The 57,671-nt window shown below is 55.4% G+C and carries 48 protein-coding genes and 1 pseudogene (2 of these 49 only partly in view); 30 read left to right on the top strand and 19 right to left on the bottom strand.

Annotated features, from left to right (window positions below; translation table 11 throughout):
- Positions 1–1,731: the 3' portion of a tripartite tricarboxylate transporter permease gene (locus U738_RS10290; RefSeq protein ID WP_035579918.1), read on the top strand. The gene continues 213 nt to the left of window position 1, outside the view; 1,731 of the gene's 1,944 nt are visible here — the last part of the coding sequence; its start codon lies off the left edge, out of view; it ends in the stop codon at positions 1,729–1,731.
- Positions 1,732–1,792: 61 nt separating this feature from the next.
- Here U738_RS10290 and U738_RS10285 read toward each other — a convergent pair whose 3' ends face one another.
- Positions 1,793–2,182 carry a RidA family protein gene (locus U738_RS10285; RefSeq protein ID WP_035579916.1) on the bottom strand — a complete coding sequence of 130 codons (390 nt, stop codon included), beginning with the start codon at positions 2,180–2,182 and terminating at the stop codon, positions 1,793–1,795.
- 171 nt (positions 2,183–2,353) lie between these two features.
- Here U738_RS10285 and U738_RS10280 point away from each other — a divergent pair, with 171 nt between their 5' ends.
- Positions 2,354–2,917 carry a hypothetical protein gene (locus U738_RS10280; protein WP_035579914.1) on the top strand — a complete coding sequence of 188 codons (564 nt, stop codon included), beginning with the start codon at positions 2,354–2,356 and terminating at the stop codon, positions 2,915–2,917.
- 124 nt (positions 2,918–3,041) lie between these two features.
- On the top strand, positions 3,042–3,575 hold the full coding sequence (locus tag U738_RS10275; RefSeq protein ID WP_035579912.1) for a cytochrome b: 534 nt from the start codon (positions 3,042–3,044) through the stop codon (positions 3,573–3,575).
- A 16-nt stretch (positions 3,576–3,591) separates the two neighbouring features.
- On the opposite strand, the gene U738_RS10270 is transcribed toward U738_RS10275, so the two are convergent.
- The 3 genes from U738_RS10270 to U738_RS10260 all read right to left on the bottom strand — a co-directional run bounded on the left by U738_RS10270 (position 3,592) and on the right by U738_RS10260 (position 7,893).
- Complete coding sequence (locus U738_RS10270; RefSeq protein WP_035579910.1) at positions 3,592–4,773, bottom strand: vWA domain-containing protein; 1,182 nt, start codon at positions 4,771–4,773, stop codon at positions 3,592–3,594.
- 3 nt (positions 4,774–4,776) lie between these two features.
- Positions 4,777–5,631, bottom strand: a complete 855-nt coding sequence (locus tag U738_RS10265) for an AAA family ATPase (protein WP_035579908.1) — start codon at positions 5,629–5,631, stop codon at positions 4,777–4,779.
- Positions 5,632–5,910: 279 nt separating this feature from the next.
- The gene (locus tag U738_RS10260; protein ID WP_035579906.1) at positions 5,911–7,893 is read right to left on the bottom strand and encodes a sigma-54-dependent Fis family transcriptional regulator; all 1,983 of its coding nucleotides are present in this window, start codon (positions 7,891–7,893) and stop codon (positions 5,911–5,913) included.
- 288 nt (positions 7,894–8,181) lie between these two features.
- Here U738_RS10260 and U738_RS10255 point away from each other — a divergent pair, with 288 nt between their 5' ends.
- The 3 genes from U738_RS10255 (at position 8,182) to U738_RS10245 (ending at position 12,219) form a co-directional block, all read left to right on the top strand.
- Positions 8,182–9,996, top strand: a complete 1,815-nt coding sequence (locus U738_RS10255; protein WP_035579903.1) for an NAD(P)/FAD-dependent oxidoreductase — start codon at positions 8,182–8,184, stop codon at positions 9,994–9,996.
- A gap of 15 nt (positions 9,997–10,011) precedes the next feature.
- Complete coding sequence (locus tag U738_RS10250; protein WP_269449325.1) at positions 10,012–11,076, top strand: 2,3-butanediol dehydrogenase; 1,065 nt, start codon at positions 10,012–10,014, stop codon at positions 11,074–11,076.
- 546 nt (positions 11,077–11,622) lie between these two features.
- Positions 11,623–12,219, top strand: coding sequence for an OmpW/AlkL family protein (locus U738_RS10245; protein WP_172821670.1), 597 nt, complete (start codon positions 11,623–11,625; stop codon positions 12,217–12,219).
- Between the two features lie 99 nt (positions 12,220–12,318).
- Here the strand turns inward: U738_RS10245 and pepQ are convergent, their stop codons facing one another.
- From pepQ to U738_RS10210, 7 genes are all read right to left on the bottom strand, one after another.
- Entirely contained in the window at positions 12,319–13,617 is a 1,299-nt protein-coding gene (gene pepQ / locus U738_RS10240; protein WP_035579895.1) for a Xaa-Pro dipeptidase, read from the bottom strand.
- Positions 13,618–13,675: 58 nt separating this feature from the next.
- Entirely contained in the window at positions 13,676–14,587 is a 912-nt protein-coding gene (locus U738_RS10235) for a LysR family transcriptional regulator (protein WP_035579893.1), read from the bottom strand.
- A 34-nt stretch (positions 14,588–14,621) separates the two neighbouring features.
- Entirely contained in the window at positions 14,622–15,683 is a 1,062-nt protein-coding gene (locus tag U738_RS10230; protein WP_035579892.1) for an ABC transporter ATP-binding protein, read from the bottom strand.
- Entirely contained in the window at positions 15,680–16,696 is a 1,017-nt protein-coding gene (locus U738_RS10225) for an ABC transporter ATP-binding protein (protein ID WP_035579890.1), read from the bottom strand. The genes U738_RS10230 and U738_RS10225 overlap by 4 nt, the downstream gene beginning before the upstream one ends.
- Positions 16,697–16,703: 7 nt before the next feature.
- Complete coding sequence (locus U738_RS10220; RefSeq protein ID WP_035579888.1) at positions 16,704–17,657, bottom strand: ABC transporter permease; 954 nt, start codon at positions 17,655–17,657, stop codon at positions 16,704–16,706.
- Positions 17,654–18,703: an ABC transporter permease gene (locus U738_RS10215; protein ID WP_035579886.1), complete on the bottom strand. Its 1,050-nt coding sequence runs from the start codon at positions 18,701–18,703 to the stop codon at positions 17,654–17,656. Before U738_RS10215 ends, U738_RS10220 begins: the two co-directional genes overlap by 4 nt.
- Before the next feature lie 192 nt (positions 18,704–18,895).
- Positions 18,896–20,476 carry an ABC transporter substrate-binding protein gene (locus U738_RS10210; RefSeq protein ID WP_035579883.1) on the bottom strand — a complete coding sequence of 527 codons (1,581 nt, stop codon included), beginning with the start codon at positions 20,474–20,476 and terminating at the stop codon, positions 18,896–18,898.
- A 299-nt stretch (positions 20,477–20,775) separates the two neighbouring features.
- Between U738_RS10210 and U738_RS10205 the strand changes: the two genes are divergently transcribed.
- Positions 20,776–21,330 (top strand): hypothetical protein, encoded by a 555-nt coding sequence (locus U738_RS10205; protein ID WP_035583423.1) that lies wholly within the window; start codon positions 20,776–20,778, stop codon positions 21,328–21,330.
- Between the two features lie 62 nt (positions 21,331–21,392).
- Here U738_RS10205 and U738_RS10200 read toward each other — a convergent pair whose 3' ends face one another.
- On the bottom strand, positions 21,393–21,779 hold the full coding sequence (locus U738_RS10200) for a glutaredoxin family protein (protein WP_035579881.1): 387 nt from the start codon (positions 21,777–21,779) through the stop codon (positions 21,393–21,395).
- Between the two features lie 254 nt (positions 21,780–22,033).
- Between U738_RS10200 and mpl the strand changes: the two genes are divergently transcribed.
- Genes mpl through U738_RS10185 form a run of 3 tightly spaced genes read left to right on the top strand, consistent with a single transcriptional unit; the run spans position 22,034 to position 24,723 of the window.
- Positions 22,034–23,443 (top strand): UDP-N-acetylmuramate:L-alanyl-gamma-D-glutamyl-meso-diaminopimelate ligase, encoded by a 1,410-nt coding sequence (mpl, locus tag U738_RS10195; RefSeq protein ID WP_035579879.1) that lies wholly within the window; start codon positions 22,034–22,036, stop codon positions 23,441–23,443.
- Positions 23,440–24,096, top strand: a complete 657-nt coding sequence (locus tag U738_RS10190; protein WP_035579877.1) for a flavin prenyltransferase UbiX — start codon at positions 23,440–23,442, stop codon at positions 24,094–24,096. The genes mpl and U738_RS10190 overlap by 4 nt, the downstream gene beginning before the upstream one ends.
- Before the next feature lie 3 nt (positions 24,097–24,099).
- Positions 24,100–24,723, top strand: a complete 624-nt coding sequence (locus U738_RS10185) for a LysE family translocator (RefSeq protein WP_170938522.1) — start codon at positions 24,100–24,102, stop codon at positions 24,721–24,723.
- A 7-nt stretch (positions 24,724–24,730) separates the two neighbouring features.
- Here U738_RS10185 and U738_RS10180 read toward each other — a convergent pair whose 3' ends face one another.
- The 3 genes and pseudogenes from U738_RS10180 to U738_RS10170 all read right to left on the bottom strand — a co-directional run bounded on the left by U738_RS10180 (position 24,731) and on the right by U738_RS10170 (position 27,955).
- Positions 24,731–26,128, bottom strand: coding sequence for a bifunctional DedA family/phosphatase PAP2 family protein (locus U738_RS10180; protein ID WP_035579875.1), 1,398 nt, complete (start codon positions 26,126–26,128; stop codon positions 24,731–24,733).
- 44 nt (positions 26,129–26,172) lie between these two features.
- Entirely contained in the window at positions 26,173–27,105 is a 933-nt protein-coding gene (locus U738_RS10175; protein ID WP_035579873.1) for a diguanylate cyclase domain-containing protein, read from the bottom strand.
- Positions 27,102–27,955 (bottom strand): annotated as a pseudogene (locus U738_RS10170) (hypothetical protein). The gene U738_RS10175 and the pseudogene U738_RS10170 overlap by 4 nt, the downstream one beginning before the upstream one ends.
- Before the next feature lie 199 nt (positions 27,956–28,154).
- Between U738_RS10170 and U738_RS10165 the strand changes: the two are divergent.
- From U738_RS10165 to lipB, 11 genes are all read left to right on the top strand, one after another.
- Positions 28,155–29,462: a glutamate-5-semialdehyde dehydrogenase gene (locus tag U738_RS10165; protein ID WP_035579871.1), complete on the top strand. Its 1,308-nt coding sequence runs from the start codon at positions 28,155–28,157 to the stop codon at positions 29,460–29,462.
- A gap of 26 nt (positions 29,463–29,488) precedes the next feature.
- Positions 29,489–30,139, top strand: coding sequence for a nicotinate-nucleotide adenylyltransferase (nadD, locus tag U738_RS10160; protein WP_035579869.1), 651 nt, complete (start codon positions 29,489–29,491; stop codon positions 30,137–30,139).
- Positions 30,140–30,226: 87 nt separating this feature from the next.
- A complete protein-coding gene (rsfS, locus tag U738_RS10155; RefSeq protein ID WP_007112938.1) occupies positions 30,227–30,613 on the top strand; it encodes a ribosome silencing factor in 387 nt (128 codons plus the stop codon).
- On the top strand, positions 30,610–31,077 hold the full coding sequence (gene rlmH / locus U738_RS10150; protein ID WP_035579866.1) for a 23S rRNA (pseudouridine(1915)-N(3))-methyltransferase RlmH: 468 nt from the start codon (positions 30,610–30,612) through the stop codon (positions 31,075–31,077). The genes rsfS and rlmH overlap by 4 nt, the downstream gene beginning before the upstream one ends.
- Positions 31,078–31,165: 88 nt before the next feature.
- The gene (gene mrdA, locus U738_RS10145) at positions 31,166–33,073 is read left to right on the top strand and encodes a penicillin-binding protein 2 (RefSeq protein ID WP_035579862.1); all 1,908 of its coding nucleotides are present in this window, start codon (positions 31,166–31,168) and stop codon (positions 33,071–33,073) included.
- Between the two features lie 3 nt (positions 33,074–33,076).
- Entirely contained in the window at positions 33,077–34,237 is a 1,161-nt protein-coding gene (rodA, locus tag U738_RS10140; protein ID WP_035579859.1) for a rod shape-determining protein RodA, read from the top strand.
- 94 nt (positions 34,238–34,331) lie between these two features.
- Complete coding sequence (gene mltB, locus U738_RS10135; protein WP_035579858.1) at positions 34,332–35,372, top strand: lytic murein transglycosylase B; 1,041 nt, start codon at positions 34,332–34,334, stop codon at positions 35,370–35,372.
- Positions 35,369–36,406: a septal ring lytic transglycosylase RlpA family protein gene (locus U738_RS10130; protein WP_035579855.1), complete on the top strand. Its 1,038-nt coding sequence runs from the start codon at positions 35,369–35,371 to the stop codon at positions 36,404–36,406. Before mltB ends, U738_RS10130 begins: the two co-directional genes overlap by 4 nt.
- Positions 36,407–36,503: 97 nt before the next feature.
- On the top strand, positions 36,504–37,718 hold the full coding sequence (locus U738_RS10125; RefSeq protein ID WP_035579853.1) for a D-alanyl-D-alanine carboxypeptidase family protein: 1,215 nt from the start codon (positions 36,504–36,506) through the stop codon (positions 37,716–37,718).
- A gap of 77 nt (positions 37,719–37,795) precedes the next feature.
- Entirely contained in the window at positions 37,796–38,107 is a 312-nt protein-coding gene (locus U738_RS10120) for an HP0495 family protein (protein ID WP_035579852.1), read from the top strand.
- A gap of 14 nt (positions 38,108–38,121) precedes the next feature.
- Complete coding sequence (gene lipB, locus U738_RS10115) at positions 38,122–38,772, top strand: lipoyl(octanoyl) transferase LipB (protein WP_442905671.1); 651 nt, start codon at positions 38,122–38,124, stop codon at positions 38,770–38,772.
- A 52-nt stretch (positions 38,773–38,824) separates the two neighbouring features.
- On the opposite strand, the gene lipA is transcribed toward lipB, so the two are convergent.
- On the bottom strand, positions 38,825–39,889 hold the full coding sequence (gene lipA / locus U738_RS10110) for a lipoyl synthase (RefSeq protein ID WP_035579845.1): 1,065 nt from the start codon (positions 39,887–39,889) through the stop codon (positions 38,825–38,827).
- Between the two features lie 176 nt (positions 39,890–40,065).
- Positions 40,066–41,052, bottom strand: coding sequence for a LysR family transcriptional regulator (locus U738_RS10105; protein ID WP_035579843.1), 987 nt, complete (start codon positions 41,050–41,052; stop codon positions 40,066–40,068).
- Positions 41,053–41,298: 246 nt separating this feature from the next.
- On the opposite strand from U738_RS10105, the gene U738_RS10100 reads away from it, so the two are divergent.
- The 6 genes from U738_RS10100 (at position 41,299) to U738_RS10075 (ending at position 49,156) form a co-directional block, all read left to right on the top strand.
- Positions 41,299–43,965 carry a DUF3141 domain-containing protein gene (locus U738_RS10100; RefSeq protein WP_035579840.1) on the top strand — a complete coding sequence of 889 codons (2,667 nt, stop codon included), beginning with the start codon at positions 41,299–41,301 and terminating at the stop codon, positions 43,963–43,965.
- A gap of 313 nt (positions 43,966–44,278) precedes the next feature.
- Complete coding sequence (topA, locus tag U738_RS10095; protein ID WP_035579838.1) at positions 44,279–46,906, top strand: type I DNA topoisomerase; 2,628 nt, start codon at positions 44,279–44,281, stop codon at positions 46,904–46,906.
- Positions 46,903–47,364, top strand: a complete 462-nt coding sequence (locus tag U738_RS10090; RefSeq protein WP_035579836.1) for a DUF6586 family protein — start codon at positions 46,903–46,905, stop codon at positions 47,362–47,364. Before topA ends, U738_RS10090 begins: the two co-directional genes overlap by 4 nt.
- Before the next feature lie 40 nt (positions 47,365–47,404).
- The gene (locus U738_RS10085; protein WP_035579834.1) at positions 47,405–47,869 is read left to right on the top strand and encodes a hypothetical protein; all 465 of its coding nucleotides are present in this window, start codon (positions 47,405–47,407) and stop codon (positions 47,867–47,869) included.
- 154 nt (positions 47,870–48,023) lie between these two features.
- Positions 48,024–48,662 (top strand): L,D-transpeptidase family protein, encoded by a 639-nt coding sequence (locus tag U738_RS10080; protein ID WP_035579831.1) that lies wholly within the window; start codon positions 48,024–48,026, stop codon positions 48,660–48,662.
- 230 nt (positions 48,663–48,892) lie between these two features.
- A complete protein-coding gene (locus U738_RS10075) occupies positions 48,893–49,156 on the top strand; it encodes an Lpp/OprI family alanine-zipper lipoprotein (protein WP_022523170.1) in 264 nt (87 codons plus the stop codon).
- 186 nt (positions 49,157–49,342) lie between these two features.
- On the opposite strand, the gene U738_RS10070 is transcribed toward U738_RS10075, so the two are convergent.
- Positions 49,343–50,512: a L,D-transpeptidase family protein gene (locus U738_RS10070; RefSeq protein ID WP_035579829.1), complete on the bottom strand. Its 1,170-nt coding sequence runs from the start codon at positions 50,510–50,512 to the stop codon at positions 49,343–49,345.
- A 93-nt stretch (positions 50,513–50,605) separates the two neighbouring features.
- Positions 50,606–54,055 (bottom strand): transcription-repair coupling factor, encoded by a 3,450-nt coding sequence (gene mfd, locus U738_RS10065; protein WP_172821671.1) that lies wholly within the window; start codon positions 54,053–54,055, stop codon positions 50,606–50,608.
- Positions 54,056–54,288: 233 nt separating this feature from the next.
- Here mfd and U738_RS10060 point away from each other — a divergent pair, with 233 nt between their 5' ends.
- The 3 genes from U738_RS10060 to U738_RS10050 all read left to right on the top strand — a co-directional run.
- Positions 54,289–55,743 carry a glyceraldehyde-3-phosphate dehydrogenase gene (locus tag U738_RS10060; RefSeq protein ID WP_035579826.1) on the top strand — a complete coding sequence of 485 codons (1,455 nt, stop codon included), beginning with the start codon at positions 54,289–54,291 and terminating at the stop codon, positions 55,741–55,743.
- Between the two features lie 308 nt (positions 55,744–56,051).
- Entirely contained in the window at positions 56,052–57,416 is a 1,365-nt protein-coding gene (locus U738_RS10055) for a Na(+)-translocating NADH-quinone reductase subunit A (protein WP_035579824.1), read from the top strand.
- On the top strand, positions 57,416–57,671 hold the start of the coding sequence (locus U738_RS10050) for an NADH:ubiquinone reductase (Na(+)-transporting) subunit B (protein WP_035579821.1). Its footprint extends 971 nt past the window's final position; 256 of the gene's 1,227 nt are visible here — the first part of the coding sequence; its start codon is at positions 57,416–57,418; its stop codon lies off the right edge, out of view. The genes U738_RS10055 and U738_RS10050 overlap by 1 nt, the downstream gene beginning before the upstream one ends.

The raw sequence follows: 57,671 nt of genomic DNA, 5'->3' as shown, positions 1-57,671 counted from the left end.
GGCGATACGTTTGCCTCTGTACTGCTTGGGATACCAGGCTCGAGTGCTTCCCAGGCCACCGTGGTGGATGGCTTTGCATTGGCTAAGAAAGGGCAGGCTGCACGAGCGCTCTCTAGTGCATTTCTGTCGTCAATGATTGGCGGCCTGTTCGGTGCGGTGGTGCTCACGGCCTTTATTCTCATCGCCAGGCCTGTTGTGCTGTCATTTTCATCGTCAGAGCTATTTATGTTGACGCTGCTGGGGCTCTCCATGGTGGCGGTTTTGTCTGGTAAGGATGTCTTTAAAGGCATTGCTGCCTGCGGCGTTGGCTTACTGGTTGGCACCATTGGCATGGCGCCAGCTACCGGAGAGTTTCGGCTGCCGTTTGAAATTGACTACCTCTATGACGGTTTGCCGTTAGTGGTGGTAGGTTTAGGTATTTTCGCACTGCCTGAAATCATTGATCTATTGGTGAAGCGTGGCGCGATTGCCGAACAGCCCTGCCAATTGGGCAAAGGCTGGAAAGAGGGTGTAAAGGATGTGGCCAGGAGGCCTGGATTAGTGGCTCGCTGCGCGGGGATTGGCAGCTTGATGGGGACTATCCCAGGCTTGGCGGGCTCGGTGGTGGATTGGCTCACCTACGGCCACGCGGTGCAGAGCGCCAAGGACAAATCGCAGTTTGGTAAAGGCGATATTCGCGGCGTGATTGCGCCGGAGTCTGCTAATAACGCATGTGCCTGCGGGGCGATGGTGCCTACTTTACTGTTTGGGATACCCGGTTCGGGTACGGCGGCGGTGTTTTTAGGTGGTTTGCTTCTGCTTGGCCTGCAGCCCGGTGTCAGTATGTTAGAGACGAACCTCGATCTGACGTACACCATTATTTGGTCATTAGCGCTGGCTAATATTTTAGGCGCGGCGCTTTGTTTAGGGTTAGCTAGGCCCGTGGCCAGCTTAACCCGGGTGCCATTCGTGATTTTAGCGCCGCTGATTACCATCTTGATCCTCTTCGCCGCCTATCAAGCGACGCGTTCGCTGGGTGATCTATTTGCACTCGGCATTATTGGCGCAATTGGCGTGCTGTTTAAGCAGGCAAACTGGTCTCGCCCCGCCTTTTTGATTGGCTTTGTGCTAGCTCCCGGTGCAGAAGCCTACTTCTATCAAGCCGCTCAGTTTCAAGGTGCAGAAGCCTTTATGCGGCCTGGGGTACTGATCATTGGTGCACTGATTGCGGCATCACTGATTGTCCCCCCTTTACGCAGCTACTTGCACAAGCGCCGCCCAACCGAGAACTCTGCTAAACATGCGCTTCAAGAAGAGGTGGCGCCGCTGTCGCTGGGTGTGATCGATGTGGCATTGCTTGGCAGCCTGTTAGCGGTGGCTGGATATATGTGGTGGGCGTTTGCTGACCTTTCCATGCTAGGGGGCATTATGCCGAGGCTGGCGATTGCCATTATCGTGGCGGCGTGCGTACTGGAAATTATCAGAACGGTCATAAAACCGATGAAGTGGCAAATTCAGACATTAAGCCAGCAGTTGCTCTGGGTAGCCGGTTTCTTTGCCTTGATCGCAAGCGTTATGGTGCTCGGCTTCCTATTTGCCGCCGCGCTATTTTGCCTTGGGTTCTTACTGGTGGTAGCGCGTATGAAGCCCGTTGCTGCCGTGGGTTTAGCGGCTGGCGTGACACTCTTCTTAATGGGGATGGCGAATCTGTTAACGCTTACCTATCCCACAGGGATGTTGGCTGGGTTATAAAATTGACTGCCTCTAAACAAACACAAAAAGCCATTAAATTGGCTTTTTGTGTTTAAAGAAACTAATGATTTGCGCGCTTCGCCATCACAGTGATTTCAATACTGCTTCCGCCGTAGAGGTTAGGGGATTCGGTGCAGGTGCGGGCAGGGTAGCGGCCAGGTTCAAAGTACTCCGCGTAAACAGTGTCCATGTCTTGGATAGCGTGTAGATCCGTGAGGTGGATATCAACCCGCACTATATCCGCTAAGCTGCCGCCTTCCATTTCAAGCATGCGCGAGAGTGCGCGCATCACGAGGCGAGTCTCCTCTTTAACGTCGCCCCGGGTTGCGTGGCCGTTAGAGAGATCGCCAACGGTCAGTCCTGAAATAAACACATAGTGATCATCGACTACCATGTGGCTACCGGGGAAGCTTGGTGTGGGCATGGTAGGGTCATTCATAAAGGTGGGCATACTAGCTCCTTCTAAGTGATGTTCACGCTTACAGTTCTCTTCGACAGATAGTTAACAGTAGTGTTCAGTATCAGTAAAAATGAATGGACGTCGTGGTGAGGCACGTCGCGCTGTCAAAACGGTGATGTTTGCTCTAGGCTTGCGGGTTTTTAGTCGCTGAGGATGATTCAAATGAAGGTCGTACACGTTAACGCAGAGGCCCAGCGCAACGCCTGTCTGGCGCGATTATGCGCTGAGGTTTACGGACAAGAGGCTGGTCTTACGCCGCTGGTTGTATTCACCGGCACCTGCAGTGTGTTTTTTCCGCAAGAAGCAGCGCGGCTGTTTGCTGCTGTTGATAGACAGGGTAAACCTCAAGCGCTGGCACTACTAGTGCTGGACGAGGAGGGCGAGGGCATGACGGTGACTCACGCCTGCGCGCTTGACCAGGCAGATGCCCCGCAGCGTTTGATCAGCGAACTTACTTTGAAAGCCCCACTACGTGTCGAAGTGGATAACGCCGAACAAGAAGCGTTCTATCAAAAAAGTGGCATTAAGCGCTGGTTCGGCGGGGTGGATGGAAAGCGTATTGGCTTGGGCGCTCGCCACCCTGCCAAGAGTATTCGCGAATTAGCGCCTACCCTGGTGTTGGATGAAGCGCTTATCCTGCGTCGCTTTAAACATGACCCTAAGGCGTTTGAAACGGCCAAACAGGCATTTTTGAAGGGCTTAAACGATTTCCCGCAGTCGCTTTAATAGCCCTTGGAAACGCTGCGTTCCAGTTTGTGCAACTAAGTTGCACGTTGTTGCCATGTTATTTACGTGTTGCCCCGATAAAATAAGCATCACGACTAGCTCATTAAAAGAAGGGAGAAGCTGCATGGCATTACCGATAATGGATAACAGTCAACGTTACGGTGCGATTAGCCGCTTGTTGCATTGGGGGATGGCGCTACTGTTTGCTTGGCAGTTTACGAGTGCCACGGCGCACTGGCTTTTTCCCGACACTCCCTTTGAAGAGTTCTTCTGGGGAACCCATTACCCAGTGGGTGTATTGCTACTGACCTTAGTCGTACTGAGAGCGATATGGGCGTTAGCCAATGCGTCGCGTCGCCCGCCATCGGTGAGCGTTATGGCAAAGCTGGGCCATCTTGCACTCTACGGCTTGATGATCGCGATTCCGACGATTGCACTTATTCGCCAGTACGGTTCGGGCCGTTCGCTTGAGGTGTTTGGAATTAATCTGATGTCAGGTTTTGAGGGCGAGGAGATCACCTGGATGACGGATCTCGGCGGTTTGCTCCACGGTGAGCTGGGCTGGACTCTGCTGGCGCTGATCGTAGGGCACATCGTGATGGCCATTTTGCATCGCAAGCTGACCCACCACGATGTGCTGACGCGCATGGCCAGATAATAGCCGGATAATTAGACTACTTCTTTGCTAGCTCGCGCATGGCGGTTTCCAGACCCTCCATGGTCATGGGGTACATGCGGTCATCGATGATCTCGCGGATCAATTGGGTCGAGTAGGTGTACTCCCAGGCTCGGGTCGGCATAGGGTTAAGCCACGCCAGGCGAGGAAACGTTTCGCATAAACGCTTAAGCCAAACGCCGCCCGCTTCGTCGTTAAAGTGCTCGACGCTACCGCCGGGGTGGGTGACCTCATAGGGCGACATGGCCGCGTCACCGACGATCACTACCTGGTAATCCGCGCCGTAGGTGTGCAAAACATCCATGGTCGGGATCCGCTCGTTACCCCGGCGCATGTTGTTACGCCAAACCCCTTCGTAAAGGCAGTTATGGAAGTAGTAGTGCTCCAGATGCTTGAACTCTGAGCGGGCGGCAGAGAACAGTTCTTCGCAGACGCGAATATGGTCATCCATCGAGCCGCCTACATCCAAAAATAGCAGCACCTTCACCGCGTTATGGCGCTCTGGGCGCATCTGCACGTTGAGTAGCCCTGCGTCCTTGGCGGTTTCACGGATGGTGCTATCCACGTCAAACTCATCTAACGCCCCTTGGCGGGCAAACTTGCGCAGGCGACGCAGCGCCATTTTGATGTTTCGGGTGCCCAATTCCAGAGAATCATCGTAATCACGGAAGCGCCGCTCGTCCCAGACCTTGGTGGCACGGCGGTGACGAGAGCCATCCTGGCCAATGCGAATGCCTTCCGGATTGTAGCCGTAGGCGCCAAAGGGGCTAGTGCCGCCGGTGCCGATCCATTTGTTGCCGCCCGCGTGGCGCTCTTTTTGCTCCTCCAGGCGTTTCTTGAACGTTTCGATGAGTTCTTCAAGCCCGCCCAGGGATTCGATTTTGGCTTTCTCTTCATCCGTTAGCTGCTTCTCAAACTCCCGGCGTAGCCAATCATCAGGTATCAGCGCCTCAATGGCGGCGTCCATGTCCTCAAGGCCTTTAAACCAAGCGGCGAAGGCGCGATCAAAGCGGTCGAAGTGACGTTCGTCCTTGACCATCACCGTGCGGGCCACCTGATAGAAAGCTTCCATATCGGCGAACACCACGCCGCGTTCCACCACGGCGTGAAGATCCAACAGCTCGCGCAGCGATACCGGAACGCCCGCGCGCTTTAACGTCTCAAACAGGCCGATAAACATGGCTTAGCGGCCTGTGCCTTTCTGGCGACGGATCATAAACGCCAGGCGTTCCAGCAGTTGAGTGTCCTGCTCGTTTTTGACCAGTGCACCCGCCATCGGCGGCAGCGCTTTGGCTGGGTCGCGGTTGTAGAGCGCCTCTTGAGCAATATTGTCAGCCATCAGTAGCTTGAGCCAGTCGACTAGTTCAGACGTAGACGGTTTTTTCTTCAGGCCTGGCGCTTTACGTAGTTCGAAAAATACCTCTAAGGCCTCGCTGACCAGCCGGGGGGCGATATCCGGGAAGTGAACATCGACAATCGCCTGCATGGTCTCGCGATCAGGGAACTCAATGTAGTGGAAAAAGCAGCGGCGCAGGAACGCATCCGGCAGCTCTTTTTCGTTGTTTGAGGTGATGATTATAATCGGGCGCTGTTCGGCGCGGATGGTTTCGCCAGTTTCGTAAACGTGAAACTCCATACGATCCAGCTCTTGGAGCAGGTCGTTGGGAAATTCGATATCGGCCTTGTCGATCTCGTCGATCAATAACACCACGCGCTCGTTAGCGGTAAAGGCTTCCCACAGCTTGCCGGGCTTGATGTAGTTGGCGACGTTCTCTACACCTTCAACACCTAGCTGGGAATCCCGCAGACGGCTGACGGCATCGTACTCGTATAAACCCTGGGCCGCCTTGGTGCTGGATTTGATATGCCAGGTAATCAGCTGGGTATCGAGAGACTCGGCCAACTCTTCAGCCAGCAGGGTTTTGCCGGTGCCTGGCTCGCCTTTGATCAATAGCGGCCGCTCAAGCACCACGGCAGCATTCACCGCCTGCTTAAGCGCATCAGTTGCGATATAGGAAGAAGTGGATTCAAACGCCATGGGAGAGCCTCGGCTTGTCGAAAGCGGGGTTATAAAAGGATAAACGAATTCAAACAAGTGTACGTGAGGGTCACCCTCAAGGCCAAGAGGTAGTGATAGCTGGCATTCTGCACAACACTGTGCCGAGTGCAGGTTTCCGCGAGGGCGCTGTTAACCCATCCGTGGGCGCTACTTTCGCCATCCATGGCGAAAGACTCTCGCTTCAACCTGCCCTCGCACCGTGTTCTCAAGATATGTTGCAGTTATTTCTAAATCAAAAGCCCTGAAGTCGCTTTTTTATCACCCCTGCCAATTCGGGGGCACTATGCCCTGGCGCTGCATTTGCCGGTATATCGTGGGCCTTGAAACCCCGAGAGCGCGAGCCACGGCGCTAATGTTCCAGTGCTGCTCCTTGAGCATTTCCAACAGTGTGTGATCGCTGTCGCTACCAGCGTCTGCAGGCAGGGGAGTTGCCTGCCGCGTGATGCGTTGGCTTAGGCACTGCTCGGGTAAGTCATGAACGGTGATTTCTTCGTTTTCTGAGGTGGCCAGTGCAAAGGCCAGCGCATTCTTTAGCTGACGGATATTACCGGGCCAGGCGTAGGCGAGCAGGGCGCTAATGGCATCGGCCCGCAGGCGCGGTGATTGGCTGCACCCCCGCTCTTGGATGATGTCATCAAAAACACGGCGGATAACGAAGAGCTTATCGGCGCGGTCGCGTAGCGCGGGAAGGCGCAGTTGGGCCCCGTTAAGGCGGTAATAGAGATCTTCGCGGAACTCACCCTGCTGAATCATCGCATCGATATTGCGATGGGTGGCGGTAATCACCCGAATATCAACCTTTTCAGGCTTATTGGCCCCAAGAGGCATCACTTCTCGCTCGGCCAGTACGCGCAGCAGGCGGGTTTGCAGGGCCAGCGGCATATCGCCGATTTCATCTAAAAACAGTGTGCCGCCGTGGGCTTGGGGAATCAGCCCGCGCATGCCTTTGGCGCGCCCGCCGGTAAAGGCACCGGGCTCGTAACCAAACAGCTCGCTTTCGATTAGCGCTTCGGGAATGGCGGCACAGTTGACCGCGATAAATGGCCCCCTGGCACGGTTGCCGCTGTCATGTAGGGCACGGGCAACCACCTCTTTGCCGGTGCCGGTTTCACCGCTAATCAGCACATTGACGCTGGCTTCGTTGCGTAGCCGCTCAGCCAGCTTCTGCACTTTGCGCATGGCGGGGTCGTCGGCGCCGAGGCGTACCAGTGGTTCAGGCAGACTGGAGGGGAGCGATTGTGCATGCTGAGCAGGTCGCGGGCGGCGGGGCTCCAGCAGACTAATAAAGTAAATGGTGTTGTCGACCCTGGCACGAAAAGCACGCAGTTGATCGTCGGTGGCGCTATTAATGCTGAGCACATCGCCGATCTCGCACTCGAATAGCTCTCCCAGCATGGGAGTGTGATGGGCTGACCAGGGTGGCCAACGGCGCTGGTGTTCACTTATCAGATCACGACCCACTGCGTTGGCGGCAATCACTTGCCCGTTCTCTTCAATGGCGATGAGTCCGCGCCCGTTTACATGCACAAACTCTCGTGAGGTATCCAGCCGCACCATCAGGCAGTCACGGTAGCGCTGGAGAAAATAGGCGTCCTCGATCATCCGTGCGTAGAGCGTTACCAGCGAGAGGCTAAAATTTTGGCTCTCATGCTGGGTGGGTGATTGCAGCGCTGAGATGTCCAGCACGGCCATGACGTTGCCTTGCGGGTCGGCGATGGGCGCGGCAGTGCAGGTAAGCGAAATATGCGAGGCGTCGAAGTGCTCCTGGCGGTGGCAAATGATTGCTTGTCGGTCATGCAGGCAGGTGCCTACTGCACAGGTGCCTGCAAAGCGTTCGTCCCAGTCAGCACCCAGATAGAGGCCTGCCCGGCGCAGTTGCTGGTCTTGGTTAGGGTCGCCGCGAAACTCGACGGTTATCCCGCGGTGGTCGGTGAGTAGCAGCACGTAGCCTAGCTGGGCGATTTGTTGATAGAGCTGGTCAACCCCAGCGCGTGCCACGTGTAAAAGTTCATCGACAGATTCCCGGTGCTCAATCAGGGTTTGCTGGGGCACCACCCGAGCTGGGCGTGGCTGGGTGGGATCGAGTTGGTACTCGTTTAGACAGCGCAGCCAGGAGCGTCGAATGGTTTGCTGGGCCGGTAGCTGCGGAACTTCCAGGCCTTCGCCGAGCTGGAAAATATGCTCAATATGCTGGCGCTGGACGGATTGCAGCCGTGCAGGCAGAGGCGATTGAGTAGGCATGGCGTGGTTCACCGTGGGGCTTGTTATTGTCCTTCCAGCCTATGCGCTCTGGCGTGGGTGTCAACGCGGCGCTATTACGCCGTTAGTCGTGCGTTACACCTGTAACGCCGTTTACAACTAAACGTGACAGGTGTACGCCTTGTGCGACGCCTAATAGATATCTGCTTTTTTAGAATTGTTTATATTTTTCAGATGCTTGTGGTTTATATGAAATGATTGGCACGGCGGGTGCTTAGAGTTGGGTGTCTCAACAGCAATTCAACAATAACAAACGATGGAGTACTCGCTATGTCCGAAATATCGGCACAAACCCAGCAAACCGCCACGGCCACTGTCCAAGGGTGGCTGAGTGATTTTGATAAAGCGCTGCAAGGCCAGGATATCCAGCGTGTCTTGTCGCTATTTAATGAGGAGTGCTACTGGCGCGACTTTGTAACCTTTACCTGGAATTTAAAAACCTGTGAGGGAAAAGATGCTATTCAGGCCATGCTCAATGCAACCCTGGAGAACGTGCGTCCTTCGAACTGGCAGCTAGAAGGCGAAGCTACCCAGAACGGCGATACCAGTGAGGCGTGGTTTACCTTCGAGACAGCGGTCGCCAGCGGCAAAGGCTACCTGCGCCTTAAAGACGGCAAGTGCTGGACGCTGCTAACGACTATGCAAGCGCTCAACGATTTTCCCGAACCGCGTAATCACAACCGTCCGAAAGGGGCCGAGCATGGCGCCAACAAACAGCGTGAAACCTGGCTAGAAGCACGGGAGCGCGAAGAGGCAGAGCTTGGCTATACCCAACAGCCTTACTGCGTAATCATCGGCGGAGGCCAAGGTGGGATTGGCCTTGGGGCCCGGCTGAAGCAGATGGGCGTGCCGACCATTATTATCGAGCGCAACGAGCGAGCCGGGGACTCCTGGCGCAAGCGCTATAAGTCGCTCTGCCTGCATGATCCAGTCTGGTACGACCACCTTCCCTATATTCCTTTCCCTGAAAACTGGCCGGTGTTTGCCCCCAAAGACAAGGTGGGCGATTGGCTGGAGATGTACACAAAAGTGATGGAGCTCAATTATTGGAGTTCCACTGAGTGTCAGAATGCACGTTATGACGAAGCCGCAGGCGAGTGGGTGGTTAACGTTAAGCGCAACGGCGAAGAGATCACGCTACGCCCGAAACAGCTGGTAATGGCCACCGGGATGTCGGGCATGCCCAATGTGCCGACATTTCCGGGCGCAGAGAGCTTCGCAGGCGAACAGCAGCACTCCAGTCAGCATCCAGGGCCGGATGCTTACGCGGGCAAGAAGTGTGTGATTGTAGGCTCGAATAACTCTGCTCACGATATTGCCGCGGCACTTTGGGAGCACGACGCCGATGTGACCATGCTGCAGCGTTCATCCACCCATATTGTGAAGTCGGATTCATTGATGGAGGAAGTGCTGGGGCCGCTCTACTCCGAAGAGGCGGTGGCCAATGGCTTAACCCACGACAAGGCTGATCTGATTTTTGCCTCGATTCCCTACAAGGTGCTGCCAGATTTTCAGCGTCCGGCGTTTGAGGCAATCAAACAGCGCGACGCCGAGTTCTATCAGAAGCTGGAAGATGCGGGCTTTCTGCTCGATTTCGGTGACGATGGCTCGGGGCTGTTTTTGAAGTATCTACGCCGGGGCTCAGGTTATTACATCGATGTGGGGGCCTGCGATTTGGTGGCCAACGGCGATATCAAGCTACGCAGCGGCGTAGGCATTGAGCGCATCAATCCCCACTCCATCACACTCACCGATGGCAGTGAGCTAGCGGCAGATTTGATCGTTTACGCGACTGGCTATGGCTCCATGAACGGCTGGGCGGCCAGGCTTATCTCCCAAGAGGTGGCGGATAAAGTCGGCAAGTGCTGGGGCCTGGGCTCTGACACCACCAAAGACCCCGGCCCTTGGGAGGGCGAGCTGCGCAATATGTGGAAACCCACCCAGCAAGAGGCGCTGTGGTTCCACGGCGGCAACCTGCACCAGTCGCGGCACTACTCACACTATTTAGCGCTGCAGTTAAAGGCACGAATGGAGGGGCTGGAAACGCCTGTCTATGGGCTGCAGCCGGTTCATCATACGTCTTAACAGGAAGGGTAACCCATGAGTCAATCAAGCATGCAGGCAGCTGTGTGGTACGCGGCAAAAGATCTTCGCGTTGAGCAAGTTTCGGTTCCCACTATCAGCGACCCCCATGAAGTGAAGGTGAAAGTCGCCGCCTGTGGCATTTGCGGCAGTGATCTGCACGAGTATGCTGCCGGGCCGATTTTTATTCCGGTAGGTAAGCCGCACCCGATCAGTGGCGAGCAGGCGCCGATCATTATGGGCCATGAATTTGCCGGGGAAGTGGTCGAGGTCGGCGATAAGGTAACGCGAGTAAAAGTGGGCGACCGCGTCGCCATTGAACCGATTCTCTCGCCCAATAAAGACGGCGCCTACCAAATGGAGCGCTATAACCTGACGCCCTTGCTTGGCTTTCATGGCCTCTCGGGCGGTGGTGGTGGCTTCTCGGAGTTCACCGTGATGGGTGAGCACATGGTACATAAGCTGCCGGATGAGCTTAGCTACGAGCAGGGCGCTCTGGTAGAGCCCGCGGCGGTAGCGCTGCATGCGGTGCGCCAAAGCTGCCTGAAAGCCGAGGATAGCGCGGTAGTATTTGGCGCTGGACCAATCGGTTTGATGACTATTGAGGCTCTTAAGGCCGCAGGAGCTGCGCAGATTTATGCAGTGGAAGTGGCACCATCTCGTAAGGCCAAAGCTGAAGCGCTAGGGGCCACTGTGGTTGATCCGCAACAGGAGGATCCAGTGGCGAAATTACAAGCCTTGAGCGGTGGCGGGGTAGACGTGGCGTTTGAGGTGACCGGAATTCCTGCCGTGCTCAATCAGGCGCTGAATAGCACCCACGAAGGGGGTGAAGTGGTGGTGGTGAGTATTTGGGAAGGAGAGGCCAGCTTTCAGCCTAACGACCTCGTCATCAAAGAGCGTACCATGAAGGGCATTATCGCCTATCGCCATGTTTACCCAGCGGTGATGGCGTTGATGCAGCGGGGCTACTTCCGCGCCGAGGATATGGTCACCCAGCGCATTCCACTGGCGGATATCGTGGAGGAGGGCTTTGAGGCGCTGCTAAGCGACAAAGCCCAGGTGAAAATTATCGTGACACCCTAGCCACTATCTTGAGGATTTTTAAGCGCTAACGAACTCACATGATTCTTTGTGATGCACAAAGGCTGAAAATTGCGCAATGGTGGTGCACTTTATTTGTTGCAGTGCGAAAAAGATCAATGCGAATCAAGTGGTATTATATTAAGTTGTTGTTTTATAGGTTTTTTTTAAAAAGTGGCACGCAGATCGCAATATATATGGCAAAGGGTGATTGAATAGAGAAGCACCATTCACTATCTAGCTTCTCTGCCTTCTTCATCCACGTTGTTACCACCTGGTAGCAACACACCGAGTGAGCTGGCGTGCTCCACCTGGGTCCCCTTCGGGGGACTTTTTTTATGCCTGTATTTTATGTCTTAGTTTGATGTTTGAGCTTTATGACCGAGTTTTATAAATAGAAAAACTATCAGGGCGCACTTTCTTATAACAATATTTCACAAGACATTTGGAAACAGTGTTCGTATACTACAGTCTGTATAGGAAAGTTGGATAGCAACTACCGCAATCCCCAAGCGCAAGGAACTGCGCGCTGCATAGAGGATGACCCTGATGAGTAATATGAAACTGATTTCTGCTGCTGTTATCACCGCTAGCTTTGCACTGGCAAGCCAAGCGGCACTGGCTTATAACGCTGGTGACGTATTTGTTCGTGGCGGCGTTGCCCAAACGGATACGGGTTCAGGTAATGGCAATCTGAATGGTGATTCACTGAACGTGCAGAGCGCTCGCGGCTTCACCTTTGGTGCTGGTTACCTGTTCACCGATAAGGTGGGCGTTGAGCTCAACAGCTCTGAGAAGTTCGAGCACGATCTGAATACATCTGCTTTGGGCGATGTGGGTAGCGTAGATCGTCTGCCTGTTAACCTATTAGTTAACTATTATCCAATGGGTGGTCTGGATTCCAAAGTTCAGCCTTACGTGGGTGCTGGCCTTAACTACACACGCTTCTCTGGCGAGCCTAGCGGTGTAAACGTTGATGAGAGCTACGGCGCCATCGGCCAAGTGGGCGTTGATCTGGCCGTGACTGACAATATCATGCTCAATGGCTACGCCAGCTATGCTGACGTAAACGCTGATATCAATGTGGGCGGTGAAGTCGACATTGAACCCGTCACCATTGGCGGTGGTGTTACTTACCGCTTCTAAGTTTCGTTTCTAAGTTCCATCTGGCTTCTCCTGATAGCCAGACACAATTCAACGCCCGGCCATGTGCCGGGCGTTGTTTTTTGCGCTTGGAAAGAGGGCTTAGGGCGTGAGGTTCGCAAAACCACTTTCAGTCACCGCCACATTATCTTCAACACGAATACCGCCACAGGGCGTAAGTTGGTCGACGAGTTGCCAGTTGATGGGTAGGTCAGTATTGCGCAGCGGAGCGAGTAGCATATTGATAAAATACAGCCCAGGCTCGATGGTGACGACCATGCCTGGACGCAGTGTGCGTGTAAGCCGTAGCGCTGGGTGCTGCTCTGGGGCAGGGGCTGGTGTGCCATCCGGGTGGCGCAACCCGGCCACATCGTGTACCTGGAGGCCCAGCGAGTGTCCCAGCCCATGAGGGCAGAATGCCCGTGTAACGCCTTCGGCCACCGCTTGTTCGGCGGAACCTTTAAACAGGTCGTTAGCCACCAATATTTCACCTAGCTGCTGATGCATCTGCTTGTGGAGTGTCAAAAAGCTAACCCCAGGCGCAACGCCTCTCACTAGTTCTTTCTTTAAACCCTGCATAGCGGTAACCAGTTCGCCAAACGCGACGGGGGCATCGGGGCCTGCATAGGTACGGGTAATATCGGCGCAGTAACCGCGAAAGCGGCGGCCAGCATCAACTAGCAGGCTGTAGCGCTGTTTCGGCGCGGTAAGGTCGTAGTATTGATAATGCAGCACGCCTGCGTGCTCATTTAAGCCAATAATATTTTGGTAAGGCACGTGTGATTCGCGCTGACGGCTAGCCCCCAGGTACGCCAACTGAATATCCAGTTCAGCGGATGCACCAATAAAAGCGGCTTGCGCCGCCTGATGGCCTGCTATCGCTAAGCGGTTGGCTTCACGAAGACAGGCGATCTCGTAGGGCGTTTTAAATAGCCGTAACTCATCAAGCGCCTTTATAACTGGTTCGGGCTGAATATCAGCCTTTGACGCCAGTTGGGCGCCGGAGGTGAGTCGCTCAATATCGCCAATAACGGCGGTATTGCCGGTCAGTGGGGGGGAGACTTTATCGCTGCATAAGTGAATATCGAACGCCGCTACCCAGGGCTCTTCAGGTAGGTGAGTGGGCAAGTGCCAAAAATCAGCGGGTGCATATAAGTAGAGCTGTGGGCGCTCTCCCGGCTGAATAACCAGCCAGCTATGCTGTACATCGGCTAAACCCACCCAGTGCATAAAGTGCCCATAGGTTTGAAAAGGCGGCGTATGGTCATCAGCAAAGTGGTCGCTGGCGTGACCGCTATAAATCGCCAGACTATCCAGCTTGTGGTCAGCCAACATTTCTGCATAAGCATGCTGCAGGTGCGCTATATGATCGCGTTGCAAATTAAATAAGGTAGTTGACATATAAAGCTATGCCCTCTGTTAAGTAAGCTTTCTCAAATACGCTTTTTCAAATACGTGTTCAGGCACGCGGCGGAGTAAGCTCACTCCAGAACCCGTCGAGCTCAGCATGGTGATGGCTTTGGTGGCGGTATAACCGTAGCTCCATGGGTACATCCCAGCGGCTATCGCCCGCTCTTACCAGGGTGCCTTGAGCAAGCTCTGCGGCCACGTTGCGTTCTGGCAACCAGCTCATTCCATAGCCCAGTAGCACCAGCTCTTTAATACCCGCCGCGTAGAGGTTTTCACTCTGTGCGGTTAAAAAGGTGGTTTGCGGAAGCCTGGCTAAATGCGCTTTCACCGCAGACCCCAACAACCCGCGCTTGGGATAGGCAAGCCAGGGCAATGGCTGAGAGCGCGACCCTGGCAACAGCGCGCGGGGTTCTCCCTCTGGGCTTAGCCCGGTCACTGGAATCAGTCGTTCATGCCCAATCACGCGATAGTTGCAGGCACTGGTATCGATATCCAGATCGCAGCGACCAATTGGCCAGTAACAGATCGCCAGGTCGCACTCCGCCCGCGCTAAGGCTTGAAAGTAATCATTGGCCACCCAGCCGGTCGCCCGCAAATAGGGCTGCACGCGATCTTGCCAACCCGTGGAGGCCAGCCATTCAGGTAAAAAGTGCGGCAATAGGCTCTGCGGTGCGGCAACCATAATACGTCGCTGCTGGCCTGCGTTAATCTCACGCACCCGGTCACGGGTCAGCCGCACGCGTTCTGTCACCTGTTCGCACAGGGTCAAAAACTCCTCCCCAGCAGGGGTGAGCGAGAGCGGTAGCGTTTGCCGATTAATCAGCGTTACGCCCATCTCCTCCTCAAGCAGTTTAATCCGCCGGGAGAAGGTGGGCTGGGTAACGTGTTGATCATCTGCTGCGCGAGAAAAATGCCGTGTTCTGGCCAGGGCGATAAAATCTTCTAGCCAGCGAATTTCCATGCGCTACCTCTTAATGCAGGAATCAATAGCCGCCTCACAGGCGCCCCTCCTCAACAGCGTGGCACGCGACACGGGTTCCGTCATCCTGGGTTTGCAGTACGGGAATCTCTTGCTTGCAGCGTGTGTTGGCATGGGGGCAACGGCCATGGAACACGCAGCCGCTGGGTAGATTAACCGGGGTCGGCACTTCGCCGGTTAGCCGAATATGCTGGGGGCGGTCGTCCTTCAAGCGCGGAATCGCCGAGAGCAGCGCCTGGGTATAGGGGTGGCGCGGCTTTTCAAACAGCGTTGCCGTGGTAGCAATTTCACACACCGTGCCTAAGTACATCACTGCCACGCGGGTACCAAAGTGCTCTACAACGGCTAGATCGTGGGTGATAAACAGATAGGTCAGGTTGCGCTCTTGCTGGGCTTCCATTAGCAGGTTGAGCACCTGGGCTTGAATGGAGACGTCCAGTGCGGAAATGGGCTCATCGGCAACGATAAACTCAGGGTCAACGGCCAGGGCACGGGCAATGGCGATACGCTGGCGCTGGCCGCCGGAGAACTCGTGGCCAAAGCGCTTACCCCAGTCCGGGTCGATACCCACCGAGCGCATTACCTCTTCCACCTTGTCGAGAATCTGCGGCCGTTTCCAGTCAGGGTGGTGCAGACGCAGCGGCTCTTCCAGGGTTTGCTGAATCGTCATACGCGGGTTGAGCGACGCATAGGGGTTCTGGAAGATCATCTGCATGCGCTTGCGATACGGCAGTAGCTGGCGGGAGCTTAAGTTATCAATGCGGTTGCCGTCGTAGCGTATCTCACCTTCAGACGGGGTTAGCAGCCCCATCACGGTGCGTGCCACGGTGGACTTACCGCAGCCTGACTCGCCCACCACACACAGCGCTTCACCGCGTTTGATATCCAGGTTGACGCCGTTAATTGCGTGAACGTGCTCCTGGTGGCGTACCAATTTGCCGCCCTTAAAGCGCAGCTGATCTAGAAAATCCCCGGAGAGAGAAAAACGCTTTTTTAGATCGCGAATTTGCAGCAGCGAATCAGCGCTCTCTTCATTCTGCGTGTGAGGAGCGTTAAGCGTTTCTGCCTGTGCACTCATAAGGTTTCCTCTTTCAAACGGCGATCTTCGAGCATTTCAGCGACCATATGACACGCCACACGGCAGTTGCCGGATTCAACAAATTCAGGCACCTGCTGGGTGCAGGCGGGGCGGGGCTGACCATCGGCACGATTGATGAAATCGCAGCGCGGATGAAACGCGCAGCCGCTGGGGAGGTTGGAGAGCGATGGCATGCTGCCGCGAATCTGATTGAGCCTTTCGCCCGGCGTTGCCATTTGCGGCAGGGCGTTGATTAACCCCTGGGTATAGGGGTGCTGCGGGTCGTTAATAATTTCCCGGGTTGGGCCTTGCTCAATGACTCGACCAGCGTACATAACCAGCATGCGCTGGGTGACCTGGCTAACCACGCCCAGGTCGTGGGTGATCAGAATCAGTCCCACGTTATGCTGCTCGCAAAGGTCCAGCAGCAGCGCCATGATCTCGGCCTGGATCGTCACGTCGAGTGCCGTGGTGGGCTCGTCGGCGATAATAATGTCCGGGTCGAGCAGCAGCGCAATGGCGATAATAATCCGCTGACGCATACCGCCGGAAAGCTCGTGAGGGTATTGATCCAAGCGCGTATCCGGCGAGGGAATTTGCACCTGACGCAGCTTGTCCAGGGCAATCGCGCGAGCCTCTTTGGAAGAGATGCGTCGGTGCGCTTTTAAGCACTCGACCATCTGCTCGCCAATGGAGAGCACCGGATTCAGTGTCATCATCGGGTCTTGAAAGATCATTGAAACGCGATTGCCGCGCACTTTTCGCAGGCCACGTTCAGACATGCGGTTAAGCACCTGGCCGTCAAACGTCACCGTGCCACCGGCGATAAAGCCGGGTTTGGCAATCAGGTTGAGTAGCGAGAACGCGGCGACGGATTTACCCGCGCCGGACTCACCGACAATGCCCAGGCGCTCACCACGCTCAAGACTGAAACTAATATCGCGCAGGGCGTGTACGTCACCTTGGCGCAGCGCAAAGCGGACATCGAGGTTGTTGACTTCAAGTAGTGCCATGGTGTCCTCAGCCTTTGTAGAGTCGTGGGTTCATGACATCACGCAGCCAATCGCCGAGTAGATTGATCGACAGCACCAGCACCACCAGTACGGCACCCGGAATCAAGGTGATCCACCAGGAGCCGGACTGGATATAGTCAAAGCCTGATTTGATCAATGAGCCCAGCGACGGGTGCGTCTCTGGCATGCCCAGCCCCAAAAACGACAGTGCCGCTTCAGAGATAATCGCGTTGGCAATCTGCACGGTGGAGATAACAAAGATCGGCGACATGGTGTTGGGCAGCACGTGGCGGAACATAATCCGTTTGCTGCGTAGCCCCATCACTCGGGCAGCATCAACGTACTCTTTGTTTTTCTCTGCCAGCACCGAGGCGCGCACGGTGCGCGCATATTGGGGCCATTCGGCCAGGCCTATAATCAGGATCAGCATCATCACCGCGTACTGGCTATAGAAGGCGCTGCCCATGGTTGCTTTAACCAGGGCACCCACCACGATAGCTACCATTAAGGTCGAGAAGGAGAGCTGAATATCTGCCAGGCGCATCAAGATAGAGTCAACGCGTCCGCCCAGGTAGCCTGCCATGAGGCCAAAAGTGACCCCCAGCAGTGCCTGCAAAATAACCGCGCCGAAGCCGATCAGTAGCGAGACACGGGTGCCATACAGCACCACCGACCACAAATCGCGCCCCTGAGCATCGGTGCCCAGGGCAAAGCGCTCGTCGGCGCCGTTGATCCAGAAGGGCGGCAGCTCGGATGACATGATGTCGATCTGAGAGAGATCATAAGGGTTCGTAGGCGCCAGCAGCGGTGAGGCAAAAGCTGCGATCACCATACAGATAAACACGGCCAGGCAGAGCTGGGCAGTGTAATCACGTTTAAAGCTGTACCACATATAAGAGTCGCGTAGGCGTGCCCAGCGGCTGGGGGTGGCGCTCGCGGAGGAATTCGTTGTCGTACTCATGCGGGCTTCCCAGTCAGTTTAACGGTGGGGTTCACGAAACCGTAGATCAGATCCACAATCGTATTGGTGACCACAAAAATAACCCCGACAATCATCAGGTAGGTCACGATCAGCGGGATATCGGCGCGGTTAATCGCGTCTAGGAACATCAGACCCATCCCCGGCCATTGGAAAACGGTTTCGGTCAAAATGGTGTAGGCCACCATGGTGCCGATCTGCACGCCGCCCACGGTAATCACCGGCAGCATGGTGTTCTTTAGGGCATGCACGAAATAGACCCGGCGCATCGAAATGCCTTTAGCACGGGCATACTTCACGTACTCCGACTGCAGGACTTCCATCATTTCGGCGCGAATCAGGCGGATAAACAGCGGTAGCATGATAGAGGCTAGCGATACGGCCGGTAGTACTAAGTGTTGTAGGCCATCCCAGGTGGCCAGATTGGTATCCCAGTGACCCACCACATTGACCAAGTCATTGCCACGCCCAAAGGAGGGCATATTGCCTTGGGTAGAGAAGAAGTCATTGAGCCACGCACCCCAACCGGTACTTTCGGGGAATAGCGTAACGGTGACGCCAATGGCAAAAATTTGAATCAGTACAATGGCGGTCAAAAACACCGGAATCGAAATACCGATGATTGATATGCCCATAAACAGTCGCGATATCGGCGAGCGTGGCTTGATTGCGCTGTAAACCCCTATGGGTACTGAGAAAATCACAATAATTAGCGTTGCCGCAAATACCAGTTCCAGGGTGGCGGGTAAATGGCGGGCGATCACTTCTAACGCCGGCTCGCGGTAGAAGTACGAGTAGCCAAAATCACCTTGCACGGCATTTTTGGCAAAGCGGACGTACTGCACCAGAAACGGGTCATTGAGGCCAAAACGCTCGCGAATTTCCGCACGCTCACTTTCCGGCACAGACTGGCCGACCATCTGCTGTATAGGGTCACCCAGGTTATCCTGAATGGCGAAGGCCAGCACGCTGATGACAAACATCACCAAAATCGCGTGCATCAGCCGCTTGATTAAAAAGGCAATCATGGCGTACGCCACCTATGTGAAGGGTTCATCAAAGGGAGTAGGGGCATGTAATACAGAGTTCTCAGCAGCGCGAACCGCCATGCAAAAGGCTTCGCCCCCTAAACGCTTAGGGAGCGAAGCATCCTTGCGGTTAACTTACTTGCCGTTAACTCTCAGGCGGTTAATGCTGCAGTGACTCTGTTAATTTAATGCTTAGTCGTCACTGCGATTAATCACCAGGTCACCCAGGTAGGGGAAGTCAAGAGCATTTACCACAGGCTCAATCTCAATGCCATCGGCGGCAGCGTAGGCAAGGTTCTGCCAATGCAGCGTGATGTAGCCGACATCTTCGTAGAGCATGGCTTCGGCTTCACGCAACATTTCGTTGCGTTTTTCCAAATCGGTTTCGCTGTCGGCTTCGGTGACCAGTGCATCGATCTCTTCGTTGCAGTAGCCACCGTAGTTGTACTGGCCCGCACCGGTTTCTTCATCAATGCAGAAGGAGAGGTATTGGAAGAAGTTAGCGGTGTCTTCAGTGTCAGCGTGCCAGCCGATCATCGCCATATCGGATTGGCGTGTATCGTACTCCGGCCAGTACTGCGCCAGCGGCATGGTACGCAGGTCAACGTCAATATTGATCTGTGCCAGCATGTTGGCGACCGCTTGGGCAATCTGTGCATCGTTTACGTAACGGTTGTTAGGGGCGATCATCTCAACGCTGAAGCCCTCTTCGTAGCCCGCTTCGGCCATCAGTTCCTTGGCGCGCTCAATGTCGTAGCGAGGTGTCAAATCCGGGTTGTGGCCGGAGTAGCCCTTGGGTGAGAACTGCCCCGCTGGTATGGCGAAACCACGCATCAAACGATCGGCAATGGCTTCCTGGTTAATGGCCAAATCAACTGCTTGACGAACGCGGGCGTCCTGGAAGGCTTCAACGCGCTCTTCGTTCATTTGGAAGCCAATGATACGGGTACCGTCAACCTCTACCAGATTGACACCATCGGCCTCGCGTACGCGATCCAGATCATTGGGCGGTACGGCATCAATAAAGTCGACGCCGCCGGAGAGCAGTGCGGCAACCCGTGAGGCATTCTCAGCGATGGGCGTCAGTACAATGTTGGAAACATTGCCTTCGCTTTCGGTATCCCAGTAGTCTTCAAAACGTTCTAAATCGACCCGTACACCCTGGCGGCGGTCAGTCACCATGAACGGGCCGGTGCCTGAAACGTTGCGCGAAGCAAAGGAGTTGCCCGCTTTAACGATTTCCGCTTTGTCGTTGCCGCCGTCGGTTTCACCGCTATAGAACTCGCTATCCATCGGGAAGATGTAGGTAGCCAGGTTGAGTAGCAGCGGGTAAGGTTCGCTGGTGACGATCTCAACGGTGTAGTCATCAACCGCTTCAGCGCTGGCCACCGGCTCAAAAATAGCGCGGTAATCGGGGCTCTCTTTTAGACGCTCAATGGTCCATACCACGTCTTTGGCGGTGAACTCGTTACCAGAGTGGAAGGTAACGCCTTCACGCAAGGTCATGCGCATGGTGGTTTCGTCGACCTGCTCCCACTCGGTGGCTAAGCGTGGCTCAAACTCAAAGTCTTTTGTCCAGCGTACCAGCGGGTCAAATGCCATATGAGAAAAGCGCAGCACGCCGCCAGATAGCTGTTCGTGGAGATCCAGCGTTTCTGGGTCAGCGGTGTAGCCAATGCGCAGGGTTTCAGCGCTTGCGGTCATCGGCAGTAATGTCGTACCCGCTACCACTGCACCAACAACGGAAGCCAGTATGGTTTTCTTGAGCGTCATTATCGTTCCCTTAGGTCATTGTTTATTGTTCGTTTTGCCGGCATTTACCTGGTTAGAAGTATGCTTACAATCAGGTAAGCGTCAGCAAAACAGACACGGTCAGTTGGTAAGCTCTATTTACAACACAAGCATACAACCTAGGCTTACAACATAGAGAGTGCCTATCGCGTCATACAATCGAAATAATGACAGGCATCATTCGTCTGCTGAATGATGGGGCTAAGAGCGGCACGCTGCTGGCTTTTTTTAAGACGAAAGTCGTAAGCAAAAAGCCATGCATAACAGGACGGAAAAGCATTATGTGGAAACAAGTTGGGATAGCGTTGTTGGCTGCTTGGCTACCTACAAGCGGTTTTGCCACAGAGCTAAGCGGTTCTGAGCCAAGTACTTCTGAACCCAGTACTTCTGAGCACGCGGCGCCTGAAATCACAGGGGCGCTGGATGGTGAGCGACGCGAGTGGTTTGTGCTAAGTCAAGGTAGTGACTCCAACGCATCCTTTGTTGAACTGGGCGACGATATCAATATTGATATCACGGGCTCAGTTGACGATGAAGTATGGGAAGGCGAGGAGGCGCTCTCTATTAGCCTGTCCATGAACGCAGAGCAAATGATCAATGCGGTTGTTATGTATTCCATTGGCGCTTCTATTGTCCCCCCGCTGTACACCTCTGAAGGCGGTGAAGTGGCCATAACGCTGACGCGCTATGAACGCACCAGCCAAACGGTGCACGTGGCGGGCAGAATAGAAGGGATACTGGCGTTGCAAATTGAGCTGGGTGAACCGTCAAACCAGGCAGAGGGCATCGAGATTGACGTGGCGTTCGATGTAGAAGCACAAAAAGTAGAGTTTTAATCCAGCAGGCCGGTTTTTGCCGACCTGCTGAAAGCGCTTAGCAGCCAGTTTTTGTACAAAGATTAGCCAAACTGCTGGTGTAACCAGGCATTAATAGTGTCCGATTCGTACATCCACTCTTCACGCCCATCGTCGTGGGTGATTTTCAAGCAGGGCACTTTGACTTTCCCGCCCCCTTCCTGCAGCGCCTGTTTATGCGCAGGGTCAAGCTGGGCATCGCGTCGTTCAATGTTCAGGCCTAAGCGTGCCATTTCTTTGCGCACCTTGATGCAAAAAGGGCAGGTGCGAAATTGGTATAGTGCCAGCTTCTGGCAGGCTTGATCCACGCTAGCTTGCTCTTCAGGCGTACGCTCTACGGACTTGGGTGTGGAGAGCTTCTCGGAGACCAGCATGACCGGGGTAAGCACCAGACGAAGACCACGGAAAAAATAGCGAATTAAAACGCGCATCGAAAGACTCCTTTGCTGATGTGTCGGCTTACACCAGCGTGACGAGTGGGAAGGAAGTGATAGCCACTATTCATAAACAGTGGCCGCATCCTGCAACAACTGGAAGGATTTGTCACTTGAGCGGCGTTTTGCCAGCGTTTATAGCGATGAGGTGATGAGCAAATTGCGTCAACATGCTAGGCTAGTCAGCTATTTTTACGCCATTTTTTGGCTTTTAGTGAATGAGTTTACGGGCGATTAACGGGGCGAGAGCCATGCATCTGCATATTATGGGTATCTGCGGCACCTTTATGGGTAGCCTAGCACTACTGGCGCGTGAAATGGGGCACCAGGTGAGTGGCTCTGATCAGAATGTGTACCCACCGATGAGCACCCAATTGGCTGATGCGGGCATCACTTTAATGCAGGGCTACCATGCCGAGCATCTGTCGCCATCACCGGATCTTGTTGTGGTGGGCAATGCGCTGTCACGGGGCAATGACGAGGTTGAAGCGCTACTCAACAGCGGTTTGCCGTATACCTCGGGTGCGCAGTGGTTGGCGGAACACGTACTGCCTGGTCGGCGGGTGATTGCGGTGGCAGGTACTCATGGCAAAACCACCACCGCGAGCGTATTGGCTTGGCTGTTAGAAAGTGCAGGGCTAGCGCCTGGGTTTTTAATCGGCGGGGTGCCGCGTAATTTTGGCGTGTCGGCGCGTTTAGGTGATCCGCAAGCGCCGTTTGTGGTCGAAGCTGATGAGTACGACACCGCCTTCTTCGATAAACGTTCCAAGTTCGTTCACTACCGCCCGCATATCGCCATCCTCAACAACCTTGAGTTTGACCACGCCGATATCTTCCCCGACCTGGCCGCTATTGAGCGCCAGTTCCACCACCTGGTGCGGTCTGTGCCCAGCCAGGGCCACTTGCTAGTCGCCGATCAGCAGCCCGCGCTTGAGCGTGTATTAGAACAGGGCGTTTGGACGCCGGTAGTCCACTTTGGTGACCAGGACGCGTCCGAATGGCAGCTTAAGCTAGAGCGTGCCGACGCCAGTCGCTTCCAGGTCATTTATCGCGGTGATAAGCAGAGCCAGGCGGTGAGTAGTCAAGAGCAAGATGGGGTCGTTGAGTGGCCGCTCACCGGCGAGCATAACGCCCGCAATGCGCTGGCAGCGCTGGCAGCAGCCCATTGGTGTGGGGTGGATTTAGCCCGTGGCTGCGCGGCGCTGGCGCGTTTTGAAACGCCCCGGCGGCGCCAGGAAGTACGCGGTGAGATCAATGGCATCCAGGTCATCGATGATTTCGCCCACCACCCCACGGCGATTGCCGCCACGCTCAAAGGGCTGCGTGCAGCAACCACTAAAGGCCGCCTGCTGGCGGTCATTGAACCGCGCTCTAATACCATGCGTTTAGGCGCACTGCGCGAGCGGCTAATGGAGAGCGTGGCAGACGCTGATGGCGTGTTCTGGTTTCAGCCCGCCGGGCTTGACTGGTCGATGGAGGAGCTGGTCGCCAGCCAGGGCGCGCACGCCCAGTTGTTTAGCGAAATTGAGACGCTGGTGGCGGCAGTGGTCACTCAAGCGTCACCGTTAGATCGCATTGTGGTGATGTCCAACGGTGGCTTTGAGGGGGTGCATGAACGGCTGCTGGCCGCCTTAGCGATAGCCAAAGAGGGGAAAGCGTGACAGATAGAGCAGATGCAGCGTTTAAAAAGCCGATTACCGTGGCGCTCACCGGCGCTTCGGGGGCGCAATACGGTTTACGGCTGATCGATGTATTAGTCGCCGCGGGCCATGAAGTGTGGGTTATGATTTCGAAAGCTGCACATATGGTCATTGCCACGGAAACCCCTTTTTCGTTACCCGCACAGCCCCAGCGTTTAGCCGAGGCGCTGAGTGAGCGAAGCGGGGCGCGGCCCGGTCAGATTCGCTGTTTCGGCCGCGAAGACTGGATGGCGCCGGTGGCGTCAGGTTCCGGTGCGCCCTCTGCCATGGTGGTGTGCCCGTGCTCGACCGGCACGCTTTCAGCCGTGGCCACGGGGGCCAGCAATAACCTGATTGAGCGGGCGGCGGATGTGGCGATTAAAGAGCGCCGCACGCTAGTTCTGGTGCCCCGGGAAAGTCCGTTTTCACCGATCCACTTGGAGCATATGCTGGCATTGAGCCGTTTGGGTGTTGTGATCTTGCCCGCTGCACCTGGGTTTTATCACTGCCCACAAAGCATTGATGATCTGATTGATTTTATTGTGGCACGGATCCTTAACCAGTTGGGTATCGAGCATACGCTGGTACCTCGCTGGGGAGAGGTCGGTGACGCTGCAGCCGTTAAGGATGACTGAGCTATGATGTCGTGGGCTACGCTCTCGGTTTTTGTGCCAACGTTTCTGTTTGTCTCGCTGACCCCCGGTATGTGCATGACGCTCGCCATGGTGCTGGGCATGACCCAAGGCGTTAAACGTACGCTGTGGATGATGATTGGTGAGCTGCTAGGCGTTGGCTTGGTAGCTGCAGCCGCTGGCGCAGGCGTGGCGGCGTTAATGCTGCGCCAGCCCGAGCTGTTTGTGCTGTTTAAGTGGGTGGGCGGCGCTTACCTGGGCTATTTGGGTATTATGATGTGGCGCTCCCGCGGGCGCATGGCGATTCCCAGTGAACTGGATGCGGGCCCTCCCGCAAGCCCCCTGCAGCTAGCCATGCAAGGGTTTGTTACCGCAGTGGCGAACCCCAAAGGGTGGGCGTTTTTTATGGTGCTGCTGCCGCCCTTTTTGGATAGTAGCCGCCCATTGCCAGGGCAGCTCAGCCTGCTGATCGCGGTCATCTTGACCATTGAGTTTGCCAGCATGCTGGTCTATGCCACTGGCGGAAAAACGCTGCGCAGTGTGCTCGGCAAAAGTGGCAATGTGCGCTTGCTTAATCGCATCGCTGGCACGCTGATGATTGGCGTTGGTTTGTGGCTGGCGCTGGGATAGATGGCCTCTACACCGGTGGCAACAGCCCGACGCGTGCGCTGATAAGCGCGAGTGAGGCGATGCTGAGCAGAAGCCATGGGCAGGGGCGCATTGAAGGGCGAGGCTGTTGCTGCCAGTGCAGCAGCGTAAGTGCGCAGACGACCAGACCCAGTAGCGCACCGCCCACCAGGTCACTGAGCCAGTGCACGCCCACTACCAGTCTTGATAGGGCCATGGGCAGGGCAAGGGCTAGGGCAATCCAGTAAACCCAAAAACGTTTTTGTCGGGGCATCTCGGCAGCAACGAATGCTGCGGTAAGGCCAAATAACACCACGGCAGTTGAGGTATGGGCGCTGGGGTAGGAGAACGACCCGATCAGGTAGTCCGGTGTGTCTGGGCGCGCGCGCCCAAACAGGCCTTTACCGACAGTGTTCAGCAAGGCGACGCCGGCAAAAGCGCCACACCAGTGCAGCAAGGCCGCCCATCGCTTAGTCACTAGCATCCACATCGCCCAGGGAAGTATTAAGGCGATAATGCCCAGGGTGTCACCGATGCGCGCAAAAATATTCCCCGCCAGATAAGTAAAATCACTTTGCAGCCGGGTGAACAATTGCTGAATAAGCAGATCCATTTCCAGCGGGCCATGGTGAGCGATGACCAGCAGTGTCCAGCCCGACAGGCTGCCTAGTGCGATGACCAGCAGTAGTAGGGAGGCCAATGGAACATCACCGCTTTGGCTCATGGCGAGCCATGGTCTGCGTAGCAGCGGAACACGGCGAATGCTTCCGGCAATCGCCCGGTAAAGTCGCCCATGCCGTGTCGCCTGGTGTCGGCCCCAGGAAAAAATGACCGCGAGCACGACAATGATCGCGGCAAGGGTTAGTAATGCCGCCTCTAAGCCTGGCGGAAGGTTTAAATGGTGCTGCCAGGTACGGCCCAGCAAATAGCCGGGCAGCACATAAGCAGGAGCCCACAGTGCTGCAGAGGTGACGTTGGCCCAAACAAACGTCCGTGGTGACATCCGCATCATGCCTGCTACCAGCGGAATAATAGGCCGCACTGGGCCGACAAATCGGCCGATAAACACTGACCATATGCCATAGCGTTCAAAGAATCGCGCCCCGCGGCCTAACCATTCGGGATGCTGCGAAAGTGGCCATCGCTGTGTGACCTTTTCTCTATGCTTAAAGCCCAACGAAAAGCTGATCCCATCGCCTAAAATAGCGCCTATAAAAGCGGCGCCGATTAACCACGCCAAGCCAATATCCTGGTGCCCCGCCAGGGATGCAGCGGTAGTGATTAACACCACTCCCGGCACCAGTAACCCCACTAGGGCAAGTGATTCTACCAGTGCAATCACCAATACCAGGCAGACGATTAGTGGAGGTGATGGCGTCAATGAGTGGAGCATATCGACTAGCAGCACTGAGTACTCCGGCAGCAAGTAATAGAAAGTGATAAAAGCGAGGCCTAGACGTTGGCAAGGGCCGTGCCGCGGGCTACCAGGCGCTTTAGGTAGGGCTCAAAGTGTTCCGTACGGCTGGGTAAGCAGGCGGCAATGCGTGCTTCCAACTGACCGGTCTCTACCAATACACGCTGAGAGAGTGCTCGCTGCAAGCGTTCGCGTACCAGCAGGGCGCCGCTTTCACTGGTGTCCGGTAGCACAAGCCAAAAAGTCGCGCTGTCCGCGCGGCCAAGCACGTCATGGTCGCGACAACGGATATTGACTTCACTGCACAGCGCGCCCAGTAGAGCTGTTTGGGCGCGATGTCCAAACTGCTCTTCTGCCATATCCAGCTGAGGTAGATGTAATACCAGTACCGCCAGTTGCTGATTGAGCATGGCCGCGCGTTGAAATTCGCTGTGTAAACGCTCTTTTAGCGTGTCAATGTGATAGGCCTCGCAGTCGCTGTCGTTAGGGTCAGTGGCGCGCAGGAGTGCGCGTCGACGGGCGTGTTCCCAGCGGGGGAGCGCGAGCAGTAGCGTTAAGGCCGCATAGCCAACGATAATCGCCGGTGGCGCGGCGGCGACTGAGGGGAGCAACCACCATAACGGTCCAATGGCAATATTAATCAGTAACGCGGCCCATAGCGGCAACAGTAAAAAGGCGGCGGTAATCGGCAGGCCTAGCCAAATAGGCGACACCTGGGGCTGATAATAGAAAGCGCCCAATACTACCGAGTAGGTGCCGCAAAGTAGAATAATACGCGGTAGGTAGCTTTTAACGCCTTGCCCGATATGCATTAGCAGGGCTGACAGCAACAGCAGGGTCATAAAGGTGGGAATCAGCAGGTCGCGATAATCGCCCATGGCATATAGCCATAGCGCGTAGCCCACCATCAGCGCGATGCTGGCGGTATAAGCAAGCGTCATTAACCGCTTGGGGATGTGGTGCTCGATCATACCGTCTCCCGCACCCGCTCAGTCGGTAGCTTGCTGATCTCATGCACCGACAGCGTTGCCGGTTCGATATCGATTAGTTCAAGGTGCTCACTAGTGATATTGTCGGGTAGATTGGTGAACAGTAGACGGCGTCGCTGGGAAGCTTCCTTAGGTGAGCGGGCGAGAATTAACGTCACCAGCGTTGTGCTGCTTAAGCGGTAAACATTTTCAAAATCATAGGTAAGCTCGCACAGTTTTTGCGCCGTTGGCCACAGTTGGTGGCGTTTTACATGCAGAATAAACAGTTCTGCATGAACGCCTTCGCGCTCGCAGCGCGTTTGTTCCCGGGCGATATCGCGTAGCAGTTGCTCGCCAGCCCATAGGTTAAGACCCGGAATCAAGCGCAGGCGATGACGAATCGAGCCGTTGATATCGATAAGCTGCTGCGCTCTGGACAAGGCCAGCAGGCCAAGTACCAGCAGAGCGCAAATCAGCAGAATAAATGCTGGCGCGTCCAACTCAGGCGCTACCATGACAGCGCTAACCAGCGCAGCGCTGAGATTGAAAGCAGCTACCCAGTTATTTTGTGGCAGCATCAGCATCGCGGCCCACGACCAGATTAAGATGCCATGGCGTTCTGGGCGGCGGCGATTAAGCCAACCAGCAGCGCACCCGGTACAATTTGCCATGGCAAACCCCGTGAGCGGCGGTGGCTAAAATCAAGCATTAGCGCGGTGATAAATAGCCAGCCGACGGATAGCCACAGCACTAGCGCCGCAGCGGGTGGCGTGGCAGGTGTCCATAATGCCAGGGCAACGGCAGCGGCTAAAAGGTTGGCTCGTAGCAGGCTGATTTTGTACTTGCTTTGCATGGTGACTTACTATTCGTCCTGAATAACCAGATGTATCCCATCAAGTAGGGTAATTGTAGGATATTTAACGTACACGACCCACATTAGTGCCTTAAGCGTCCTGAGTATAACGGCGAAATGGCGTAATATAAGCAAAACGTTTAAATCGGCGACACTCGGCTAATTAAAAAATTAAAGCACCCTTCTGCACGGAGACACTATGAGCGCTTCAACACCGTTCCAAGACGAGGCACATCAGCACTTATCTGCCGGCAATGTGCCCGCCTATATGCAGGCCTTGGGGCAGGCGGCCCGGCGCGCAGCCAGCGAGCTGCGTCGGGCGGATACTGGGTTGAAAAACCGCGCTTTAATGGCCATGGCACAGCGCTTGGCAGAAGCGCGTGGGCAAATACTAGCCGCCAACGCTGAGGATTTACAGCGTGGCCGTCAGAATGGGTTGGAGAGCGCGCTGCTGGATCGTTTAGCCCTCGACGACGCGCGTATTGACGCCATGATTGAAGGGCTGCAGCAGGTGGCGGGCCTGCCCGACCCGGTGGGCGAAATTGGCGATATGCGCTATCGGCCTAGCGGCATCCAGGTGGGCAAAATGCGCGTGCCGTTAGGCGTTATCGGCATTATTTACGAGTCGCGCCCCAATGTGACGCTGGAAGCCGCCAGCCTGTGTTTGAAATCGGGCAACGCCTGTATTTTGCGCGGCGGGTCGGAAGCCCGTCAGTCAAATGCCGCCATTAGCGCCTGTATTCAAGCGGGGTTAGCTGATGTGGGTCTGCCTGCCGGGAGCGTGCAGGTCGTCGCCACCACTGATCGCGCAGCGGTGGGGGAAATGATCAGCATGCCGGAATATGTCGATGTGATTATTCCGCGCGGTGGAAAGTCACTGATTGAGCGTATTAGTCGTGATGCGCGCGTGCCCGTTATTAAGCATCTCGACGGCGTGTGCCATGTTTACATCGATACCACCGCCGATCCCGCCAAAGCGTTAGCCATCGCCGTTAATGCGAAAACCCATCGCTACGGCACCTGTAATACCATGGAAACGCTGCTGGTTGATGCACCGATTGCGGATCTGCTATTGCCGGAATTGGCCCGTGCCTACGCCGAACATGAAGTTGAACTACGTGGTTGCCAGCGCACACAGGCGCTGTTGCCACAGGCAGCCGCCGCCGAAGAGGCGGATTGGTATGCCGAGTATTTGGCCCCTGTGCTGGCCATAAAAGTGGTCGATGGTATCGACGAGGCGATTGCCCACATTGAGCAGTACGGCTCTCACCACACGGATGCGATTGTCACCCAGGATTATTCACTGGCGCGCCGCTTTATGGCGGAAGTTGATTCCAGCTCCGTGATTGTTAACGCCTCGACCCGCTTTGCCGATGGATTTGAGTACGGGCTGGGCGCCGAGATTGGCATTTCCACCGACAAGCTTCACGCCCGCGGCCCTGTTGGGTTAGAGGGGCTCACCACGCAGAAATACGTAGTCTTTGGTGACGGTCAGGTGCGTGAATAGGGTGTTGGTATGAATAGAGAGCTGGTATGAGTCAAACGGAGCAACGTATTGGCATGTTAGGTGGCACCTTTGACCCTGTTCATTTGGGTCATTTGCGCAGTGCGGTAGAGCTGCATGAGGCGCTGTCGCTTGATCGGCTGCATATGATACCCGCCCAGCAGCCGCCGTTACGTGGGCAGCCCCAGGTTTCCGCACAGCAGCGTCTGAGATTGTTAGAAGCGGGCATCGCGGGCACCCCGGGGCTGGTCGCCGATGACCGCGAACTGCGCCGCGATGGACCTTCTTATAGTGCCGATACGCTGGCCGAGCTGCGCGCCGAATACGGTGAACAGGCGCGTTTGGTGATGGCGATTGGGGTTGATGCTTTCTTACGACTCGCCCAGTGGCATCAGCCAGAGCGCCTGTTTGAGCTTGCCCACCTGGTGGTGATTGCCAGGCCTGGCTATGGCGATGCGCTGCCGGCATCATTAACGGAACTGGTGGAGCATCGCAGAGTCGATAGCGTAGAGGCATTAATGCAGCGGCCCTACGGAAGCTACCTACCGTTGGAACTGCCATCGTTGATGGCGATCTCTGCGACCTACATTCGTGAGTGTTTGGAGGCGGGTAAAAGCGTGCGCTATTTGCTGCCAGACCCCGTCGAACAGGCCATTGAGCAGGGCGGTCTTTATCGATAGCGCGAATAGCGCTGGCAGTCATCAAAGAAGCCGTTACAATGGCCGGCTTTATTGACCGATTAACCAATAAGGTTGTCTTTAGGAGTCATGCACATCGATACATTGAAAAATCTAGCGGTTGACGCGCTAGAAGAACTGAAAGCACGTGACATTACGCAGTTGGATGTCGCTAAATTAACCGAGGTTACCGACCTCATGTTGATTGCCAGCGGCACTTCAACACGCCATGTGGCGGCGCTGGCACAAAACGTCGTGGAAAAAGCCAAGGCCGCAGGGCTTGGGCCGCTGGGCGTTGAAGGTGGCGATAACGCTGATTGGGTGCTGGTTGACCTGGGCGATGTTGTTGTCCACGTAATGATGCCTGAGGCACGCACTCTCTACGACTTAGAGCGCTTGTGGGCCGACCTACCCAGTGACTCGGGTGCCATTGGCGAGTCCCTTGAGCGCTTTCAAGAGCGAGCCGGCATGTCATGAGGATCCGGCTGTTGGCGGTGGGAAGTAAAATGCCTGGGTGGGTAGAAGAGGGCGTCGATACTTACCGCAAGCGGCTGCCAAGAGATTTTAATCTCGAGATAGAAGAAATTGCCCTTGGCCAGCGTGGTAAAAATGCCGATATCGCGAAAGCGCGTGCCCAGGAGGCACAGCGTATTCGCGATAAGCTGCGTGGTGACGAATACATAGTTGCCCTGGAAGTCAAAGGTAAGCCCTGGACCACCGAACAGCTGGCGCAAGAAGCCGATGCCTGGCGCATGGCTGGGCGCGATATCGTCTTGCTGGTGGGTGGGCCTGATGGTCTTGAGCCTTCGCTCTCTGCGAAGGCTGATAAAACGTGGTCGATCTCTCCGTTAACGCTGCCACACCCGCTGGTGCGGATTATGCTGGCCGAGCAGCTCTACCGCGCCTGGACACTACTGATAGGTCATCCTTATCACCGCTAACGGCTGACTGAGACGGTGAGCGATCACTGTTGTAGCCTGCTGTGCCCTTTGTTTGATTTGATTGTTTGATTTGAGAGTCATCGTTGCCATGCTCAAGCGCCCCAACACGCTAAAAAACTCCGAGCAAGAACTGCGTATTTTTCGTGTTAGAGCGTTGCTGGCGGTGTTAGTGGTGCTGACGCTTGCAGGTCTGCTTACGGGACGCCTAATCTATTTACAGATCGTTCAGCATGATATGTACAGCACGCGTTCCGAAAATAACCGAGTGCGCGTTGAGCCGTTACCGCCCAATCGTGGCTTGATCTATGACCGTAACGGCGTGCTGCTGGCTGAAAACCGGCCCACTTACAACCTTACGTTGGTGCGCGAGCGTGTCGATAACCTAGATGAAACCCTGGCGCTGTTGGTCGACCTGCTCGAACTGCCTGAAGAAGAGATTGAGGCGTTCAATGTGCGTTCTCGCCAACGCCAGCGCCCCTTCCAGCCCGCGTTACTCACCAGTGACCTAAGCGAAGAGCAAATTGCCCGCCTTGCAGTAAACCGCTACCGCCTGCCTGGCGTTGAAATAGAGGCTCAGCCGCTGCGTTTTTATCCCGATGCCGAAATCATGGCGCATACATTGGGCTATGTTGGGCGGATCAATGCCGAAGAGATGGAAACACTGGATGCGGGTCGTTACGCGGGTACCCACTTTATCGGTAAAACCGGTGTTGAGCGCTTTTATGAAGAGGAGCTGCACGGTCAGGCAGGCCTGCGCAAAGTAGAAACCAACGCCCGAGGCCGGGTATTGCGGGAGCTTAGTCGAACCGACCCGGTGCCAGGGAAGAACCTGACCTTAACGCTGGATAAGTCGCTGCAGACGCTGGCCTATGAATTGCTGGATGGTCGTCGCGGTTCTATCGTGGCTATTGCGCCAGCAACGGGTGAAATTCTTGCCATGGTATCGACGCCGGGGTTTGACAGTAATCAGTTTGTCACCGGAATTGATGTCGCCTCCTACCGCGGCTTGCAGCAAGACCTTGATTTGCCCCTTTTTAACCGTGCGACACGTGGTCACTATCCGCCGGGTTCTACCATTAAGCCCTTCCTGGCGCTGGCCGGTTTGGTCGAAGGGGTTATCACCCCAGACAGTACCATCAACGATCCTGGCTATTACCAATTACCCAATGATTCCCGCCGCTATCGCAACTGGTTGCGATGGGGGCACGGGCGGGTAGATTTAGAACGCGCTTTAGCGGTATCTAATAACACCTATTTTTATACCCTTGCGCACGATTTAGGCATCGATGATTTACATGATCAAATGAGCAATTTTGGTTTTGGCCAGCGTGTAGCCCATGACGTGCAGGGCGAGAGCGGCGCGTTAATGCCTTCGCGAGATTGGAAGCGTGGGCGTTTTAACCAGCCCTGGTACCCCGGTGAAACCCTCTCGGTGGGGATCGGGCAAGGCTATTGGCAAGTGACGCCTCTTCAGCTGGCCAGCGCTACGGCAACCCTGGCCAATCGCGGCCACTGGGTGAAGCCGAGGCTGGCCCGTGAAATTGGTGATACTCCCGTCCCGCATGATCTGCCGGATACGTTAGATGATATTCAACTAGCCAACGACAGCTGGTGGGATCGAGTTTTCAGCGGCATGGAGAAAGTCATTAGCGGCACGGAAGGCACTGCACGTCGCACCGGTGTGGGCCTTGAGTACCGCATGGGCGGTAAATCGGGGACAGCGCAAGTCTTTTCGCTCGGGCAGGATCAGCGTTACAACGCCGATGAGCTGGCTGAACGGTTACGTGACCATGCACTATTTATGGCCTTTGCGCCGCTGGAAGATCCTCAGATTGCCGTGTCTGTCATTGTCGAGAACGCCGGCGGTGGCAGTACCCACGCGGCCCATTTGGCCCGTGCAATGACTGATGCCTGGTTACTTGAGGATGAGGCTCCTGACGTCGAGGAAGTGCGTGAAGTGTTAGAGGAAGATGATGCCAATGTGGAGGGTAACTAAGCCATGCCTTGGCATTACATAGCCCGCTCGATGCGTGGTCACCCTGTACGCCCGCCCGAAAGTGGCATCGCCCGGCGCAAAAGTATTTGGGAGCGGGTCCATCTTGATCCCTGGTTGCTTGGCTTGCTGCTACTGCTCATGGGAAGCGGGTTAGTCGTTCTGTACAGCGCGTCCGGTCAATCCATTGATGCGGTGATAGCCCAGGGGGTGCGCTTTTGCATTGCATTGGTGGGAATGGTCATTATTGCCCAATTTTCTCCGTCTACCTTTCTACGCTGGGCGCCGCTGGCCTACGGCGTTGGCGTCGCCATGCTGGTGGCCGTTGATGTGGTCGGCGATGTGGGGATGGGGGCGAAGCGTTGGCTAGAGATTCCTGGGGTGATTCGTTTTCAGCCATCGGAAATGATGAAACTGGCGGCCCCGTTAATGGTCGCGGCCTATCTTAATCGCTGCGAATTACCGCCGCGCCTGCGCGATATTGTGGTGTGCGGGGTCATCATTGGCGTTCCTGTGGTGCTAACGGCGATCCAGCCTGATTTAGGTACCTCTTTGCTGGTGTCTAGCGCTGCCCTGATTGTGGTGCTGCTGGCGGGCTTGTCGTGGCGTTTAATTGGCTTTATTACCGCGTTGGGGGCGGCGGCTGTGCCGCTGCTGTGGATGAATATGCATAACTACCAGCGCCAGCGGGTGTTGACGTTTCTAAACCCTGAAAGCGACCCGCTAGGCTCTGGTTGGAACATCATTCAGTCGACCACGGCCATTGGCAGTGGCGGGCTATGGGGCAAAGGTTGGCTGCAGGGTACCCAGTCACAGCTTGAGTTTTTGCCTGAACGGCACACGGATTTCATCATTGCCGTCTTGGGTGAAGAGTTTGGCCTGGTGGGTATGTTGGTTCTGTTGTGCCTGTATTTATTAATTGTTAGCCGTGGACTTTGGATGGCGAGCACGGCTAAAGACACCTTTGGTCGTTTGGTGGCGGGCAGTATTATTTTGACGTTTTTTATTTACGTGTTTGTCAATATGGGCATGGTCAGTGGCATTCTACCTGTAGTGGGCGTGCCGCTGCCGTTGGTCAGTTTCGGCGGCACCTCAAGCGTGACCTTGTTAGCGGGTTTCGGTATTCTCATGTCGATACATGCGCATCGTCGGCTGCTGTCGCGCTAGCGACATTGCCCTGCTCAAACGCCTTTGTTGCTCGTCAATGGAAAGCTCAGGCATGGATGAATTCTGGAATGAATAGCTCAGGAGTGGAGAACCAATGAACAAGGTGCAAGGGAAGACGAGCTGTTATGTGTTGGCCGCGCTGATGTGTTGGGTAACGACCGCGGCGTTTGCCGATCAGGACTTTGCACCCCAACAAAATGCTGACAGTCAGGCGCTAATGGAAGAGCTGGTCGAGCAAGGCCTGCCTCAAGCTTGGCTCGAAGAAACTCTGCAACAGGCGAATTATACCCAAAGCGTGCTAGATGCGATGGAAGGGGCCGCTGAGCGCCGCCTAAAATGGCATGAATACCGCGCTATTTTTCTGACTCAGCAGCGTATTGACGAAGGCGTAGCGTTTATCGACGCGCATGCTGACGCCCTGGCGCGAGCGGAAAGCACCTACGGCGTACCCGCTGAAGTGATTACCGCCATTATTGGCGTTGAAACCTACTATGGACGGCACAAAGGCGAGCATCGCGTGTTGGACTCGCTGGCCACGCTGGCGTTTCATCACCCGGCGAGAGGGGCCTTTTTTCGCGGCGAGCTAGCGGCCTTTTTGCGCATCGCCTATGAGCAGCAGGTCGACCCTACCGAGCAGCGGGGCTCTTACGCGGGCGCCATGGGCTACCCACAGTTTATTCCCACCAGTTATCAAGCTTATGCCGTCGATTTTGACGACGACGGACGGCGGGATCTTTGGGAAAATCCGGTCGATGCCATTGGCAGCGTTGCCAATTACTTTGCCGAGCACAACTGGCAGCCGGAGGGTAATATCTACCACCAGGCCAGTGGGCCCGACGTCATGCCAGCTGAACTTCTGCAGGAGCTCTCTTTTAATCAAACATCGCCTCCCGCGGTGAGTGTTGCACAGTTGGCCACGCATGGGCTTGAGCCTGACGAGCCACTCGATGATAGTTTGCGGGTGGTGCCCCTGGCGCTTGAATTCGCCGATGGGGAGACGCGTTACCGGTTTGGCGAGTATAATTTTTATGTGATTACCCGCTATAACCATAGTCACCTCTATGCCATGGCCGTCGCTGAGTTGGCCGAAGCGATTGCCGAACGGCACGATAAGCTACACGAGGACGGGGCATGAAAAGCAAACTGACGATGACCCAGCGAGCGGGCGGCGCGATTGCCTTATTAGCGCTGGTCAGCGGCTGTGCTAGTAATGATACTCAGCGAGTAGACGCGCCCAGCTCCGCTAATCAAGCGTCAGCACCTGCTCCAGCGGCGGCCAACACTAGCGGTGGACGCTATGCCATGAGCGGTGACGCCTACCCGCTCGAGCCACCGGATGTTGCCAAGGTGCCTGACGCTGAGCCACGTATTGAGCAGCCTTCCCGTGCAGGCAATCGATCAACTTATGAAGTGTGGGGTAAAACCTACCACGTGCTGCCAGATGCAACGGGCTATGAGAAACGCGGTACGGCATCCTGGTATGGCGAAAAATTTCATGGTTACGCAACGTCAAACGGTGAAATCTACGACATGTATAAAATGTCGGCGGCGCACCGTTCGCTGCCTCTGCCCACCTTTGCGCGGGTGACTAGCCTGGATACCGGGAGATCGGTCATCGTCCGAGTGAATGATCGTGGTCCCTTCCATAGTGACCGGGAGATTGATCTCTCCTACGCTGCCGCTGCACGCCTGGGCTTTCTCGATAATGGTACCGGATCCGTTAAAGTTGAAGCGATCAACCCTGAGCAGTGGCTAGCCGAACATGGTGGGGGTGGCAACGCTGCTCCTCAGCCAAGGGCATCCGAACAAGCAAGGGTATCTGAACAGGCACGGCCATTGGCTGCAAACACTCCCCGTGAGGCTGATCGCCCAGCGGCGCCTACAACAGATTCGGCCGCTCCATCGCCACAAGCACCAGCACCTCAGTCGCCGCCAAGCCAAGAAGAAGCAGGCGACGCTGTGTATTTACAGATTGCGGCGCTGGGTAATTCTGAAGGCGCTCAGCAGTTGCAGCAGCGTTTGCAAGGTGAGCAGCCCCACGCGGTGCGCATTATGAGCGACGCTGACGTTTATCGTGTTCAAGTGGGGCCCATCGCTCCAAGCCAAGAACCTCAAGCGCGAGAAACACTGCGCCAAGCAGGGTTCCCCCAGGTCTTTGTTGTGCGATAATTCACCCCCTGTTTATTTCCTGTGGCGCGTCTTACGCGCCACCGTTTTTTACAAATAAGCTTTTCAAGTAAGCTTTCAAGTAAGTGAGACTGACGTTATGAACGTGTTTACATCCATTGGTCGCTCTGCACGGCTGTGCCTCTTTGCTGTTATGGCGACTGTTGCCGTGCCCGCCAGTGCCCAGTCAACGCCTCAACCGGTAATTCCACAGCCGCAGAACATTATCCCTTCAGCCCCTCAGTTAGCGGCAAGTTCGTGGATTCTGATGGATGCTAACAGTGGCCGTATCTTGGCCGAGCACAATTCCGATGAGCGTTTGCCACCGGCGAGTTTGACCAAACTGATGACCGCTTACTTGGTTGAGCGTGAGCTCAATCGTGGCACCATTAATCTCACCGATATGGTTAATATTAGCGAGAATGCCTGGCGCACCGGTGGCTCGAAAATGTTTATTGAGGTGGGCGATCAAGTGTCGGTGGACGATCTCCTCCACGGCATCATTATTGTCTCTGGTAACGATGCCAGCGTTGCCATGGCAGAGCATTTGGCGGGTGGTGAGGCGCCGTTTGCCGATCTGATGAACCAGCATGCCACGCGTTTGGGTATGAATAACACCAACTTCCAGAACGCCACTGGCTTGCCCGCCGAGAATCACTACTCAACGGCCCATGACTTGGCACGTTTATCTCAGCACATCATTAACGATTACCCCGATCACTACGAAATTTACTCCCATCGAACGTTCTCTTATGGCGGTATTGATCAGCCCAACCGCAACCGTCTGCTGTGGCGTGACCCGTCCGTGGACGGTCTGAAAACCGGTTGGACAACGGAAGCGGGTTTCTGCTTGGTATCATCAGCTAAGCGTGACGACATGCGCTTGGTTTCAGTGGTAATGGGTACTAATTCTGATGAGGCGCGCGCCCAAGAAACCCAAAAGCTGCTCAGCTACGGTTTCCGCTTTTTCGAAACCATGAAGCTCTATGAGCGCGGTGCCGTACTGGCAACGCCACGGGTTTGGGGTGGCGATATCAATGAACTGCGTGTCGGTGTCGATGAAGAAGTGTTTATGACCCTGCCTCGCAACCGCAACGAAGAGCTGCGTGCGCGTCTGAACCTCAATCCAGACCTGCAGGCACCGATTGCCATTGGCGACGAGGTTGGTACGCTGGAAGTGCATTTAGGTGACGAAGTGGTCGGTGAGCGTCGCTTAGTAGCGCTGGAAAACATCGAAGAGGGCGGTCTTTTCAAGCGCCTGTTCGATCAGGTGCAGCGCTTCTTTAGTAATCTGATTAGTAATTTTACCGATTAATCCGCTCTACGATCTGAACACTGATGAGTTCCATCGTGTCTCTGTAGTGAGCGGTATCTTTGCGAAATAGGCTTGTTATGAAAAAAGATGCTCCTCAGGGGCTGCGTGATTTGCGCCAACCGGCGGCTCAGGAGCCGCCTAAGATCACTTTTCCCTGTAATTACTCGTTAAAAGTTGTCGGTGATGCCGCCGAGGATTTTCCTGCCTGTGTGTGCCAGGTAATTGTGCGTCACGACCCCGACTTCGATGCAACAGCGATGCAGGTGGTCGACAGCCGCAATGGCCGTTTTCAATCGGTACGTGTGGTGATTAGAGCGACCGGAGAGCAGCATATTAAAGATCTGTTTGAGGATCTCAAAGCTACTGGCCGTGTGCATATGGTGGTGTGAGCGTGGACAACGCCGTGCCGATTGAGTTATACGATTTGGGACACCAAGCCTACCTGCCGGTTTGGCAGGCGATGCGTACGCTCACCGATACACGGGATGCGCAAACCCCTGATCAGTTCTGGCTGGTCGAGCACGACCCGGTGTTTACCCAAGGGCAGGCTGGCAAGCCTGAGCATCTTCTGCTGCCCGGTAATATTCCGGTAGTGCACGTTGATCGCGGGGGGCAAGTCACTTACCACGGGCCTGGGCAGGTGGTGCTGTATCCACTGCTGGACGTGCGGCGGGGTAAAATAGGTGTGCGTGATTTAGTCACTGCATTGGAGAATGCCGTGATTGATGTGTTGAGCCACCATGGGGTGAGCGCCCGAGCACGGCCCGATGCGCCCGGTGTTTATGTGATGACGGAAGCAGGTGAGGCGAAGATCGCTTCACTTGGCCTGCGTATTCGGCGGGGCGCTAGCTTTCACGGCGTGGCGTTAAATGTAGACGGTGACTTAGCGCCTTTTTTGCGCATTAACCCCTGCGGCTATGCGGGTATGCCGATGACGAAGTTGGCTGACTTGGTGGTATTGCCAAGCGACCATCGGGTAGGGGAACAACTGGCCGAAGCATTAGCGATGCGTTTAAAGCGTGGTTTGGTAACAGGTCAGGAATGGCCACTATAAAGAAGGGGTTGCCCTCTTTATAGTGGTTGATAGCGGCTTGAGCGGTTGGGTTTTAGCCCACGTTCATTGCCGGAATCAGGTTGGGGTTCGCTTCCTGCTCCTGACCGGGAATCGCTGCAGGTGAAGCGAGCCCTAGGTTGTTTTTCTCAAACACGCGATCCGCGCGGTAGCTGGAGCGTACCAGCGGGCCAGACGGCACTTCCATAAAGCCTTTTTCCAGGCCAATCTCGCGGTAGCGATCAAACTCTTCAGGCGTCACCCAGCGCTCCACCGATAGGTGGTTTTTGGTCGGACGTAGGTATTGACCGAGTGTGACGATATCCACACCGATCTCACGAAGATCGTCAAAAGTTTGCAAAATCTCTTCGTCGGTTTCACCCAGGCCCAGCATCAGGCTGGTTTTGGTGATGATGTCAGGGCGGTAGCGCTTGGCATGGGCGAGTACATCGAGGGTTTTACGGTAGCCCGCACGCCGGTCACGCACGCGGCCGGTTAGCCGTTCGACGGTCTCCACATTCTGGGCAAATACCTGCAGGCCAGAATCGACCACGCGTTCGATCGCGGTCAGTTCACCGTCAAAGTCGGGCGTTAAAGCTTCTACTACCACTTCTGGCGTGCGCGCCTTGATTGCACGAATGCAGTTGGCGTAGTGGTTGGCACCGCCGTCGTCGAGGTCGTCACGGTCAACCGAGGTGAGTACGATATAACGCAGCCCCATGAGCTCAACCGACTTGGCAGTGTTCTCAGGCTCTTCGTGGTCTAGCCACCCCTGGGGATTGCCGGTATCCACCGCACAGAATCGACAGGCGCGGGTACATACCGAACCCATTAGCATGATAGTGGCGGTGCCGTTGCTCCAGCACTCACCCATGTTAGGGCAGTGGGATTCGGCGCAAACGGTGCTTAGCCGATGGGTGGCGACGTTTTTCTTGACCGCCTCAAAGCGTTCGCCCCCTGGGATCTGTGCCCGTAACCACTTGGGTTTGCGTTCAAGCTCAACAGAAGGGGCCTCTGGCTGCGCTTTGCGCTGCTTCATGCCATCCTTGATCACCGACATGCCATGTTCATTACGGTATTTTTCACCGCTGGACACGCGCTGCGAGGGGTTATTGCTCATAGGGACAGAGCCTCTCTTCTGTGCGGTATGCCGAAGGCATGAAAGGGCGTTGACCTTTCCAAGCCTGCCAATTGTTACCTAATTAATACGAAGTACGCCCGAGATTTAATCGCGCTAGTTACCACTAATGTAACATATCTCGTTGTCTACAAGACACCGTAAACCGTTACTCGCCTTCAAGGTGAAAGTATCGGTAAACAGGCGACACCGTGGCTGGGCAAGGGGCTTGAAGGTGCCTGGAAATGGCGGCGGTAGTCGGGTAAGTGTTCACGAACAAAGCTTAAAAAAAGCTCGGCAACCGGAGTAGGTAAACGCTCCCGCGTATAGACCGTGCACCAAGAGCGGTGGATGGGGAAGTCGGGTAGCCCCAGCTCAAAAAGCAACCCCTGCTCTAGCTCCAGCTGTACCGCCAAACGCGGCAGTACGGCGACCCCCAAGTGGGCCATAACACCGCCTTTGATCGCTTCATTGGTGCCTAGCTCAATACAGTGGGGAAGGGCGATCTGCTGGTTGGCGGCCATTTGCTCAAAGGCATTGCGCACGCCAGAGCCGGGTTCGCGCATTAGCACGTAGTGACGAGCGAAGTCTGCTAACGAGGGCTGGGGCATTGAAAGCAGTGGATGCTCTGGCCAGACAACGGCGATCAGTTCGTTATCAATAATCGGCATGACGACTAAGCGGTCATCTTCAGGAACCATTGCCATAATGACCAGATCATCCTGCTGCTCGGTCAGCCGTTCAAGTGCCTGGCGGCGGTTGCACACCTTTAAGCGCACGTGCACCTCAGGGTAGTGAGCGCGGAAGCGGGCGAGTAGGTAGGGCACTACATATTGGGCCGAGGAAACCGCGGCGATATTAAGTTCGCCACTTATTTTGCCGTTAATGTCCGATAAGTTCATTTCCAGCCGCGACAGCTGGCCAAAAATTTCTCGCGTCGAGTGGGCGAGGGTGTCGGCGGCAGGTAGCGAGTGGAGCGTTTTGCCCGCGTAGTTAAACAGTGGCTGGCCCAGGGCCTGCTCAAGCTGGCGTATTTGCGCGCTCACCGCCGGCTGGGTTAGCCCCAGTTGTTCAGCCGCGCGCGAATAGGAGCGCTGCCGATGCACTGCCTGGAAGACCTGTAGCTGTCTAAATGTGAGGCGATTGAGCAGATTAGGGGATGACATGGCAACCTCGTAGTCAACGTCCTATATCGACGTAGGAATTAATATCAAAATCAGGCTTCATCGCCAGGGCAAAGCATGCTACCACTGAATCTTTGGCACTGCCTAAACAGGGCCTCATTAGTCGCATAAGGCGTAATTGTCAGGGTTAATGATCGACGCCGCGCACGTAGTGGCCTAGACTATATTGCATTGCAGCATCATTGCTTTCGGGTCTGGTGCCTGTGCATCAACCCAATGGGAGACCCTATGAACTTTCTTGCCAATCCTCTGACCAGCTCTTTGTTTCCAGCCAGCGCTTTTACAAGCGCGTGGTCGAAACATCAAAATGCTTCCACCGCGGTGCCAGGTGGCGAGGCGCTCTCAGCGTTGTTCGACCCATTCGGATTTGGGCGCGCTGCCTTTGGTTACTGGCGCGATAGCATGGAGCGCAGCGTTCTGTATCTGGACGTGATGCGCGAACGGGGTAATCAATACCTTGAGCACATGGAGCAAACCAAGCCCAATGTGTTGGGGTTTGATACCGAAGTGCTGATGGATGGCCGAACGCTACCCCGGCCAACCAACTACGAGCTGCTGCGCGTGCTGCCCCACGAGGGGACGGAAATTGATCCACAGAAGCGTCCTTTTGTGGTGGTAGACCCACGTGCGGGGCACGGGCCAGGGATTGGTGGATTTAAGCCGGACAGCGAGTTGGGCGTGGCGCTCAAAGCGGGGCACCCCTGCTATTTTATTGGTTTTTTGCCGTTTCCAGAGCCGGGCCAAACCGTCGAAGACGTAGTTGAGTCGGAAATTGCCTTTCTTCGCCATGTGATTGAGCTTCATCCCGAAACCACCGAAAAACCGATGGTGGTGGGCAATTGTCAGGCGGGCTGGCAAATCATGATGGCGGCGGCGTTAGAGCCGGACGTTTTTGGGCCTATCCTGATTGCCGGCGCCCCGCTTTCCTACTGGGCGGGTGAGCACGGCAAAGCCCCCATGCGCTATACCGGCGGTATGGCGGGGGGCAGCTGGATTACCGCGCTGACGAGTGATATTGGTGACGGCCTGTTTGACGGCGCGTGGCTGGTTCAGAACTTCGAGCGCTTGAACCCGGCTAATACCTACTGGAAAAAGCAGTACCACCTTTACGACAACATCGATACCGAAGCGGGCCGATACCTCGATTTTGAACGTTGGTGGGGCGGTCATGTCGTACTGGGCGGTGAAGAGATACAGTATATTGTCGATAACCTGTTTGTCGGCAATAGACTCTCTACCGCACAGCTGGTGACCCGTGATGGGCGCCGCATCGACCTGCGCAATGTGCGCTCGCCGGTGGTCGTGTTCTGTTCGCGTGGCGACGATATTACCCCGCCGCCTCAAGCGTTGGGCTGGATTCGTGATCTATATGAAAACACCGATGACATCATTGCCAATGAGCAAACCATCGTCTATTGCCAGCATGATACGACCGGCCATCTAGGTATATTTGTTTCGGGCAGCGTATCGCGCAAAGAGCATACCGAATTCACTGCCAATATGGATTACATCGACGTGCTGCCGCCTGGGCTGTACGAAACCTCCATATCTCCGGCAGAGAAGGGCGAAGACGCTGAGTTGTTCGAGCGTGATTATCTGCTTGAATTTATGCCGCGTAACTTTGAAGAGTTAGATCAGGCAGTAATGCACAAGCCGGAGGATGACCGTCGTTTTGCCACCGTGGCGCGGATCTCGGAAATCAATTTGGGGATGTACCGGCTCTTTCTGCAGCCCTGGCTAAAAGCCATTATGACGCCGGAAGCTGCCCGCTTTATTCGTCGTATGCACCCGATCCGCTTGGGCTATAAGCTGCTTTCTGACCGCAATCCGCTTTCAGTGCCGCTACCGGTAATGGCGGAAGCTGTGCGTAAAAATCGTCATCCGGTATCTCAAGACAATCTGTTTAAAGCGCTTGAGACCATGGGTTCTGACCAACTGGTCGCAGGCCTCAACGCGATGCGCGATCTGCGTGATAGCAACACCGAAAAAATGTTTATGGATATCTACGGTCAGCCGTTGTTGCAGGCTGCCGTTGGCCTATATGGCGATGCCCATGTGCATCGTCGCCGCCCAGGGGCCGAGCCTGAGCATCGTCGCTTCATTGAGCAGCGTCAGGAAGAGCTGCGTGAGAAAATTGCCAAGGGTAGTGCCCATGAAGCGGTGATGCGCTCGCTTATCTACGTGCTGGGCGGTGCTCCAGCCACGGATGAGCGTAACTTTAAGCGTTTGAGAGCTTCGCGCGCAGAACTTGAGCCTGGTATTGAACTGAGTGATTTTAAAAACCTGGTACGTGAGCAGTTCTTTATCTTAAAGCTGGATCGCGAACAGGCGTTGAATTCGCTACCTGATTTGCTCTCAGGGCAGAGTAATGACGATATCGATGGCCATATTAGCCACCTGGAGCACGTGTTCGCCGCTAGCGGGGAGCTATCAGAGCATACCGCTGAGCGCTTTGCCCAAGTTAAAGCGCTGTTTGATAAAGCCAGGCCCAGTAAGCCAGTAGCAACTGCTAAACCCGCCGCTGCCCAGAAGACAGCCGACAAGGTTGAAGCCGTGCCTGCTAAGCCTAAAGCGGCCACAAAGCCTAAAGCGACTACAAAGCCTAAAGCGGCTACAAAGCCTAAAGCGACCGCTGCGCCCGCTAAACCAGCAGCCAATAAGCCCTCAGAAGCTAAGCCTGCAGAAGCTAAGCCCTCAGAAGCTAAGCCCGCAGAAGCTAAGCCCGCAGAAGCTAAGCCCGCAGAAGCTAAGCCCGCAGAAGCCGCTAAGTTGGCATCAGTTAAGCCAGCCGCTGAAACGACCTCTAAGTCTTCTTCCAATGGCGAGGAGTCAGCTGAGCCAACGGCAAAGCCCGCTAGCACTACCGGTCGTCGAAAGACCCCGCGTAAGCGCTAAAACAGTGCGTTAGCTCACTGCGCCCCCGCCTATTTGGTGGGGGCGCTTTGTTTGTCTCAATCGCTTTTGGGTTGCTGTAATGCTGGTGGCAGTCTAGTGTCTAGCTACTATTTACCTGAAATATAACCTTGGTTGTCTAAAATCTACGGATTCTCCCTACGCCATGGTTGCTACTGGCGCTTAGCTTAGGGCTGGGGTAGGGTAGGCGCATTTTTTCATCCGTATCTTTTTGACGGGCGGTTTCATCCCGGCGATACGGCACCGAATTCAGAGCACGCGCTAGACAGCCCGTGCATTAGGAAAGTGGAGCACTATGGGCAAGTCACTGGTCATCGTCGAGTCGCCAGCGAAAGCGAAGACGATTAACAAATATCTCGGCAACGATTTCATCGTGAAGTCGAGCGTGGGTCACATTCGTGACCTGCCGACCAGCGGCTCAGGTAAGGCAGCCTCCGATCCCAAGGAGCGCGCGCGCCAAGCCGCAGCGACACGCAAGATGTCGGCGGAAGAGAAAGCAGAATATAAAAAGCGTAAAAGCCAGGATCAGCTGATTCGGCGCATGGGGATCGACCCCAACAACGGCTGGGAAGCCCACTATGAGGTGCTGCCCGGAAAAGAGAAAGTCGTTGCCGAACTAAAGAAGCTGGCTGAAAAAGCTGACGCTGTCTATCTCGCAACGGATTTGGACCGCGAAGGGGAAGCCATTGCCTGGCACCTGCGCGAGACCATCGGTGGCGATGACAGCCGTTACAAGCGCGTAGTGTTTAACGAAATCACCAAAAACGCTATTCAGGACGCCTTCAAGGCACCTGGGGCACTCAATATACCGCGGGTGGAAGCGCAGCAAGCAAGGCGCTTCCTGGATCGTGTTGTGGGCTTTATGCTCTCGCCTCTATTGTGGGCGAAGGTGGCGCGTGGGCTGTCGGCTGGCCGTGTACAGTCAGTTGCGGTACGTCTGATTGTCGAGCGCGAGCGTGAAATTCGCGCCTTTATTCCTGAAGAGTTTTGGGATGTGCACGCGGATTTAGCCTCGCCCGAGGGTGAGCTGGTGCGTTTTGCCCTGGTACGCCAGGATGGCAAAGCCTTTAAACCCACCTCCGAAAAAGACACCTTGGCGCGTATTGAGCAGCTTCGCAAAGCCAAGCTGGCAATTACCTCCCGGGAAGATAAGCCGACTAGCTCAAAACCCACGGCGCCCTTTATTACCTCTACGCTGCAACAAGCGGCGAGTGGCCGGTTAGGCTTCTCAGTCAAGAAGACCATGACCATGGCTCAGCGCCTCTACGAGGCGGGCTACATCACCTATATGCGTACCGACTCAACCAACTTATCGAAAGATGCGGTTGAAGGTGTGCGCAGTTATATCGGTGAAGAGTTCGGCAAGCGCTACTTGCCAGAAGCGCCGAACCGCTACAGCAGCAAAGAGAGTGCCCAGGAGGCCCACGAGGCAATTCGCCCTTCCAGCGTTGAACGTAAAGCGTCCGACCTGGCCGGAATGGAGCGCGATGCCGAACGCCTTTATGAGCTGATCTGGCGTCAGTTTGTGGCTTGCCAAATGACACCTGCAGAGTACCTGTCGAGTACGCTCAGTGTGGAAGTTGATGGCTATGAACTGCGTGCAAAAGGTCGCGTGCTGAAGTTTGATGGCTACACCCGGGTGATGAAGCCCAGCGGTAAAAATGAGGATCAGAGCCTGCCTGACTTGCCTAAGGGCACGCCCATGGCGCTGGAAGCACTCGACCCCCAGCAGCACTTTACCAAGCCTGCTCCACGCTACACCGAAGCAAGCCTGGTGAAGGAGCTTGAGAAGCAGGGGATCGGTCGTCCTTCTACCTACGCTTCGATTATCTCGACGATCCAGGATCGCGGCTATGTGAAGTTGGAAAACCGCCGCTTCTATGCCGAAAAACTGGGCGATATCGTTACCGAGCGGTTGAAAGAGTCCTTCCCTGATTTGATGGACTTTTCGTTTACCGCTCGCATGGAAGATGGCCTGGATGAAGTCGCTGAAGGCGAGCGTAACTGGCAGGCCCTGTTGGATGCCTTCTACGGCGAGTTTCGTGAAGAGCTGGCTAAGGCAGAGAGCGAAGATGGTATGCGGCCTAATCAGCCGGTGCCAACGGATATCGACTGCCCGAGCTGTGGCCGTCATATGCAGATTCGTACCGCTTCTACCGGTGTTTTCCTGGGGTGTAGCGGTTATAACCTACCGCCCAAAGAGCGCTGCAAAACCACCATTGACCTGATTCCAGGCGAAGAGGCGGTGGCCGAAGACGCGGGCGAAGAGGCCGAAACGGATGCGCTGCGTGCCAAGCGTCGCTGCCATAAGTGTGGCACGGCGATGGACAACTATCTGATCGATGAAACGCGTAAGCTTCACATCTGCGGTAATAGTCCCGATTGTGACGGCTACGAAGTGGAGAGCGGGAAATTCAAGATCAAGGGCTACGACGGCCCAATTATCGAATGCGACAAGTGTGGTTCTGAAATGCAGTTGAAATCTGGCCGCTTTGGCAAGTATTTTGGCTGCACCAACAGCGAATGTAAGAACACCCGTAAGCTGTTGAAGAGTGGTGAAGTGGCGCCGCCGAAAATGGATCCGATTCCCATGCCGGAGCTGGCTTGTCAAAAAGTTGACGACCACTATGTGCTACGTGACGGAGCAAGCGGACTGTTTTTGGCCGCCAGCAAGTTTCCGAAAAATCGTGAAACGCGACCGCCGCTGGTGAAAGAGCTTAAAGCGCACGCCGATGAGCTGCCTGAGAAGTACCACTTTATTCTCAAGGCACCCAGCGAAGATCCCGATGGCCGCCCGGCGCAGATCCGTTACTCGCGTAAGAGTAAAGAGCAGTACGTGATGACCGACGAAGATGGCAAGGCCACCGGCTGGAAGGCTATGTTTGATGCCGGTAAATGGCACGTGGAGGACAAGCGCAAGTGAATGCACGGTCTCGAACCAACCAGCTGCTCTACCAAGCGGAGCTATTAGCTGCTTTGCCGGCGGGGGATGATGAACATGCCCCGGCGCGGCAAATGGCGCTGGAGGAGAGTGCTTTAGCGCTTTTTGAGCTGGCACTGGAGTCGCTGCTGCGAGAAGTTACTGAGCACGCCCGCTTATCTGACCACCGTTGGACGGTGTTGCTAGCCCAGGAAGGCCCTGCTTTAGCCGAATTACAGCGTCTGCGCGACTTAGCGGCTCAGCCGGAAAGCTGGCTGAATTGGTTGGTGGTGCAGCTTGAGCGTCTGCATAGTGACGATGGAGCCGCGCGGCGTCCGACGCACAACCCGGCTATGATTGCAGTGGGTAACTCAACCGGTTTGCGTCAGCCGCTGCTGGATAATCTCCAGGCCGCCAAGCGTGAAATTGATGCGCTGCGCGAAACCAGTTTGGAGTGGTGAGAGTTAGGCAACGCTCAAGTAGTCAGGAAAGGAGATCATAATGCGCTACAACCAAGTCAAAGATTTAGTCGAATGGGCCGCTGGTTTTCATGCGCGGATGGCGGAACAGTATAGCGAGGCCGCTGGTAAAGCGGACAATGAACGCCTACAGATGGCCTTTAATTACCTGGCCAGCCGCGAGCTAAAGATGAAAACGGGCCTTGAAGAGCTCTTTCATGACGGCTCTGATCAGTCAGAGGTGCTGGAATTATGGTTCGATGATTCGAGCGATTTTCCCCAGCCGCCTGAACTGGATCGCCTGGCAGAGCAAACGATAGCCGGCTCCTTAGAGGATGCGATGAGGACAGCAACGTCCTCGCACCAGCGCCTTCAAGGGCTTTACGAACATCGCGCTTCGCGTGCGAAAATTGAGCCTGAAGAGGAATTCTTCAACGCTCTGGCTCAAGGGCATAATTCTGAAATACGCCATATAGTGGCCAGTATGGAAGAGTTGCAGGGCGTTTAATGGGTCTCTATCAGTCGTTTGTAGCTAATGGCTTATGGGGTGCGTCAGGCGTGACCATGACGAAATTACTAACGGCGGATGTGGGAATAAGGTATAACAGCCACCAGATGTGCCCAGTCGGTCAATCACGGGCTAACCTGTTTCGAGAGCTTTCATGTTTTTAGTTAATCGCCGCCGATTTTTAGCCATGGTACTGAGTTTGCCGGCCGTGGCCAGCGCTGCCGTCACCGCGCCTGCCGGGCCCGGTCAGTCTGCCTCAACTGATCTTATAGAGACAATGCTTAGCCGCGCCCATGTGCCGCGCCATAGCAACGAGCTGTGGGTGCTGGTGGATGATAAAGAGGCGACTCTTAGCGTCTTCCGTGGCAATGCGCTACTGGAGCGGTTTGCGCCCATCTCGCTTGGCCGCGCGGGGGCTAAAACCCAGCGTGTGCGCGGCGATAATGTGACCCCCATGGGCGAGTTTCATGTCAATCGTTTTAATTATGAAAGCCAGTGGCGTACATTCATTGGCATTGATTACCCAACGCCGTTGCATGCGAGAATGGCGCTGGAAAAAGGCATTTATTCCCAAGCTGACTATGATGATTACTTCGACTACTATCGACGTTACGGCCACCCGCCGCAAAACACCGCACTGGGTGGAGCGATCGGGATACACGGTCTGGGTAGCGCGGATCCCGATATTCACGGGCGCTATCATTGGACCCAAGGGTGTGTCGCTGTGACTAACGAGCAAATTGATCGCTTGACCGAGCTAGTGGGTGTTGGCACACGTGTAGTGATCCGTTAAGCTGTTGCCGTTGATGGAAGTTCGAGGTTTTAAATAAGTGGCTATAGACAACCGCTGTAGTCTATTATAAAACAGCGTTTGACTTGCGTGCTTTGCAGCACAAGTCACTGAAAAGAACCTGCACCGCAGGTAGACAAATTTAAGCTAAGAACTTATTCTGACTTAAGTGACTAGCCTTACCTTTGTCATACCCTTAACGTAGTACCCAAGGACGACTCAAGGAGAACATTATGACTCTGAAAACTACTCTGAAGATGACTGCTGCTGCCGCTTCACTGGCAATTCTTGCTGGTTGTGCTTCTACCAGCGCGCTGGAAGAAGTTCGCATGACTGCTGAATCTGCACAGGCTGACGCTGCAGAAGCACGTAGCATGGCTTCACAAGCAATGAACACTGCAAACCAAGCCCAGCGCGATGCGCAGGCTGCTCTGCAGATGTCTGAGCAGAACCGTGAAGAAATGAACCGTATGTTCCAGCGCTCCATGCAGAAGTAATTCTGCTTGGGCTGCTCAGGGGGTCGCCCGGCTCTCTTCGCAGTTGCTGGAAAATGTAGTTAGTGGATACATCGAAAAGAGGGCGCTGTAAGTTAAGGCGTCAGACAATTAGGTTATTTTACTAGCTACGCAAAAAACCCCGCTTCGGCGGGGTTTTTTGTTGCTTTTATACTGCAGGGGCGTCGTTTAGGCGTCTTTATCAGTGTCCTGATTGACGCTGAGCTTAAGTTCGTCGATCAGTTCAACAGGCTCGGGTTCTGGCTCAGGAGCCTGCGGGCCGAAGAGGGCGATAAATTGACCGTCAGGGGCTTCTACGGCGCGTTGAATCCGTTCGGCGTCTATTTCAGCGTCGTTGTCAGTCAGCTCTGTGACGCGCTCCAGGGCGTTAAGCAGTGGCTCGAAGCCTTCCACATTCTCTTCCAGCTGCGGAAACGACTGTACAAACAGCGTGCCGTCGGCAGCAAAGCCCGCTTTGAAGGGTGCATCCATCAGGTTGACCTGAGTGCCGCTGGGCAAGCGCTCATAAAGCGATTTGATATCTTCCGGGTACATGCGAATGCAGCCACGGCTAACTCGCATGCCCACGCCATCGGGACGGTTGGTGCCGTGAATCAGATAGCTCGGCATCGCCAGCAGGATCGCGTGCTCGCCTAAGGGGTTGTCAGGGCCAGGTGGCACTACGGAAGGCGCTGGGTCGCCGCGTTCGGCTGCTTCGCGACGCATAGATGCCGGTGGAGCCCAGGCGGGGTCTTTAACTTTAACCGTGGTGCGGGTGATGCCCACAGGGGTGGCAAACTCTTCACGTCCTACGCTGACCGGGTAGGTTTCGACGATACCGGGCTTGTCGGCAGGGTAGTAGTAGAGGCGCAGCTCAGAAAGGTTGATGACAACGCCTTCGCGCGGCGCGGGCGGCAGAATGTATTGGGTGGGGATCACCACCTCGGTGCCTACTCCCGGTACCCATAGGCTGACGCCCGGGTTGGCCATGCGGATCTCTTCATAGCCAATGTTGTGGCGGCGGGCGATATCAATCAGCGTTTGCTTGGGGTCTTCAACGACGACCGTGTAGCGTTCGCCAATCACATCGCCATTTTCAGGGAGGCGAAAGTGGCCACGGGGCAGCTCGTCCCGGTCGGCAACCTGAGCAGCGCTATCGACGGCGTCGAGACTGACTTCCTGTGCCTGCTCTTGTGAGGCCTCTTCTGGTTGTTCCTGCGTCTGCTGTTCTTGCGCCTGGGCTGAGTTATCGGCTTGCTCGTCAACCGGCTGCGCATAAGCGGGGCTAATCAGGCTGGCGGCTAATAGCACGGCCAAGCTGGTGGGGCCCCAAAGGGTAAAGGTATTGCGAATGTTCATGGTCGTTCCTAATGTGTTGATTCACTGCTGCTGCGCGTTGTGGGGCCACTATTGCTAATTAGCGGCTGGCTACTGGCAATTTTGCCCCATGCGTCACGCCGCCGCTACTTTTTGATTAAGGGTGCTAAGTAGGTTCTCAAGCTGCTGGAAGCGCTTGTCGACACTTTCCATTGGTAATTCAAACCGTAAGGTGTCAGAACCGTCTAAACGGTAATGTGCTGGAGAGGTCTGAATTAGTGTCACCAAGGTTAATGGATCCACCTGGGTGCTGCTATCAAACAACACCCTGCCGCGGCTTTCACCGGCCTCAATCTTGCTGATACCCAGCTGCTCTGCACGGTGACGCAGCTTGGTCTGGCGAATCAGGTTTTTCAGCGGGTTGGGTAGCAAGCCAAAGCGGTCGATTAGCTCAACCTGTAACTCTTTAAGCTCGCTATCGCTCTGGGTGTTGGCAATCCGCTTATACATCACCAGCCGCTGCTGGACATCGTGAATGTAATCATTGGGGATCAGTGCGGGCAGGTTGAGGTTAATCTCCACGCCGGTATTGAAGGGTGCATCGATATTGGGCGTTTTGCCGGCGCGAATGGCCTTCACCGCACGATCCAGCATCTCCATATAGAGCGTGTAGCCGATGGTTTCCATCTGGCCGCTCTGTTCATCCCCTAGCAGTTCGCCTGCGCCACGGATTTCCATATCGTGGCTGGCCAGGGTAAACCCTGCGCCTAAATCGTCCGAAGCGCTAATCGCTTCCAGGCGTTTGATGGCATCGCGGGTCATCGCTTTGGGTGGCGGGGTCAGTAGGTAAGCGTAAGCCTGGTGGTGGCTACGCCCAACCCGGCCCCTCAGCTGATGCAGTTGCGCCAGGCCAAATTTATCGGCGCGCTCAATAATAATGGTATTGGCACTCGGCACATCAATGCCGGTTTCAATAATGGTCGAACATACCAGCACGTTAAAGCGGCGGTGGTAGAAGTCCGACATTATGCGTTCCAGGCTGCGCTCGGGAAGCTGGCCGTGGGCAACGCCCACGCGTGCCTCGGGGATCAGCTCACGGATCTTTTCAGCACTGTTCTCAATGGTTTTGACTTCGTTATGTAACACATAAACCTGGCCCCCGCGGAGTATTTCGCGCAGCAGGGCTTCCTTAATGATGCTGGCGTCGTGCTGCTGGACAAAGGTTTTGACCGAGAGGCGTCGAGCGGGTGGCGTGGCAATGATCGACAGATCACGGATGCCGCTCATGGCCATATTCAGCGTGCGCGGTATGGGGGTGGCGGTCAGCGTTAAAATATCGACTTCAGCGCGCAGCGTTTTGAGTTTCTCTTTTTGCGCAACGCCAAAGCGGTGCTCCTCATCGATGATCAGCAGGCCCATTTTGGGCAGCTCAACGCTTTTAGCGAGCAGCTTGTGGGTGCCGATGACGATATCCGTTTGGCCGCTTTTAATGCTCTCGAGCGTCTGGGTGACCTCTTTGCCGCTGGTAAAGCGCGAGATGAGGCCAATATTGACGGCGGTATCGGCAAAGCGGTCGCGGAAGTTCTCGAAGTGTTGGCGCGCCAGCAGGGTAGTCGGTACCAGAACCACCACCTGACGGCCAGACTGCACGGCCAGAAACGCCGCCCGCATGGCGACTTCGGTTTTACCGAAGCCGACGTCGCCACACACTACGCGATCCATGGGTTGTGGCGAGGTCATGTCGCTGATCACCGCTTCAATTGCCGCGTGCTGGTCGGGGGTTTCCTCAAACGGGAAGTTGCCTGCAAAGCGCAGGTACTCCTCGCCTGGCGCTTCGTAGACCACCCCTTGCTGGGCTTCCCGGCGGGCGTAGACATCCAGCAATTCCGCGGCGGTATCACGAATTTTCTCGGCGGCTTTACGGCGGGCTTTTTCCCACTGATCCGAGCCTAGTTTGTGCAGCGGCGCCAGTTCATCACCGGCACCGCTGTAGCGGGAGATCATATGCAGGCTGTCGACGGGCACATAAAGCTTGGCGCCATCGGCGTAGGAGAGCGCCAGGAACTCATTCGCCTGGCCACCGGCCTCTAAGGTTTCCAGTCCTAGGTAGCGGCCAACGCCATGGGCCTGGTGAACCACTGGCGCGCCTTCGCGCAGCTCCGACAGATGACGTACCGCAAGCTCGTTGTCGTCGGTGGCTTTTTCGCGCCGTCGACTCTGGCGTACCACGTCGCCAAACAGCTCGGTTTCACTAATCACCGCAACGCTTGGGTTATTCAGCCATAGGCCGCTATCCACCAAGCCTTCGGTGATGGCATAGGGTTGGCCGCTGGCAAGAAAATCGTGGAAGCTATCGGTATGGGGTAGTGCGAGTCCGAGAGGCGCCAGGATCTCTTCGAGCGCTTCACGCCGGCCCCGCGACTCCGCCACAAACAGCACCCGGGTTTGAGCGTGGGCGTGCAGAAACGCCGACAGCTCGGCTAACGGCTGTTTGGCGCGAGCATTAATAGACAGCGTAGGGAGCGGCGCGGCTTCAGGCTGCTGCGCGTGGCGCTGCTCGGTATCCTCAGTAAGTTCGATACGTGGTCGGGCTTTAATTGCCGAGAATACGTCATTGACCGGAAAAAATGCCCGGTGCGGGGGCAGCAGCGGTCGTGTGGGGTCAACGCCCAAGTTAACGTATCGGGCGTCAATTGATTGCCAGTGCTGCTCTGCGGAATCAAAAACGCCTGGCAGTAGCGCTACCCGGGTATCGTCCGTCAGGTGGTCAAACAGTGATGCGGTCTGCTCGAAAAACAGCGGCAGGTAGTGCTCAAGCCCCGGTGACGGAATGCCTTTCAGGGCATCGTTGTAGAGCGGGCACTGTCGGGGGTCAACGTCGAACAGGGTCTCAAACTGCTCGCGAAAACAGGCAATAGCGCTGCGGCTTAACGAATATTCGTGTGCGGGTAGCAGCTCCAAGGTGTCTAGTTTGTCGGTAGAGCGCTGGCTGCCGGGATCGAAGTGGCGCAGGGAGTCGATCTCATCATCGAATAGATCAATGCGGATCGGTTCGTCCATGCCCATGGCAAACAGATCGATTAGCGCACCGCGCATGGCGTATTCGCCGGGCTCATACACGGTTTCGACAGCGCGATAGCCCGCCCGAGAGAGCGATTCACGAAACCCTTCGCGATCCAATCGCTCGCCGGTTTTAAGCGTCATTACCCGACCGGCGATATATTCAACTGGGGGTAAGCGCTGCATCAGCGTATTGATCGGCACCAGCACAATGCCGCGCACGCCATCTTGCAGCTGACGCAGGGTGCGCAGCCGGGCCGAGACAATATCCTGGTGGGGAGAAAAACTGTCGTAGGGCAGCGTTTCCCAGTCGGGGAAAGGCAGTACCGGTACATCGCTATAGAAGTAGAGATCTTGTTCCAGGCGCTGGGCGCTGGCCGTATTGGGAGTGATCACCAATAGGGGGGCTTTAGCAGCAACGCGGGAGAGTGCCAGCGCCGTCGCGCTGCCCGGCGGCGATGTCCAGTAGAGCGTATCGCGAGTCCCTTGAGGCTGGGGCGGTTCGAGCAGTGAGAATGTCGGCATAAGCAAGATATCGTTTTGCGCTGAAACGGAAGGGAGATCATACACGATCACCCGTTTCAGTTAGAGTGCCGCGACGGATGGTAGCGGCTGAATCTTTTCCCATAAGGTCGTTTTGTAGTGAGATCGGCGTTTCTGTAATACCCCTACATGGTGTGCGACTATCCATTCATTGCGGCCGCGTAGCTCGCCCCGGATAATACACCCACCGTTTCCACTATCTGATGAGGCCGCACGTGAGTCAGCAAGCGCTCGAAAACGTTTTTCAAGAATGGCAAGGCAACGAAGCCTTGGCGGAGCAGATGATCCCGTTAGTAGGGCAGCTCTATCGTCAGAATAATGTCGTTGCCACCATGTTCGGACGTTCGCTGATCAAACGCTCGGTCATTCGTATCCTTAAAGACCACCGCTTCGTGCGTAAAATAGAAGGCACTGAGCTCTTGGTTGAGGATACTTACCCCATTGTGAAGGGCATGGTCGCTTTGAACCTTGGCCCCGCCCACGTGGATGTAGGCAAGCTGGCGGTGATGTTCAAGAACCAGGGCGGTGGCGATGTCGACGCCTTCCTGCGTAAAGAGCTCCACGAAATTATTGATGGCTACCAGCCAGGTGCCAGCACCGGTGAGCCGCAAGATGTGGTGCTCTACGGTTTTGGCCGCATTGGCCGTTTGCTGGCACGGGTGATGATTGAGAAAGCCGGTGGCGGTAACTTGTTACGCTTGCGCGCTATTGTGGTTCGCGGCCGTGGCGATGTAGCCAAAGACCTGGAAAAACGCGCTAGCCTGCTGCGCCGTGATTCCGTGCACGGGCCCTTTGATGGCACCATCATGGTCGATGCCGATGCCCGCACGCTGACGGTCAACGGCAATGTGATTCAGGTCATTTACGCCGACTCGCCCAGCGAGATTGACTATACCGAGTATGATATCGATAACGCGGTGATTGTTGATAATACCGGTATCTGGCGCGATGAAGAGGGTTTGGGCCAGCACCTGAAGTGTAAAGGCGCTGCCAAAGCGTTGCTAACGGCACCGGGTAAAGGCGATATTAAAAACATCGTTTACGGTATTAATCACGAATCCATTGGCGACAGCGATCTCATCGTCTCTGCTGCCTCTTGCACTACCAATGCGATCGTTCCGGTATTGAAGGTGCTCAACGATGAGTACGGTGTGGTGAATGGTCATGTGGAAACCGTGCATGCCTATACCAACGACCAGAACTTGATCGACAACTACCATAAAGGCGACCGTCGCGGCCGTAGTGCGGCGCTGAACATGGTATTGACCGAGACAGGAGCCGCCAAGGCGGTAGCCAAAGCGCTGCCTGAGCTTGAAGGTAAGTTGACCGGTAATGCTATTCGCGTGCCGATCCCCAATGTCTCAATGGCCATTCTTAACCTGACTCTCGATAAAACCACCGACGCAGTCGCACTTAATGACTACTTGCGGCGCATGTCGATTGAGTCCGCCTACCAGAAGCAAATCGACTTTGTCGACTCTGCAGAGGTGGTGTCATCGGACTTTGTGGGCAACCGCCATGCCGGTATTGTCGATGCTAAAGCGACTATCGCTAATGGCCATCATGCGGTCGTATACATGTGGTACGACAATGAATTTGGCTACAGTTGCCAAGTCGTGCGTATTTTACAGCAGATGTCTAACGTGCGTTTTTTGAAGCTGCCGCGCTAACCTCAGGGGCCAGATTGCCCTTATGCGGGGCTGTCCGGCTCATTGCGTTTACCAACGCCACCTTAGGGTGGCGTTTTTTTTACCTCAATAAAGCCTTTTTTCGTTGTCTATAACACTTTAGGTGGCCCTCAGGGATGTGGTCATTGGACGCGCTTATCTTTATAATACGATGGATTTTTCGGGGTGGTTCAAGTGCTGCTTGGGCCGGACTGGTAACGATCTGAGCAGAAAATAACAATTCACTGAGCAGAACATAAGCATTCGAACCCCATACCTTCGTATATCCGATCCAACAACTGGGCGAGACTATGATCGAAGTCAAAAAAGGCCTGGATCTCCCCATCACGGGAGCGCCCGAGCAGCGTATTGAAGATGCGCAGGCTGTGCGCCATGTGGCAATCCTGGGAACTGACTACGTTGGCATGAAGCCGACAATGGAAGTCCAGGAAGGGGATAAGGTCAAACTAGGCCAATTGCTCTTCACCGATAAGAAAATTGATGGTGTGCGCTATACAGCGCCCGCTGCCGGTGAAGTGCTTGCAATAAACCGTGGCGAAAAACGTCGTTTACTATCTGTCGTGATCAAAGTCGACGAAACTGAGGAAGCGGTTGAATTCGCGGCTCACGATCGTAATGCCTTAGTGCAGCTTGAGCGTCAGGTCGTTGTCGACCAACTGGTAGAGTCGGGACTCTGGACTGCATTACGCACTCGTCCTTTCTCGCGCACGCCGGCCATTGATAGCACGCCGGCCGATATTTTTGTAACTGCCGTGGATACGCATCCACTTAGCCCTGACCCTGCCCTGATCATTAATGAACAGGCGCAGGCATTCGAGGATGGCCTCAAGGTGTTAGCGCGCCTGACCGAGGGCAACGTCTTCCTATGTACAGGCGAAAACGGTACAGGCGAAAACGCCTCAATTCCGGGCGGTGATGTGGATGGCGTAAAGACAGAAAGCTTTGCTGGACCGCATCCGGCAGGCCTTGTCGGCACCCATATTCATTACCTTTCGCCGGTCGCACTGCATAAAAAAGTGTGGCACATCGGCTATCAGGACGTTATCGCGTTCGGTAAGTTCTTTGTCGAAGGCAAGTTGGATATGAGCCGAGTGGTCGCCATTGGTGGCCCGCGTGCTGAAAACCCTCGCTTGGTCCGTACACGTGTCGGCGCCAGCACGGATGAACTCTTGGCAGGCGAAATCATCAAACCCGATGACACCCGCGTTATCTCTGGTTCAGTATTCTCTGGTTTTGCCGCTGAAGGTAAGTTGACCTACCTTGGCCGCTTCAGCAATCAACTAAGTTTGCTGGAAGAAGGCAACAAGCGCACGTTTATGGGATGGCTCTCTCCCGGTGCTAATCGCCACTCGGTCTTAGGTATCTACATCTCTAAGATTAAAGGCTTAAGCAACTATGCGCCGACCACCTCTACCAATGGCTCCGAGCGTGCTATGGTGCCGGTAGGTGCTTATGAAACGGTGATGCCGTTGGATATCATGCCAACTCAGCTACTGCGTTCGTTGATCGTGGGCGACATTGAGGTTGCCATGCAGCTTGGGTGTTTGGAGCTGGACGAAGAGGATCTGGCGCTGTGCACGTATGTTTGCCCCGGCAAATACGAATATGGCCCCATCCTGCGTGACAATCTCACCATGATCGAGAAAGAGGCCTGATGATGGGTATTCAACAGACACTCCAAAATATCGAGCCGCATTTCCACAAAGGCGGAAAGTACGAAAAGTTCTATCCGCTATTTGAAGCGGTAGATACCATTTTCTATACACCGCCGAGCGTGGCTAAAACCACTGCGCACGTGCGTGATGGTATCGATCTAAAGCGCATCATGATTACCGTATGGATGTGTACCTTCCCAGCCATGCTGTTCGGTATGTGGAACGCAGGCTGGCAGGCTAACACCGCCATCGACG

The organism is Halomonas sp. TG39a (assembly GCF_000744395.1).
Taxonomy (GTDB): domain Bacteria; phylum Pseudomonadota; class Gammaproteobacteria; order Pseudomonadales; family Halomonadaceae; genus Vreelandella; species Vreelandella ventosae_B.
This window is presented reverse-complemented; position numbering and strand designations above follow the sequence as displayed.

Excerpts from the sequence above, each read along its gene's own strand:
- U738_RS10285 (WP_035579916.1), bottom strand. The coding sequence starts at position 2,182 with ATGCCCACCTTTATGAATGACCCTACCATGCCCACACCAAGCTTCCCC.
- U738_RS10280 (WP_035579914.1), top strand. The coding sequence starts at position 2,354 with ATGAAGGTCGTACACGTTAACGCAGAGGCCCAGCGCAACGCCTGTCTG.
- U738_RS10275 (WP_035579912.1), top strand. The coding sequence starts at position 3,042 with ATGGCATTACCGATAATGGATAACAGTCAACGTTACGGTGCGATTAGC.
- U738_RS10270 (WP_035579910.1), bottom strand. The coding sequence starts at position 4,773 with ATGTTTATCGGCCTGTTTGAGACGTTAAAGCGCGCGGGCGTTCCGGTA.
- U738_RS10265 (WP_035579908.1), bottom strand. The coding sequence starts at position 5,631 with ATGGCGTTTGAATCCACTTCTTCCTATATCGCAACTGATGCGCTTAAG.
- U738_RS10260 (WP_035579906.1), bottom strand. The coding sequence starts at position 7,893 with ATGCCTACTCAATCGCCTCTGCCTGCACGGCTGCAATCCGTCCAGCGC.
- U738_RS10255 (WP_035579903.1), top strand. The coding sequence starts at position 8,182 with ATGTCCGAAATATCGGCACAAACCCAGCAAACCGCCACGGCCACTGTC.
- U738_RS10250 (WP_269449325.1), top strand. The coding sequence starts at position 10,012 with ATGAGTCAATCAAGCATGCAGGCAGCTGTGTGGTACGCGGCAAAAGAT.
- U738_RS10245 (WP_172821670.1), top strand. The coding sequence starts at position 11,623 with ATGAGTAATATGAAACTGATTTCTGCTGCTGTTATCACCGCTAGCTTT.
- pepQ (WP_035579895.1), bottom strand. The coding sequence starts at position 13,617 with ATGTCAACTACCTTATTTAATTTGCAACGCGATCATATAGCGCACCTG.
- U738_RS10235 (WP_035579893.1), bottom strand. The coding sequence starts at position 14,587 with ATGGAAATTCGCTGGCTAGAAGATTTTATCGCCCTGGCCAGAACACGG.
- U738_RS10230 (WP_035579892.1), bottom strand. The coding sequence starts at position 15,683 with ATGAGTGCACAGGCAGAAACGCTTAACGCTCCTCACACGCAGAATGAA.
- U738_RS10225 (WP_035579890.1), bottom strand. The coding sequence starts at position 16,696 with ATGGCACTACTTGAAGTCAACAACCTCGATGTCCGCTTTGCGCTGCGC.
- U738_RS10220 (WP_035579888.1), bottom strand. The coding sequence starts at position 17,657 with ATGAGTACGACAACGAATTCCTCCGCGAGCGCCACCCCCAGCCGCTGG.
- U738_RS10215 (WP_035579886.1), bottom strand. The coding sequence starts at position 18,703 with ATGATTGCCTTTTTAATCAAGCGGCTGATGCACGCGATTTTGGTGATG.
- U738_RS10210 (WP_035579883.1), bottom strand. The coding sequence starts at position 20,476 with ATGACGCTCAAGAAAACCATACTGGCTTCCGTTGTTGGTGCAGTGGTA.
- U738_RS10205 (WP_035583423.1), top strand. The coding sequence starts at position 20,776 with ATGTGGAAACAAGTTGGGATAGCGTTGTTGGCTGCTTGGCTACCTACA.
- U738_RS10200 (WP_035579881.1), bottom strand. The coding sequence starts at position 21,779 with ATGCGCGTTTTAATTCGCTATTTTTTCCGTGGTCTTCGTCTGGTGCTT.
- mpl (WP_035579879.1), top strand. The coding sequence starts at position 22,034 with ATGCATCTGCATATTATGGGTATCTGCGGCACCTTTATGGGTAGCCTA.
- U738_RS10185 (WP_170938522.1), top strand. The coding sequence starts at position 24,100 with ATGATGTCGTGGGCTACGCTCTCGGTTTTTGTGCCAACGTTTCTGTTT.
- U738_RS10175 (WP_035579873.1), bottom strand. The coding sequence starts at position 27,105 with ATGATCGAGCACCACATCCCCAAGCGGTTAATGACGCTTGCTTATACC.
- U738_RS10165 (WP_035579871.1), top strand. The coding sequence starts at position 28,155 with ATGAGCGCTTCAACACCGTTCCAAGACGAGGCACATCAGCACTTATCT.
- nadD (WP_035579869.1), top strand. The coding sequence starts at position 29,489 with ATGAGTCAAACGGAGCAACGTATTGGCATGTTAGGTGGCACCTTTGAC.
- rsfS (WP_007112938.1), top strand. The coding sequence starts at position 30,227 with ATGCACATCGATACATTGAAAAATCTAGCGGTTGACGCGCTAGAAGAA.
- rlmH (WP_035579866.1), top strand. The coding sequence starts at position 30,610 with ATGAGGATCCGGCTGTTGGCGGTGGGAAGTAAAATGCCTGGGTGGGTA.
- mrdA (WP_035579862.1), top strand. The coding sequence starts at position 31,166 with ATGCTCAAGCGCCCCAACACGCTAAAAAACTCCGAGCAAGAACTGCGT.
- rodA (WP_035579859.1), top strand. The coding sequence starts at position 33,077 with ATGCCTTGGCATTACATAGCCCGCTCGATGCGTGGTCACCCTGTACGC.
- mltB (WP_035579858.1), top strand. The coding sequence starts at position 34,332 with ATGAACAAGGTGCAAGGGAAGACGAGCTGTTATGTGTTGGCCGCGCTG.
- U738_RS10130 (WP_035579855.1), top strand. The coding sequence starts at position 35,369 with ATGAAAAGCAAACTGACGATGACCCAGCGAGCGGGCGGCGCGATTGCC.
- U738_RS10125 (WP_035579853.1), top strand. The coding sequence starts at position 36,504 with ATGAACGTGTTTACATCCATTGGTCGCTCTGCACGGCTGTGCCTCTTT.
- U738_RS10120 (WP_035579852.1), top strand. The coding sequence starts at position 37,796 with ATGAAAAAAGATGCTCCTCAGGGGCTGCGTGATTTGCGCCAACCGGCG.
- lipA (WP_035579845.1), bottom strand. The coding sequence starts at position 39,889 with ATGAGCAATAACCCCTCGCAGCGCGTGTCCAGCGGTGAAAAATACCGT.
- U738_RS10105 (WP_035579843.1), bottom strand. The coding sequence starts at position 41,052 with ATGTCATCCCCTAATCTGCTCAATCGCCTCACATTTAGACAGCTACAG.
- U738_RS10100 (WP_035579840.1), top strand. The coding sequence starts at position 41,299 with ATGAACTTTCTTGCCAATCCTCTGACCAGCTCTTTGTTTCCAGCCAGC.
- topA (WP_035579838.1), top strand. The coding sequence starts at position 44,279 with ATGGGCAAGTCACTGGTCATCGTCGAGTCGCCAGCGAAAGCGAAGACG.
- U738_RS10085 (WP_035579834.1), top strand. The coding sequence starts at position 47,405 with ATGCGCTACAACCAAGTCAAAGATTTAGTCGAATGGGCCGCTGGTTTT.
- U738_RS10080 (WP_035579831.1), top strand. The coding sequence starts at position 48,024 with ATGTTTTTAGTTAATCGCCGCCGATTTTTAGCCATGGTACTGAGTTTG.
- U738_RS10075 (WP_022523170.1), top strand. The coding sequence starts at position 48,893 with ATGACTCTGAAAACTACTCTGAAGATGACTGCTGCTGCCGCTTCACTG.
- U738_RS10070 (WP_035579829.1), bottom strand. The coding sequence starts at position 50,512 with ATGAACATTCGCAATACCTTTACCCTTTGGGGCCCCACCAGCTTGGCC.
- mfd (WP_172821671.1), bottom strand. The coding sequence starts at position 54,055 with ATGCCGACATTCTCACTGCTCGAACCGCCCCAGCCTCAAGGGACTCGC.
- U738_RS10055 (WP_035579824.1), top strand. The coding sequence starts at position 56,052 with ATGATCGAAGTCAAAAAAGGCCTGGATCTCCCCATCACGGGAGCGCCC.